The organism is Paenibacillus agaridevorans (assembly GCF_018604145.1).
GTDB classification, from domain to species: Bacteria; Bacillota; Bacilli; order Paenibacillales; family Paenibacillaceae; genus Pristimantibacillus; species Pristimantibacillus agaridevorans.
On sequence record NZ_CP075889.1, the window covers coordinates 5,462,816 to 5,520,486 of the forward strand.

38 protein-coding genes and 1 pseudogene (2 of these 39 running past the window's edge) are annotated in these 57,671 nt (G+C 45.2%); 9 read left to right on the forward strand and 30 right to left on the reverse strand.

Going from position 1 to position 57,671, the window contains the following annotated elements; translation table 11 throughout:
- Positions 1–398 carry the 5' portion of an ABC transporter permease gene (locus KJW29_RS22100; protein ID WP_214626218.1) on the reverse strand. It extends 511 nt beyond the left edge of the window, so the window shows 398 of its 909 coding nt (coding positions 1–398); its start codon is at positions 396–398; the stop codon falls past the left edge of the window.
- 178 nt (positions 399–576) lie between these two features.
- Entirely contained in the window at positions 577–2,430 is a 1,854-nt protein-coding gene (locus KJW29_RS22105) for a heparinase II/III family protein (protein ID WP_214626219.1), read from the reverse strand.
- A 327-nt stretch (positions 2,431–2,757) separates the two neighbouring features.
- On the opposite strand from KJW29_RS22105, the gene KJW29_RS22110 reads away from it, so the two are divergent.
- The 3 genes from KJW29_RS22110 to KJW29_RS22120 are packed head-to-tail and all read left to right on the forward strand — an operon-like array spanning position 2,758 to position 5,601.
- Positions 2,758–3,714 carry a DMT family transporter gene (locus KJW29_RS22110; RefSeq protein ID WP_214626220.1) on the forward strand — a complete coding sequence of 319 codons (957 nt, stop codon included), beginning with the start codon at positions 2,758–2,760 and terminating at the stop codon, positions 3,712–3,714.
- Positions 3,707–4,792, forward strand: a complete 1,086-nt coding sequence (locus KJW29_RS22115; protein WP_214626221.1) for a Gfo/Idh/MocA family protein — start codon at positions 3,707–3,709, stop codon at positions 4,790–4,792. The genes KJW29_RS22110 and KJW29_RS22115 overlap by 8 nt, the downstream gene beginning before the upstream one ends.
- Positions 4,789–5,601, forward strand: coding sequence for a sugar phosphate isomerase/epimerase family protein (locus tag KJW29_RS22120; RefSeq protein ID WP_214626222.1), 813 nt, complete (start codon positions 4,789–4,791; stop codon positions 5,599–5,601). The genes KJW29_RS22115 and KJW29_RS22120 overlap by 4 nt, the downstream gene beginning before the upstream one ends.
- A gap of 156 nt (positions 5,602–5,757) precedes the next feature.
- On the opposite strand, the gene KJW29_RS22125 is transcribed toward KJW29_RS22120, so the two are convergent.
- From KJW29_RS22125 to KJW29_RS22190, 14 genes are all read right to left on the reverse strand, one after another.
- Positions 5,758–13,329 carry an immunoglobulin-like domain-containing protein gene (locus tag KJW29_RS22125; RefSeq protein ID WP_214626223.1) on the reverse strand — a complete coding sequence of 2,524 codons (7,572 nt, stop codon included), beginning with the start codon at positions 13,327–13,329 and terminating at the stop codon, positions 5,758–5,760.
- A gap of 528 nt (positions 13,330–13,857) precedes the next feature.
- Positions 13,858–14,055: a hypothetical protein gene (locus KJW29_RS22130; protein ID WP_214626224.1), complete on the reverse strand. Its 198-nt coding sequence runs from the start codon at positions 14,053–14,055 to the stop codon at positions 13,858–13,860.
- A gap of 3 nt (positions 14,056–14,058) precedes the next feature.
- Entirely contained in the window at positions 14,059–15,102 is a 1,044-nt protein-coding gene (locus tag KJW29_RS22135; protein ID WP_214626225.1) for a Gfo/Idh/MocA family protein, read from the reverse strand.
- 26 nt (positions 15,103–15,128) lie between these two features.
- On the reverse strand, positions 15,129–17,267 hold the full coding sequence (locus KJW29_RS22140) for a hypothetical protein (protein ID WP_214626226.1): 2,139 nt from the start codon (positions 17,265–17,267) through the stop codon (positions 15,129–15,131).
- Between the two features lie 26 nt (positions 17,268–17,293).
- Complete coding sequence (locus tag KJW29_RS22145) at positions 17,294–18,259, reverse strand: glycoside hydrolase family 20 protein (protein WP_214626227.1); 966 nt, start codon at positions 18,257–18,259, stop codon at positions 17,294–17,296.
- Between the two features lie 77 nt (positions 18,260–18,336).
- A complete protein-coding gene (locus KJW29_RS22150) occupies positions 18,337–24,654 on the reverse strand; it encodes an Ig-like domain-containing protein (RefSeq protein ID WP_214626228.1) in 6,318 nt (2,105 codons plus the stop codon).
- Between the two features lie 19 nt (positions 24,655–24,673).
- Positions 24,674–25,699 carry a Gfo/Idh/MocA family protein gene (locus tag KJW29_RS22155; RefSeq protein ID WP_214626229.1) on the reverse strand — a complete coding sequence of 342 codons (1,026 nt, stop codon included), beginning with the start codon at positions 25,697–25,699 and terminating at the stop codon, positions 24,674–24,676.
- 48 nt (positions 25,700–25,747) lie between these two features.
- On the reverse strand, positions 25,748–27,421 hold the full coding sequence (locus KJW29_RS22160) for an extracellular solute-binding protein (protein WP_214626230.1): 1,674 nt from the start codon (positions 27,419–27,421) through the stop codon (positions 25,748–25,750).
- Positions 27,422–27,536: 115 nt separating this feature from the next.
- The gene (locus KJW29_RS22165) at positions 27,537–28,412 is read right to left on the reverse strand and encodes a carbohydrate ABC transporter permease (RefSeq protein ID WP_214626231.1); all 876 of its coding nucleotides are present in this window, start codon (positions 28,410–28,412) and stop codon (positions 27,537–27,539) included.
- 27 nt (positions 28,413–28,439) lie between these two features.
- On the reverse strand, positions 28,440–29,333 hold the full coding sequence (locus KJW29_RS22170; protein WP_246608329.1) for an ABC transporter permease: 894 nt from the start codon (positions 29,331–29,333) through the stop codon (positions 28,440–28,442).
- A 208-nt stretch (positions 29,334–29,541) separates the two neighbouring features.
- On the reverse strand, positions 29,542–31,782 hold the full coding sequence (locus KJW29_RS22175) for a helix-turn-helix domain-containing protein (RefSeq protein ID WP_214626233.1): 2,241 nt from the start codon (positions 31,780–31,782) through the stop codon (positions 29,542–29,544).
- A gap of 451 nt (positions 31,783–32,233) precedes the next feature.
- On the reverse strand, positions 32,234–32,485 hold the full coding sequence (locus KJW29_RS22180) for a hypothetical protein (protein ID WP_214626234.1): 252 nt from the start codon (positions 32,483–32,485) through the stop codon (positions 32,234–32,236).
- A gap of 112 nt (positions 32,486–32,597) precedes the next feature.
- Entirely contained in the window at positions 32,598–33,674 is a 1,077-nt protein-coding gene (locus KJW29_RS22185) for a DUF1835 domain-containing protein (protein ID WP_246608330.1), read from the reverse strand.
- 213 nt (positions 33,675–33,887) lie between these two features.
- Positions 33,888–34,457, reverse strand: a complete 570-nt coding sequence (locus KJW29_RS22190) for a dihydrofolate reductase family protein (RefSeq protein ID WP_214626235.1) — start codon at positions 34,455–34,457, stop codon at positions 33,888–33,890.
- 263 nt (positions 34,458–34,720) lie between these two features.
- Here KJW29_RS22190 and KJW29_RS22195 point away from each other — a divergent pair, with 263 nt between their 5' ends.
- On the forward strand, positions 34,721–35,332 hold the full coding sequence (locus KJW29_RS22195; protein ID WP_214626236.1) for a TetR/AcrR family transcriptional regulator: 612 nt from the start codon (positions 34,721–34,723) through the stop codon (positions 35,330–35,332).
- A complete protein-coding gene (locus KJW29_RS22200; protein ID WP_246608331.1) occupies positions 35,329–35,940 on the forward strand; it encodes a GNAT family N-acetyltransferase in 612 nt (203 codons plus the stop codon). Before KJW29_RS22195 ends, KJW29_RS22200 begins: the two co-directional genes overlap by 4 nt.
- 72 nt (positions 35,941–36,012) lie before the next feature.
- Here the strand turns inward: KJW29_RS22200 and KJW29_RS22205 are convergent, their stop codons facing one another.
- The 11 genes and pseudogenes from KJW29_RS22205 to KJW29_RS22255 all read right to left on the reverse strand — a co-directional run bounded on the left by KJW29_RS22205 (position 36,013) and on the right by KJW29_RS22255 (position 51,936).
- Positions 36,013–36,462: a GNAT family N-acetyltransferase gene (locus KJW29_RS22205; protein ID WP_214626237.1), complete on the reverse strand. Its 450-nt coding sequence runs from the start codon at positions 36,460–36,462 to the stop codon at positions 36,013–36,015.
- Positions 36,463–36,563: 101 nt separating this feature from the next.
- A pseudogene (gene def, locus KJW29_RS22210) lies at positions 36,564–37,078 on the reverse strand (peptide deformylase).
- 2 nt (positions 37,079–37,080) lie between these two features.
- Positions 37,081–37,323 carry a helix-turn-helix domain-containing protein gene (locus KJW29_RS22215; protein WP_214626238.1) on the reverse strand — a complete coding sequence of 81 codons (243 nt, stop codon included), beginning with the start codon at positions 37,321–37,323 and terminating at the stop codon, positions 37,081–37,083.
- Between the two features lie 513 nt (positions 37,324–37,836).
- Positions 37,837–38,505, reverse strand: a complete 669-nt coding sequence (locus KJW29_RS22220) for a DNA alkylation repair protein (protein WP_214626239.1) — start codon at positions 38,503–38,505, stop codon at positions 37,837–37,839.
- Between the two features lie 72 nt (positions 38,506–38,577).
- The gene (locus KJW29_RS22225; protein WP_214626240.1) at positions 38,578–39,180 is read right to left on the reverse strand and encodes a DUF1835 domain-containing protein; all 603 of its coding nucleotides are present in this window, start codon (positions 39,178–39,180) and stop codon (positions 38,578–38,580) included.
- A 455-nt stretch (positions 39,181–39,635) separates the two neighbouring features.
- Positions 39,636–41,345 (reverse strand): sensor histidine kinase, encoded by a 1,710-nt coding sequence (locus KJW29_RS22230; protein WP_214626241.1) that lies wholly within the window; start codon positions 41,343–41,345, stop codon positions 39,636–39,638.
- Positions 41,346–41,367: 22 nt separating this feature from the next.
- Positions 41,368–42,978 carry a response regulator transcription factor gene (locus KJW29_RS22235; protein WP_214626242.1) on the reverse strand — a complete coding sequence of 537 codons (1,611 nt, stop codon included), beginning with the start codon at positions 42,976–42,978 and terminating at the stop codon, positions 41,368–41,370.
- Between the two features lie 114 nt (positions 42,979–43,092).
- Positions 43,093–48,357 carry an S-layer homology domain-containing protein gene (locus tag KJW29_RS22240; RefSeq protein ID WP_214626243.1) on the reverse strand — a complete coding sequence of 1,755 codons (5,265 nt, stop codon included), beginning with the start codon at positions 48,355–48,357 and terminating at the stop codon, positions 43,093–43,095.
- 126 nt (positions 48,358–48,483) lie between these two features.
- Positions 48,484–50,019, reverse strand: coding sequence for an ABC transporter substrate-binding protein (locus KJW29_RS22245; protein WP_214626244.1), 1,536 nt, complete (start codon positions 50,017–50,019; stop codon positions 48,484–48,486).
- Between the two features lie 45 nt (positions 50,020–50,064).
- Positions 50,065–50,994, reverse strand: a complete 930-nt coding sequence (locus tag KJW29_RS22250) for a carbohydrate ABC transporter permease (RefSeq protein WP_246608332.1) — start codon at positions 50,992–50,994, stop codon at positions 50,065–50,067.
- A gap of 54 nt (positions 50,995–51,048) precedes the next feature.
- Positions 51,049–51,936 carry an ABC transporter permease gene (locus KJW29_RS22255; RefSeq protein ID WP_246608880.1) on the reverse strand — a complete coding sequence of 296 codons (888 nt, stop codon included), beginning with the start codon at positions 51,934–51,936 and terminating at the stop codon, positions 51,049–51,051.
- A 444-nt stretch (positions 51,937–52,380) separates the two neighbouring features.
- Here KJW29_RS22255 and KJW29_RS22260 point away from each other — a divergent pair, with 444 nt between their 5' ends.
- Complete coding sequence (locus KJW29_RS22260) at positions 52,381–53,277, forward strand: manganese catalase family protein (RefSeq protein ID WP_214626245.1); 897 nt, start codon at positions 52,381–52,383, stop codon at positions 53,275–53,277.
- A 99-nt stretch (positions 53,278–53,376) separates the two neighbouring features.
- Positions 53,377–54,006, forward strand: a complete 630-nt coding sequence (locus KJW29_RS22265; RefSeq protein WP_214626246.1) for a TraX family protein — start codon at positions 53,377–53,379, stop codon at positions 54,004–54,006.
- Positions 54,007–54,023: 17 nt separating this feature from the next.
- Here KJW29_RS22265 and KJW29_RS22270 read toward each other — a convergent pair whose 3' ends face one another.
- On the reverse strand, positions 54,024–54,884 hold the full coding sequence (locus KJW29_RS22270; protein ID WP_246608333.1) for a serine/threonine protein kinase: 861 nt from the start codon (positions 54,882–54,884) through the stop codon (positions 54,024–54,026).
- 179 nt (positions 54,885–55,063) lie between these two features.
- Between KJW29_RS22270 and KJW29_RS22275 the strand changes: the two genes are divergently transcribed.
- Positions 55,064–55,438 (forward strand): hypothetical protein, encoded by a 375-nt coding sequence (locus KJW29_RS22275; RefSeq protein WP_214626248.1) that lies wholly within the window; start codon positions 55,064–55,066, stop codon positions 55,436–55,438.
- Positions 55,439–55,599: 161 nt separating this feature from the next.
- Complete coding sequence (locus KJW29_RS22280; protein ID WP_087571926.1) at positions 55,600–55,818, forward strand: hypothetical protein; 219 nt, start codon at positions 55,600–55,602, stop codon at positions 55,816–55,818.
- A 127-nt stretch (positions 55,819–55,945) separates the two neighbouring features.
- Here KJW29_RS22280 and KJW29_RS22285 read toward each other — a convergent pair whose 3' ends face one another.
- On the reverse strand, positions 55,946–57,334 hold the full coding sequence (locus tag KJW29_RS22285) for a putative bifunctional diguanylate cyclase/phosphodiesterase (RefSeq protein WP_214626249.1): 1,389 nt from the start codon (positions 57,332–57,334) through the stop codon (positions 55,946–55,948).
- Positions 57,335–57,561: 227 nt separating this feature from the next.
- Positions 57,562–57,671, reverse strand: partial view of a response regulator transcription factor gene (locus KJW29_RS22290; RefSeq protein ID WP_214626250.1) — the end only. It continues 607 nt past the right edge of the window; only the last 110 of its 717 coding nucleotides appear in the window; the start codon falls outside the window, past its right edge — the gene reads right to left on this strand; its stop codon occupies positions 57,562–57,564.

Below are 57,671 nucleotides of genomic sequence, written 5' to 3' on the forward strand. Positions count from 1 at the left end.
ATTTCAATTACCATGCCGGAGAGCACAACCCAGGATAAGAAGTGCGGCAAGTAGCTAATCGTTTGCACCGATTTTTTGAACCACTTGAGTGATACTTCATTAATGAAGACTGCCAATAGAATGGGTGCCGCGAATCCGAACAACAGCTTGTAGAAATTGATGATTAAGGTGTTCTTTAACACTTGCCCGAAATATAAACCTCCGAATAATTCCTTAAAATTATCAAACCCTACCCATGGACTACCGCCGATTCCCTTCAGGAATTGATAGTCTTGAAAGGCGATGACGACGCCGTACATGGGAGCATAGTGGAAAATGGCGTAATAAACGAGCACGGGGAGCAGCATGATAAAAAAGTATTTATGCGCCGCGTAACTTTTGAATAACGATGTTTTCATCTCGGTCCTATCCTCCTTGTTCCATCCTCAGTGGTACAGCTGGTGACTTGCTTGTGCCAATCGTAGCGGCCTTCTCTTATGGGCACAACCGCCAAAATCATGTGATGATAACGTTTTCTTGTTTCGTTCAAAAATTCGTCATGGCGCAATCTTGCGTTATTGCTGCGTTTTAGCGGATTTACGCCATATGAGATAACCCGAAGCAAGAGAACAGGAATTTCCCCCTTATTAACGCCTCCCGTTTAATCGCTTTCAATTTCAGGATGAAAATAGTTTGATTTTCGCCTTCAAAATCCACGGTTTCTTGGGTATCGAGGACAGCTTCATAGTGATCGTTGTCGTATTGCAGCGACACGAATCCGTTATTTCCACGCCAAATCCATTCCCCTTTGACTTGCTTCGGTTCGTGCATGCTGACGAACTGTTCCATGAATCCGACGGGAATTCCGGTGAATGCAACGCTGTCCGTCAACAATAAGGATGCATGCGCTCCGCCTGCTTCCGGATGCCAATTCCATTGAAAATCCCGTTGGAAGCTTAGAATAGAGGGATCATTATAAGCGTGTGTCAAATCTAGACTGAAACGGGTTCCTTGATCATGATTGTCCCAATGCATCGTTCTTGCTTGAAATACACTGCCGTGTTGCTGCAATTTCTCATTAATAATCGGGACTGAATGTCCTGATGCGGCATTATGAATCCATTCATAACGCCCCTGTCCGAAATATTCCTTCGTATACAATCCCGCCCCAGGATCGGCCAACAAATTTTCACCTCCGATATGCAGAATGAAGTGTCCCAGGTCATTGTGATTGTGGGGTTCGTCGTTGTGCCCCCCCTTCGCTGAGAAAGCAAACAAAGTTTCCCCGGTCCTTCTTCGATCAACGGCAATGGATAAGTCCTTCAGCAAGAGCCCTTCGTCAGGCAGCGGCTTGTTGAACCGATTGGCCTGAGTCCAAAGCAGATTGCGAACCACATGCACCCATCTGTAACAGCCGTCTGCCTTAAATGAAGGCACTTCCCGAAATTCTGGCACATTCACATCCAAGCGGTTTGCCAGCATGCTTAGCAAGCCAGAATGCATCGTAACCTTCCCAACGTCTGAATAATTGATGGCTACTCCGCCGGATAACGTTACTGCTGCAGGGAACGAAGCGATCGCCCGAATCTTGTCTCCGCTCAGCAGATCCAGCCCTCCGTCCGTATAATGGAAGAGCATGTCGGCGAAATAGACATAATACCCGAAGCCGTAAAACCAGTAGCTCACCCCTTCAGCGCAGCCCCCGTCTTCCCCGAATCCTTCAAGGAAACACTCCAGACTGCGAATGACCCTCTCCATCATCCCGGCTACTCGTTCTTTGTCGTCTTCCAAGAGAAGTACAGCCATGCCTACGGCGCCTCCGCAGACCGCCGACCAATTATTCGTTCGCGATTCCCAGCCGAAATGGATGGGATCGTGAAACAGAGGCATGAATACGCGCCGCTCTACTTCGGCACGAATGCGATAGCTAATCCAGGGATTCAATCTGTCGCCGACCAGAAACAAGGTTTCCGCCAAAGCATGGGACGTTTCCGCGGCGAATAGATCAACCTGGCTCTCCGGTTGAAGCCTGTCATTCGTAGCGGCAGCAAAGCCATGCGGAAGACATGCGGGCAAACACCAGGTGTACTCGTTACAGATTTCCCAAATCAAATCCTCCAGCGCTTCCTTATTTCCTGGCGTATCTTCCAACAAGACGTCCAGCGTAAGCGCGAGCAGCCTGCCTCTTCGTTCGAAATAAGGCTCCTCATACTCCTGTCTGGTTCCTTGAGCGTCAAAAGCCTGAAAACGGGCAAATGTTAGAGCGGGTACATCGGTTGTTCTGGCAAAATGGGCAAAAGCTTGGATTTCCCGTATCAGCGAAACCAAATGCGGCTGCGACTTCAGCTCTTCCCTTAGCGTTTGGAGGTTTCCCGAGGAACCGAATGGGAACGTTGAAGCAGGCGAACGCTGTTCCGTAATCTCTTTGCGGATGCTTCTAAAGCTGATCATCGTTTGCGGTACCTCCTTCTCGATATGAATCCTTTTCCGGAGAACTGCCGGTATGAAGCGCCGACGTAACTGAATTATAAGAAGCATCCGCTGATTAGGACATAACAAACAATTGTCATTCTATCGGATTTATGTCTTGCGGCAGAATTGATATTTCCATCGAATTTGCACGGTTTGACAAACACAAGATAGTGACAGTTTCGAACAACAAAGAACCATAGTTCGTCTGTTATGCTATTCTCGAATACGCCGGTCGACGGAATCCTCTTGGCGTGCCCGTCACGCCAGGCCCTGGGTTCCAGTCGGTCTAGAAATGGAGATGATGTTATGCCTTACGCCGCCATGTTGTTGGTTGTCGTATTCTGGGGCTCCGCCGCTTCGGTAGGACGCGGCATGGGCGATGCAGGCACGGCGCTCGGACTTGCCACGTGGCGCGTTGGACTCGGGCTGGCCTTATTAATTGTTGCTCTGGCAGCGTCGGCCGCTTGGCGGCGCGTTGTCGGAACAACGGAAGTCGCTCCGTCAAGCCCGGCTTGGCCTCTGTCGAAGCGGCATGTTCCCATTTGGCTTGGTGGCATGCTGGGTTACGGGATCATGATTTGGTTGTTCTTCGAAGCGGCCAGGACGACCCTGTCCAGCCATCTGGTGCTCATTCTGTCCTTGGCGCCAATCTGCACCATGCTGCTGGATCGAATGTCGGGTGGACAGGGAGACAACCGCTCCTTCATGCCCGCGACGCTCTCGCTTGCCGGTATAGTCATCATGATTGCGCCATCGCTGTTCTCCTCCGCTTCGAATGGCGCCGGAGCCAGCTTCGGCGGCGATGTGATGGCCCTTCTGGCCTTGCTGTCCTTCTCCGCCTTTACCGTCTTGACCAAACGCTACAAGCGAGGATTGTCGGCGCTTGCGGTCAACGTTCACGGCATGTCTGCCGGCTTAGCCTTATTGCTGGCATTATTCGTCTTGACGGAGGGACGATTGTTGCCTCCAGCCTTCTCTACACGGGAGGATTGGCTCGCTATGGGCTACTTAGGTCTTGCTTCGACGGGACTGGCCTACCTTCTGTATGCCTGGGCCTTGTCGCGCATGACCATGGAACGCGTCATGCCGCTTATTTATTTGCAACCCCTGGTAGGCGTTCTGCTGTCGGTCATTTGGCTCGGCGAGGAATTGACGCTTAGCGTATTGCTCGGCATGTGCGGCATTCTCGGCGGGCTTCTTTGGAATCATCGTTATACCTCGAAGCAAATCAATCCAATAACAAGGAGGAACACAAATGAATAAATCAAAAGTAAGAATCGGCATCGTAGGTTGCGGCTATATCGGCAAAAATCATATCAAGGCGGCAATAGAAGCCGATTGGGTAGAACTGGCGGCGGTCGCCGACGCCTCTCCGGAAGTCGCGAAATTGGCGGCGGAACAGTTCGGAGCAGAACGGTATTATGACAGCGCGGAAGCGATATTCGGCGATCCCTCCATCGATGCCGTCGTACTTGCCGTGCCTACGAATATTCGGACTGGCCTGGCATTAAAGTCAATTGCGGCCGGCAAGCATACCTTGCTGGAGAAACCGCTCGCGATGAACCTATCCGAGATTGAACAACTGGTCTCCGCTAGCGCAGGCGGTCCCAAAGTCGGGTTCTGCTCTTCGCGTTTCCGCTTCCTGGAGCATGCGGAAGCCGCTCGCCGCTGGATCGCCGAAGGACGATTGGGGAAACTTCGTCTTTTACGGTGCAGAGTGAACGAACCGGCGGCTGGGCGACCCGACAATTCGCCTCCTGCTTGGCGTCTCCAGACCTCCATTAACGGCGGAGGAATTGTTGCCAATTGGGGCAGCTACGACTTTGATTATCTGCTTGGCCTAACCGGTTGGACGCTGCAGCCGGAATGGATCATTGCCCGCACCTGGGGACTTGCTCCGTCCATTTCGGATTATTTCCCAGCAGGCGCCGACTCCGAAACGTATGGGACCGCTTATATTCAATGCGCGAATGACATTGTTCTTACCTATGAGCGCGGTGAATTTATGGGCGCCCCCCAAGAACGGACTTGGCAAATCATTGGAAGCGAAGGCAGTCTCTCGCTTCATATGACGTGGCCGTCCGAGAAGGTTATTATGGCATCCACCTTGCATGCGGAGAACGGCGTGGAAAGTTCGGTGGTATGGGAAGGCACGGAGGATTCATCGTGGATCGATAAAGGAGCTTTGTTTGACTTTACCCGTTCAATTCTGAACGATACCGAGCCGGCAACAGGCTTGTCCGAAGCACTCAAGCTGCAAACCATCATGGATAACTTGTACGTTTCTGCCCGTTCGGGGGCACCGGTATCATTCGCCCAGCAAGGGGGCAAGCACGCATGAAGTATGCATTCACGAGCTTCTCCTGTCCGAATCGGGATCTACGTTCGATGCTTGCAATGGCGCAAGAATACGGCTACTACGCTCTGGAGATTCGCAGCGGAGCTCGGCACGCTCATGGCATCGAGCTGGGCTTGGATCAAAAGTCGGCGGCGGATATTCGAGAGGCTTTCTCCGCCAGCGGAATTAGTTTGCACTGCCTGAGCGTCTCTTGCCACTACTCCGATCCGACAACGGTACAGGCTAATGTCGAACTGACAACTGCTTATATTGGGCTTGCCAAGGAGCTAGAAGCGCCTTTTCTGCGCGTGTTCTGCGGAATTATTCCGCAAGGACTTCCTCGCGAAGCTGCCCGCGAGCGCATCGTTGCCGCATTGCAACAATTAGCGTCCGTTGCTTCCGCCGCAGGCATCACGCTTGTCGTCGAGACGCACGACGATTGGTCGTCTCCTTCCGAGATGGCAGCCGTCATGGCGGCGGTCGATCATCCGGCGGTCGGTGTCGTTTGGGATGTCATGCATACGTTGCGCGGCGGCGGCTCCTCCATGGAGGAGGCTTATCTGCTGCTGAAGCCCTGGCTTCGCCATGTCCACATCCATGACGGTCTGCTGGATCTCAGCAAGCTGACCTTTATGCCGATCGGCCACGGCGAGATCGACCATGTGCCGGTTGTCCGTATTCTAATGGAAGAAGGTTACGACGGAGTATTAACCGGTGAATGGCTAAATTGGGAGGCTCCAGACATTCATTTGCCTCGAGAGCTTGCAACAATGCGCAAATACGAGCTGAGTCTGTGTGATAAAGCGAAATAAACTAGCCACAGGATTAGCTAAATTCCATAACTAATTCACCAGGATTTGCTGAAGAAGCTGTTCCAAAAGTAAGTGCATTTACTTTGGGGACAAGTTAAATCAAAAGGCATCCTACCTGTCCACGAAGGACAGATAGGATGCCTTTTTCATTCATTATTAAATTCGTTCAAGCTCCTTCAGCAGCTTATAAATTACCGAAGCTGCCTCGCCTCTTAGCGTTGGACTTCGAGGTGCAAATTTATTACCGTTTCTACCGATCATTAGCCCTAGCTTTCTTGCCGTATAGACATCTTCAAACGCCCAAGCGCTTATGTTATCCGTATCTGCAAATTCAGCTATAGACTCAAGATCTTCTTCGGTGAAAGATACATTCTTATATTTCCTAAGTGTTCGAATAATGATAGCTGCCATCTCTTGTCTGGAAACAACTCGCTCAGGCTCAAAGCTAGTATCGCTTACACCCTTAACAATTCCGGCCTGTTGAGCGGTAGTAATGTATGGTTCATACCATTGACCTGTTACATCGGTAAATGGACTTGCCGATTCATGAATTGGAAGATTAAGCATTCTTACAATGAGTGTAGAGAATTCAGCTCTCGTAATACCCATGTTAGGATTAAAGTTTCCTTCGCTGTCGCCTGCAATAATTTGTCTTGCCGCGAGGAATTCGACGATATCCTTTGCCCAATGTCCATCAAGATCATGAAATACCTTTTTGTTTTCCATTAAAGCGATTGTTGCCGGGGGATCTAGCGTAATCGTGACCGTATGATTTTGAGCATCAATAATGCCACCGACAGATACCCAACGTTGTTCAACCTCATCGTACATGTAAACGGCAAGCTGATTCAAGTTCGTAATCTCGCTTGGATCGTACTTCATTTGTACGACGATTTGTCCAATCGCTGCATTGGAAACAGCTTCTATTGTATAGACTTTACCCACAATATTCATTTGTGGTTCCTTCTTGGACACAATAGTATGATCTTTATTTTCTTTAATCGTATAACGATCCTTCTGGTTATCCAAAATCACTACCGGCAATGCTGGCTCTTCTTCAACGAAGATAGGAACGCTAGGATTACTTACAATGACCGTTCTCGAAACTTCGGATTGATTGCCATTCACATCCGTAATCAGATAACGCAGAATGTAGGTTCCGTTTTGTGTGGTATCTACAGAACCTATTAAAATGACTCGACCGGTAATATTTCCATCCTGGTCATCAATAGCCGTTACACCTTGCTCGATATACGCGCTGCCTCTAGTTACATACACCGTACTAGGACCAGTAAGGGTTATTACGGGCTTAACTGTATCCGTAATAATGGCATCGCGCTTATCATTCACGCTAGTCATGACTTGCGTGCCAAGCGAAGAATACGTATAGCCGCCATTCGGCTTTTTATTGATAATGTCTTGGGCTACAGCATCTTTATGGACATCAGTAAATGCATCATACTTATTCATTGCTTCTTGATCAAAGTCCATATCCGGATCTTCAATAATGCTGCGCACTTCTTGGATCGTAATGTTTTCTTTGTTCAAGATTTTAGTTAGCTCTGCTTGCTTCTGCGCCTTTGTAGCACTCATAACAGAGTAGATACTAAGATGATTGGTTAATAAGGTCATGTTACCAGACTGCTTATCATAGCTGCTTCTAATATACTCCCACTCTTCTGATGTCTCATTAAAGTAAAAGGTCATGAATTTCAGCTGCTCATCCATGTTAGTACCAACAGAAATCGTTAAAACGATATCCTCTGTTGTTTGGAAGTTTTTAATATCCTCTGTACGAATAACATTGCCTTGAGAATCTTCTTCGATCACTCTCATCTTAAAGTCGAAAACCTTATTATCGTAAATAGCAAAATTCGCATTCATGTTTTGAATAGCTGTTACTAATACTTGGTTTTCTGCTTGATCGACATCCACCTGCTCGATGACTAACTCTAATCTGGCGTTTCCTGTGAACGGAGTTAGATCAAGGTCACGAATCGGTACAATAATGGAAGCATTATCGGTACGAAGCTCCATTTTCGTATTTTGATCGTATGCTGTTTTCAGTTGATCTTTACTAATGCTAACCCGAACAGGAGCGCCGTTCTCAACGGACTCATTAACAACAAGTACGATCTTGCCTGCCTTTTGCTTCTTAGCTTCTGTCAATGCTTCTCTAATTTTATTATCCGTAGACCTTTGATCGCCATCTACTTGAATAATTGTGCTGGCTGGAACTGATGGTTTCACAACAGTAACGGTACGTTCTACTTGAGTAATGTTACCGGCTTGGTCTGATACTGTATAAATTAATGTGTACACACCAATCGTTTTAGTATCAATGAATCCGCTCATCGTAACTTTGTCCGTAATGTTGCCGTCTATGTTGTCAATGGCTTGAACGCCTTGCTCTACATAGATTTGACCTTGTTCTACAATGACATTACTGCTGCCATTTAATGCGATGACAGGTTTAACCGGGTCTGCCATAACTAACACAGTAAAAGTCTTTTCTAGCGTATAATCGCCCTTAGTAATCTTTGCTGTTAATGTTACTTCCGTATCTACCAAAGGAGGCGTCACTTTTCCGTCAACGGATAAAATATCCTCGTGACTGCTTGTCCACTCAATTTCGCTATCAAAAAATCCTTTATCGCTTAGCGAAATATCAGTTGATACCCATTCAGGGTGATCGCCAGGAGCAAAGCCCAGCTCTAACGCAGCTGTGTCCTTGTCGACAGATTCTTTGTCGTAGTCTACTACAAACGTGATAACCGTACTATTACCCGCAGCATCCGTTACGACAACGGTATATTCCCCATTCGCTTCAATCTTGGTGCCACTCTCAAACGGCTCGCCGTTTAATGTAGCTGCCCCTTCTTCAAAGCTTACCGTCGGATATTCCTTGTAAATCCCATCATCCTCAATACCGTTTACTACTGGAGGAACGTTATCAACGGTCACAGTCTTTTCGCTAGCTGCCGAAATATTTCCTGATTTGTCAACAACATAGATTTTATAATCCCCGTCCAAAGCTGGCGTAACGATTCCAGTTGAATCACCAGATGCTTTTGTCATCGTTTCACCTTCCGTAAACGAAGTCGTTCCGGCTGGCGCTAACCAAATGGTATCTTCACTATCATCGGAAGGCTGAATCGTAATCAACGTGTTGCCTTGAGCAATTACATCTTCTTCAAGAACTTGATCTTGATTGATAGGCGCTGTCTTATCAATATTTACAACTTTTGTTGTCGTAACTTCATTGCCGGCCCTATCTCTAACCATAATTTCAATTACGGTTTCTCCTTCTTGCGTAATGTCAAATGCTCCCGTATATTCTACGTATTCATCTACGCCAAGACCAGGAATTTTGTAGTATATAACAGAATTTTCGCCCTCATCCTGATGCTCTTCATCAAACGTTTTTGTAATGGTTACCGTTATATTCTCATTACTGAAAGCTCTGTCCGGAGAAATACTTACCGTCGGGAATACCGTAAGCTCTCGATTAATAACAATTGTACGTACAGCAATATCACTAACATTTCCTACATTGTCATAGGTTCTTGTTTCTATCGTATACGTACCTGCTTCAGTAATCACTAGAGCTTCATTGTATTCCGTCCAATCTTCCTGGGTAGCGCCTGTTATACGATATTCTGTATAATCTACTCCTGATGCTGCGTCTTGGCCAGGCGTAATTGAAATCGTGTAGTCACCGTTAAAGAATTCCCGATCAGGCTGAAGCTGTATACTAGGCGAGGTAGGCTTCACCTTATCAATATTGGAAATTTGGATAACTTGTACGCTCTCATTACCTGCGTAATCACGAACATAAACGGTATAAATACCATTCATATTAACTTCAAAGCTATCACTATGGACGGAAGTCCCATTTGCTATAAAATAGTTAGCGATTTGAATGCCATATGCATACTTCACTACAGCAATTCCACTGCCATCGCTATCACTAGCATCAATCGATATTAGAACCGAATCATTCACCCAATCTGTTGTATCTGGATTCAACGAATGAATCGTTGGTGCAATATTATCAACAACAATGGTGGCATTACTAGGCTCTGATACATTACCTGCCGCATCCCTAATATAAATATGATAGATGCCGTCAGCTGTTGGTGCATGAATCGTATCATAAGTTCCTGCAACACTCGTAATCGTAGTCACGTTTGCGACTAAATCATCTGGTGCTGTTCCATGCGGTGCAACAAAGATCGTCAAGCCTTCACCAGCTGCTGCATCCAGTGTAATGACTGTATTGCCTTTAACAGCTTGATTACTGAAAAGTACATCATTCTGGTTAATAGGCGTAACGGTGTCTTTTTGAATGGTTTGATCGATCTCTGTACTTTCATTACCCGCTGCATCAATTACTTTCACGCTAACCGTAATTGCTCCATCAGCTAATGCGCTAATATCGCTAGGATCAATACTCCAATCACCGTTTCCATCAGCATCTGTTGTAATAACGATTGTCTCTGAATCTTTATCTGTGAACGTTACTTCAACTTTTGCATTTCGTTCAGATGTACCAGAAACGATGAGCTGTTCAGCCTCATATGAATTAATAACGTTGTCTCTAGCTATTGGTATATGAATATCAGCCATATCAGGAGGCGTGTTATCTACAATGACTGCATTTTCGGAAGCAACGGATACATTGCCATGAGCGTCAATGACATACAAATAGTATGTTCCTTCTGCTTGAGGCGCTAGAACCGTATCGCCTGATCCATCGCCAACTAATTTCGTCATTGTTGAGCCTTCTTGAAAGCTTGTCGTACCACTAGGCGCTAACCACGCTGTTTCGCCTGCAGTTGGCGCATCGGATGTAATTTCAATGCTTGAACCAGGTTTAACCGTTTGAGACTCTATACTCGGTCGATCTGGAGCTATCGTATCTATAGTGAGCGTGTCCCAAACAAAGTCTTCTGGCAATGTTAAATTCGCATTGTTATGATTTCCATCCTGAATCGTTCCACCAACTAGTTGCAGCGCCTGTTCAGCTGCAATACGAATTTCCTCCGTATCGTCGCCATCCTGTACTGTATATTCAAAGATTAACTCCTTAGATGAGCTGCCGCTCAAATATGGCGCATAACCAGGCGTTGGGTTGCCAAGATCCAGTACTAGCTCAGGCAAGCCTGTAACGTTAACATCCTCATCGAAAGTAACTTTAATAAGAATAACGTCTCCTGCTTTATAACGAGTCTCAGGATCAACAACATCAACACTAACGATAGTAGGAGGTACTAAATCACTTACCGTAACCGTGAAAATTTGAACTGATTTTTTCCCGCTTGGATCAGTTGCTTCAATCGTAACATCTGCAGTTCCAGAAGCACCGGCAACCGGAGTAAAGCTAATTGTACGATTCTCATCTGTTCCACCAATAACAATACTACTGTCCGCTATTAGCTCTTGATTAGAGGAAGTAGCTGTAACAGTAATCAAATTAGCCGCAAAATACTCATCGCCTACCGTAAAGTCAATGACTTCAGAAGAATCACTAATGTTTATACTTTGATCTTCAATCGTACTTATTGTTGGAGCTGTCTTTTCAACGACAGTAACTGTAAAGGTTTGCTGGATAGTCATATCACCATCATTAGCTAACAATGTGATTGTAACAACACCCGCTTGTCCAAATACGGGCGTGATAGATACAACTCGATCCTTTCCATTTCCGGTAACAACAATATTTTCATTAGGAATAATTGTTGTATTAGAAGAAGAGCCTACTACCGTTACACTATAAGGACCCGTTTCTTCATCTGTTACCTGGAATGGAATTTCTTTCTTTACCCCTTCAGTAACCGATTGATTGCCAATGCTAGAAATCGCAGGTTGACTGTTAGGAAGTATTTTCAAAAAGCGACTAAAGGTTTCTGACCACGTACCGCTTTGATTTTTGGTTCTTAATGATATCTTATACGTACCAACACCATCACTAGTGAAATCAAGCTTTGGCGAGCTGCCTGTATAAACAACATCATTATCTTTAGTTACGGTCCATTGCTGCTCCGTTATGTCCGCACTACGAGGATCATAGCTTGTATTTTCAATTTGGATCGTGCTTTCCGGCCATACGAGCTGATTCGCGCTTAACTCAAAATCAGCGATAGGCTTTCCTGCGCCTGACTGTGTCGATTGATAACGTGAACGAGCCGTACTCCATGTGCCTTGATAGTCCTTAACCATAAGCTGAATAATGTAATCCTGGTTAGGCACAAAACTCGCAGGCTGGCCGCTTGTCCATTCTTCGGCAGTCGTAAGCTTCCACTTCCAAATCGCCTCTTCAATGCCATTATTTTGAGTTGGAGTATCGTGGTCATACGATAAATTTGTTAATGTAACCTCATTACTACCATTTACCTCAACATCAAAGCGACTCACCGGTTTTCTGTGTACATATAGCGTCTTCACAAGTAAGTCTGAATAATAAATATCGTACTTTCCAACTTTATTGAAAGTAGGAAGGAAGTCATCTAAGTACTGTCCGCTATATGGGACAACCCCTGTGTTATTATCATAAACGCTTGGGTCATGCTCAATTCGCCATTTACCTTGCGGCCAATCCTCATCCTTTGTATTCGTAAGCTCGGATGATGGAGAAACGATTAAATCGTAATTATTACCAAGTTCCAAATATTCATTGTTAGCTTCATTACGCGATTGATTCGCGATATATTCAGCCATTGCATCTACTTGCTGCTGATAGGTTGAACCCGAGCGATTAACAAACGTACCCTTATCGTTGTTTTTTCTAATAAAGGATTCTGCCTGATTTTGTGTTAAATCGCCCGTTCCTGCACCATCGCTGTCTTCACCCCATCCAATGTAATGGATTTGGTCGTTGTCCATTCTTGTCATAATTTCGCCAAGTGCAATGGAGTTATCAAAATCAGGCACCGTTTGGTCATTCAAGTTAACGATGTACTTTCTAGCTGAAGGTCTCCAATCTGGTTCACGAAGAACCTCCATGAAATCCTTAGAAATAACCTCTACCTCTTTACCCGCAAAAATTGTTCCATTGTTATAATGGAAATCCCAAGAATCCTGATTACGCTTAAAGCTGCCAAAATAAAACTTAGTCGATACAAAACCAGAGTGTCTAATAATTTCTTGTTTAACGTTGTTTACTGTTTTGTTCAAATACATTGTGGATGTGTCCGAACCATCAAATGGATTAATGTAAACTTTAAGCTCCACAATATTAGCTGGAATTGTGTCCAAGCTTAACGTAATAATTTCCCCAACTCCGCCATTAGTATCATCTTCGTCCAAAGTGCTGCCATATACCTCTAGCTTTCGATAATATAATTCATCTACTATGTCACCTGAACTCCAGAATTCAACATGAGCATCCATATCTTTTCCTGGACCTGGCCAATATAGTTTAAGCTCAAACTTACCCTCTAAAATATTCGTTTCGTTTACTTGCACAGATTGAATGTTAAGATTGCTGGCATTCACGCCTCTAAGCTCTAATGCTCGCTGAAGATCCTCTTTGTAGGTATCAACATTTTGCGTAGAATTATCTACCGCTAGTACGACATCTACATCATAGGCCTTCTGTACATTAATTCCAATCTCGACTGCTTCTGCTGCGCTAACATGAATTGGTATTGCTACAGAGATTAGCGACACAATTAATGTGAAGCTTAGCATGGAAACCCCCAGCTTTTTCAGCCACCGTTTACTCACTGATTTTCCTCCTGTTGTTTTGGTTTGCTAAGGCCATTCATTCCTTTATTACTTCTTTCCTATTATACCAATCGATACTGAACAAATAATAAACAAACGAAGAGATGCTAAATTAAGCATAGTCTGATTTTCACGGACATGTGAACATAAAGTCGCAAAAAAAAATCTATTACATTCTTTTCTCAACGAGAAAAACAAGGGCCTAAGAACTATGAAAAGTTATTCTAGCAATCTAGCATAGTGCCACGCCCATTATAATCTAGCTTGTCTATTGATTACATGTTGGCTTAATGAAACTGGTCTGCAAAATTAATAAATGCCTAATTTATTGACTTTTACGTTCTTATAGCACCTAAAAAGCACTTATAAAACCACTACTCAACGCACTCGCAATGCATAGGCCGGGGATTCAATTCTCTTCATCAGCATCCTAAAAAAAAGCAATGACGCGGATTCCGGGAAACACCCGATCCGCGTCATTGCTTTTCGTCTACCATTCATCTACCCTGTATTTGGCTAAAGTGTCCTTTATTCTTTGATCTTTTTCAGGTCCTTGTTCTTCCTTCCAGTGATAGAAGAGCCAATTCCTTTTAACACTTCTTTCTGAGACTCACCCACCTTATCCTGACGCCACACCTCAGTAGTGAGCGAAGCAATTCCTCGATCACGCTGAGTCCAATACTCAATCAACTGCTCTATAAATGCGGCATCCTCCCCATCGGCCAAGCGTCATGCTCCCACACCTTCGGTTACGATCGGCAGCGTCACCGTTTGTCCCGTTTGCGAAGAACGATAAATCCCGATAATAATTTCGAGAGGCAGCCGTCCTTGCTCCCCGTTCACCGCAGGCTCGCGGTTCTCGCGCACAGCGGCGATCATATCTTCAAATTGCGGCCGATGCGAGGAGGACGATAATGCCGCTGGATCGGCTGAAGCCCCACCTTTACTTTCGGCCAACTCCGTCTCTTCATCCTTGAACGAAAGCTGCGTAATTTGCTCATTCTCGAAGACCGCCGTGCCGTTCTCGCCGATAATTTCGATACGTGTCTTCAAGCCAGGATACGCGCAAGTCGTCGCCGTAATCGAGCCGACCGCGCCGTTCGCGAATCGAACCGAAGCGACCGCAACATCCTCCACCTCAATTCGTTCATGGCCGAGCGTCTCGCAATGCGCGTGAACGGAACGAACCGGACCCATCAAATATTGCAGCAGGTCGATCCGGTGGATTGCCTGGTTCATCAAAGCGCCTCCGCCGTCCAGCGCCCAGGTGCCTCGCCAGTCGCCGCTGTCGTAATATGACTGCGAACGATACCAGTGCACCGCCGTCGCCCCCATGATCAATCGACCGAATTTGCCGGTCTCGATCAGCCCTTTAACCCGTTGAATATCGCGGCTGAAACGCGTTTGCGAAACGGAAGATAGCTTTAGCCCTTTCTCGGCAAAAATACGAATAATTTCATCCGCCTTCTCCAGCGTAATTTCTATCGGTTTTTCGATGATCGTATGCTTGCCAGCATTCGCGCATGCAATCGCGTGCGCGCCGTGCATACCGCTCGGTGTCGCAATCGTAACAATATCGATGTCAGGCCGTTCGAGCATTTCTTGGTAATCGGCATAATAAGCCACACCCATTTTCTCCGCCAAGCCTTTGCCAAGCTCCTCGACTTCATCCGAAACGGCGACCAGCTCGACTTCCGGCATATCTTGCATAACTGCAACATGTGTTTTCCCGATTACACCGCAGCCGATAATTGCAAAACGCATCGGTTTCATATGTCTCCACCTTTCTTCCGACCTGTTTAGCGACTCGGTCCGGTTAAGCCTGTCAGTGCCATAGAGCTTTTATATTGGATAAATTCACGATCCAACACGCTTCGTACCTGTGCAATTTTCCACTTTATATGGGCGGTATCTGTCATATACTCCATGGAGGGCTCCCAGCCCAGCCTTGAGTCGGCTTCTACAAGCGGGATCGCAGCTTCTGCGTTGGCAATCTCACGCTCAGCCAATTGCTCAAGCTGGACAAGCAGTGCACTAGCCTCGCTATGATCTGACGTCAGCAGCAACCTTTGCTTTAGCATCCACCATTGTTTTACATGGATCGTTGTTTGAACACAACAGGCAATGAAACTTCCCAGATCAAGCATTCGGGCAGCATCTTCCCTTCTATTCCCCGGTGTCAAAGCTAGTCCATTTTCTAACAAATCATTCCCCAGCTTCATATGACTCAACATACGCTCTAAGCTTCTAATTTCTACATCAATCCGATTTATTCCAAGTGATTGAGCGGGGCGCTCTCTCGGCTTGTAATCCGTAATGATAATCTCATTGCCCATCATTGCATGCTTGGACGCAGGCATCTTAATCGGTTCGAGGAATACTAGTGGATAGGATGGACCAACGCGAAAGGGACCATACTGATCTTCACTTGTACATATATAGTTTTCGATCGCCTCGCTCCAATGACCCCACGTTTCCAAGACAAGTGTGGAAGCAGCCTTTCCAAAATCCCTTTCGGCTAGAAGTGTTAATACCTCATCAAAGGATGGTGATGGTGTCCAATAAGCATATTTTGTAAGATCGCTTATAAAAGAAGGCCACCAGCCATAATGATGGTTTTCCATCAATCCGCTCAGTCCCCATTGATCGCGGGCATGCAATAGAGCTTTATGTCGTTTGTTCCATTGCATTGGAAATGGTTCATAAGGGATAACTCCAATATCCCAAGTAAGACCACCTGTGTTACTCATTGTATATAGCTTAAGTCCTCGCTCATGGGCAGCTTCAGCTTCACTTCGGAAATATTGCCCCGGACCGATTTGTGAAAGTGTATAGTCTACAGCTACATGAGCCACATCCTCGTTATCAACTTGCTCGAACATCTCGAAGGTTACTAGTAAAGTAATGTCATTCGGCAAATTACGAATAAGTTTTAGTCGTTCTTCTTCGGGAGCATAACCCCAGTTGTAAGTCCAGAAGACAATATCAGCATCTGGGCTATGGGAACGAATTGTTTTGGACAAGAGATCAAGCCACTGTGGAAAGTCTTCGCAAGGCCACCACCCCGGACTAGGCTTAGTTCGCGGTTGATCGGCTGGCCAGTTCATCAGCAGCTTGCCCGTCGTATTTGGATCTTTACTTGGAAACTCACATGATTCTCCTACAAGAATGACACCTTTGAACCGTGGACAGGCTTGAAATAGTTTGCCGTAAGTGCTGTTATAATAGGCAGGTGCATCAGGATCATCAGGATGAAATCGACTGATCAGATAGCTATATACATATACATCTAGGCCGTAAAGAGCAGCTCGATCGACGAGATGATTAAAATCTTTATAACCTGTGGGAGTTTGGTCGATATCTTTCACAAATACCAACACAGCATCAATACCTGCGTGTGCCATTGCATTCAAATGAGCATCAGGGAAGTGATCCAACCCCCACCCGGAGTGAGCCATTCTAGGAGAGAATAGTGGCTCCCGTGTAATTTCACCAAATTTGAGGACAGGTGCCTCCCGTATATTCATCTGGTCCTCTAAGTAATAACTCCCTTGTGCTGTTCCTCTGTCGTCAGAGCCGCAAACAATAATTTTATTGTGCGAGACAGTAATCCGATAGCTTCGCGGTTTTGTGAGCTCTTCTTCCATAAGCTGCAAATGATTATTGGAAGCTAGAATAATAATATTGTCTCTTTCCCTTGCCGCTTCTTGGACATCAATCACCTTGGATATTCGGACAGAAATATTCATACTAGTTAGGAAGTAATCTTGCAGATCCTTTGCAGTATGCAGAATTAGCTCACTTGCGGATTCACTGATTATAATTCGCCAATCCTCGGTTATTTCCAATTCATCATGAGACTTAAGAGCATTCAAATTACGACGATTAGGCTTATGAACAACTTCCAATCGCTTGCGAAATTGATAATTACTTTCCACTCATGAAACCTTCTTTCTGGTACATTCTATTGATGGCTATAATATTTTCGCTTCGCATGACCAACAAAGTCCACAGCAGCAAGATTAAAATATTTTCGTTCTGGAATAGTCGGTGCCCATGAGGTCTGTAAAAACCCCTTTAGTCTTTCTGGGGCAATATGATCTTTGCAAAATTGTACCGTACTGCCAAAGTTTTGTGCACATGCCCAGTTGCTTCCCGTAGGAATTTGGTCATATCCATGTTCATCCAAAGTTAAGTATGCCTTTACACGCATTCTAGTATATTCATCGTTAGAATTAGGATTGAAAGAGTAACGGTAATACCAGTTGCTTTGCAACACAGATTTAGGCATCTTTTTCAGAAACTGTTCTTGATTATCCCACAGATAATCAGACCAAATCCAACTGCGCACATTTCTACGCTCTACTGTATCTACAAGGAAATAGAAGTCTTTCCACCAAGCTTCATGTTGACGTAGTAACGCATGGTTATAACGTTCCTGATTGATATAGGTTTCTTCGTCCATCCCTAAATGGAAGAAATCGGGATTATCAAAAATATCTATTACTTCATTAATAAGATCCTTACATACCTGGTAGTACGTTGGTGAGGAAAGATTACGAGAATAGACGCCTAGCCATTCATCATGGCTGGCAGAGAAATTTAGCTTTGGTATTGGATTTAGTCCCATACCACGAAGTCTAGACAACTCCTTCTTAAGCTCATCTACACTCCAAGACCCTTTGACGGCAATTTCGGGGTGACTTTCATAACGAACTCCTTCACCCAAGTCTATTAAAATAGTATTTAGACCATCCTCGACCATTTTTTCGGTAATTTCATTCCAGCTGGTTTTGTTGCATAGAAGGGTTGAACTCGCATGAATATATTCCGTAGAACCTTCGAATGGTGGCGCATCCTCTTCTACCCAAAAGTTGTATCCCAGATGAACAAGATTTGCCCATATCATTTCATTTTTTGCATTTTTCATTTTCAATAGCTCCTTATTAGGTAGTGGATATGGTGAAACCGCGCAATATAGCGGTTTCACCATATTGGTCGTGCCTGCTAGGGCAGAGTTTCGAATAGTACTATAGGATTTAAAGCTATGTTTGCTGCTTTTTGTGTATATTTATTTGAATAGGTCATGCTGAAAGAATAAGTACCCGGCAGTAATTCTGTATGGACTTCTCCATCGACAGTGGTGCCAATCGTCCGCCAGCTTCCCGCATAGTACTTAGCAAGACCATTACTCAGAGGTTCGCCAAGACTGTCCTTGAGCTGTACGGTCACATTGACAGTTTGGAATTCTACCGTAGCGTTATTTCCTATATGCTGGGCGAACTGATGATAAGTTCCCTCATGGGTCATGCTGAAAGTGTAATTACCTGGCAGCAGTTCTGCTCGAACTTCACCGTCGACAGTGGCACCCATCGTCCGCCAGCTTCCTGCATAGTACTTAGCAAGACCATAATTCTGAGGCTCGCCCAGACTATTCTTTAGCTGCACGGCGACATTGACGGTTTGAAACTCGACAATAGGGTTATTTCCTGTGTGCTGTGTCAGCTGATTATATGTTCCCTTATAGGTAACCGAAAACGTATAGGATTTTTGAGGCAGATTGTTGCTTGCTCTTCCAAAGGAATCTGTTATGCCGAAATCCTTCCAGCGGCCATCATAGTATTTGATAATGCCACCACTCAGCGGATTTCCATTGCTGTCCTTGAGCTGTACCAGCACGTTACCGCTCACAACAACCTTTGTAGTGGCTGTTAATCCTCCTATAGCGGTTGTTGCCGAGACGTAGGCAATTCCTTCAGAGATTGCAGTTATATTTCCATTGTTATCTACTGTCACCACATTTTGATTATCTGTACTCCACAGGACGGATTGGTTGGCTGCTGTTATCGGTGTAAGAGATGCGAGCAACGTCTCGGTACCCCCTACTATCAAAGACGTCTCTGTTGCATTAAGCTCAATCCCCGCCGGTGCAACGTCATTTGTAACTCGATTCAATTGAATAGAATTGATATAAACCTCATTTGTACCAGACTGCCAATCCAGCGGAATATTATAAATCAGTAATCCGTCTTTACCCGTCTCAAGCGATCTTCCCATCCCTGCATGCTCAACTAATTTAACACCATCTAACCATAATGAAAGGGTTTGCCCACCGTCGAAGACAATTTCCCAATCATGGAATGCTTGGTCTGTCGGCATAGTTAGTTGATCCTGGAAGTTGGTTGATATACCTTGAAACATTACTTTGTTCTGATCATTGAAGGTGATGCTGAAATGCTTCTGATTCGCCGTAATTTTGAATATAACCCCGCGGTTAATATGATTCTGGAACGGTGTCATTAGGTCAACAATGCGTGCATTTAGCTTTAAACGCCACGGACCGGAGCCGATTGTGACATTTTTATTCATAGTAACGTAGTTGGTACCCGCCTCGTGATCACCGTAGATCAAATATTGACCTTCATCAACAGGCTTCAGCGTTACAGCATTTGGATTTCCTTTCGTGTTGCCGAAATCTGTAATATACACGCCAGTCTTAGGTACAGTGCTCACACCCCAAGCCGCAGTTGTCAGACTGGATGCAGGATCATTCAACAACAGGCTATTAGGTGTGCCCGTTGTTGTAACCAAGCCATTCACCCAAGAAGCCGGATAGGCAAGCTGGTACCATTTCTCCACCTTTACTTTATCCCCTAGAAGCCCAAGAGCATTGGTACCTGCTATGTTGTTGAACAAGTAAATGCCATCGTAGCCCGCCTCGTAGAACTGGTTGGCACGCAGGAGGTACTGCTCCTTGGAAACGTTCGTGCGAGATATATTACTGGCCACGCCTCGTTTGAGCAAGTCCTCTTCTTGCTTGGACAAGTCTACTCCCGCAATATTAAAATTAATGCCGCCATATAGTTTTACGTTGGTACCGCTTACCAGATCGGCGAACTCGTCGACATTATCCCAAAACTTCTCACTGTTAACGGAGGATGGTACTAATATATCGATTAGGCCTTCAGTAATCCAAGTTTGAATATCGAATCCATTCTTGAAATAATCATGATCTGGTATGCGAACTGAAATTTTGCTATCCGGCAATGCCTGCCGCAATCCCCGTAGGAATTCAGTCATAATATCCGCTCGATATTGCATCCACCGCTGCATGCCTTGGGCGGTGTTCTCCAGCTTAGGATCTACACCATACTGAGTTATATATCCAGCAGTTATAACAGGTTCCCAGCCCAGCACATATGGATTGCGATTGAAGTCAAGCTCAACCCCCTGCACGCCTTGGAATGAAGCGGCTTCCAGCAGCAAATCCTCAATTTTCTCACGGAATTCGGAATATCCATAGCTCAGATTATTACCCAGGGGGGCTCCATAATAAGTCAAATAGCGATAGGCATCATATTGCGGGTAAATGTTCCCGTTCAGCCATGGATACAGGTTCATAGGATAGAATGCATTGACCCTCAAGGAAGCGAATGTATCGATTCCAATCTGTTGTGACCGTTGTGCGACAATCTGCAGCGGATTTTTATTATTCGCTACGAACTGGAGTGTAACATCACGAATTTTCTTATCAACTTCTCGCATGAGCAATTCTTGCTCAGGTGTTAAGCTGGCATATGGGATTCCTGCGACTTCACTCTCATAGAAAGTAAGGAATGTTGTACCTGTAGCATAATGGATGGCGCCGACATCTTGATTGGAGTAAATGTCCACATCATTAGCTTTCAAAGTCGCTTCGCTGGTGACCTTACCGATCGCGAGATTCGTATTCGCATCATTATTGTAGATGACTCGTTTACCGTTTATTCCCTCATCCGGTTTAGAAGCGATTGTTACTTCATTCGCTGTTAGACTTTTAAATTTAATATAAGCAATTCTTGCTTGTTTCCCCGGTTTTGGAGTGATTTGCAGCATGCTATTATTAAAATCGGCGGCCATAACGAACACTTCGGAAACTGCTTTACCGCCATAAGCAATAGCAGGATCAAAGTGGGCTCCATCGATCATAATGTCATGCTCAGTTATTCCATCTGTAATGGAAAACCCTTGTGTTCCGGATATATACCCCACATAGACGCCGAACCATCCATTAAGATGAACAGGCACCTGCAAAGCCGATGAATCATTCTGACTTTCCAGGAACACCCCGCCTTCTTGGGAGCCGTCATACTGATAATGAGATTGCTTCCAACCCGATTCAAGAGGGTCTTGATTCAGGGCGTTACTCAATTCGTGCATTTGCGCAAATAGAAACAGCTTATCATTCGTCGCTGTTATGGATTCATCCGCATACACCAGTTCAACATCGGAACGCAGCTCTACATTTTGAGTAAGACTACTGATCACGTAATTGCCTCTAGTCATCGTCAATTCCAACTGCATACGTCCAGATTGGCCTTGTGGATCAAGCTGAATCGGGATGATCGAATCTTCAACAACTTGACTCGATGCAGCAATGATTTGATCCTCTTCATATAATTTCACATGCAGCTCAATACTCTGATCAGCGATCCAGAGTGGATCAATATCGGTTACATTGACAATTGCAGAGATTAATGTGAAGTCTGAATTCGGCAAAATTGTGGCGCCGTTCAGGTATGGCTTATACCATAATGGCCAGGCCCCTGTTACCATCCTGATATTGTCCAGATAGACTTCAGTCGAACCCCCTGCTGCCCCAATAGAATCCTGAATAATAGTAACCCGATCCGGCTCCTCGACACTAAGACCAGCTCCTGTTACAACACCGAGCCTCAAACCATCCAGCCCTACAAATAGCCGTCCGAACTCATCCAGTCCCATCTTCCAATTATGGAAGTTTGCGTCCTTAGGTAATTCGAAGGGAAGCTCTTCGTAAGAATCTGGCGTATTCTTCAGCACATACAACCGTTTCTTATCGTTGAGAGTGAATTTATATTTCTTGTTATCGGCAACAACCTCGAAGCTAATTCCTTTAGTTGGACTATGCCCCTCTGTTGTAATGAGACTTGCAATGCGGGCGTCGAATTCCAAGGTCCATGTCTGACTGTCAATCGCGACTTGCTGAGAAATTTGAGCCGTTACTGCGGCTTGCGGATCGCCATAGATCAGATACCTGCCTTCATCAACCGACTTCATACCGGCGAGTGTCCCGTTAGATTGAATATGGTCCGTAACGTAGCTTCCCTCACTTGGCAAGGCGACCTGCCAGCCACCTGCGCCGAAATTGGACGCAGCATCTTGAATAATCGTATTATTCGCCGTTTTGATCAGCTTAAGATGTTCCAGATAAAATTCGTTTGTCCCGGATTTCCACTCCAATGGGAAGTTTGTAATTGTAATTCCGTCCGACTTGGTTGAGGTTAGTCCAATTCCTTCATACTCGGCTAGTTTGACATGATCGCGTAGCAGCGATAGTGTACCGAGACCATCGAACTTGATTTCCCATTTGTGCGTAATATTATCTGTTAACCCGATTACTTGTTTTACATAATAGGTACCACCCAAGTCTTTCTGAAAGTTCACCTTGTCTTGTTCGTTAAAGGTTACGCGGTAAAGCTTCTTATCCGCAACGATGTCAAAGTTAATACCCATTTGTGCTTGTGTATCCAGCGGAGTAATCAGGTCTGCAATTCGTGCGTCAAACTCTAATGTCCATGCTCCAGGTCCGATGGGCACATTCTTGGTTATTACTGAATAGGTACGATTGTCATTTGCGATTTTATCGCCATAGAGCAAATATTGTCCTGGCGGCACCGTTTTGAGCGGCAACTGATGCGGATTTCCAATTGAAACGCTGGAATCAATCGTATATGCGTTGGGTACAGGATAGGACACCGGGCCTGAAATCCATCCCGCAGTCTGCAAATTAGAAGCGTCATCCTCGAATAAGATGCCTTCTGGTGTCAGCACTTTCACGAACGTAATGGCTTGGAACCCTCCGTCATAAGTTGCGGCTGTCACGGTTGCATCGCCGACTGAAATTGCCATAACCTCTCCACCTGGTCCTACAGAAGCAACAGCCGGATTACTGCTGCTCCATAATATCGTCTTATCAGTTGCAAGCGCAGGCAGTACAGTTGCGACCAGTGTCTCGCTTTCACCGACAATTATTGAGGTGATGGATTTATTCAAAGCAATGCCGCTAACCGGGAGCGGTTTTACCTCGAGAGTATCACTTGCTGTAAATTCGCCGTCTTCCGTCTTTACTGTTATCGTAACAATGCCTGGAGAAATCCCCGTCAATACTCCTTCTGTATTCACTGCTGCCACAGCTGTATCGCTGCTTAACCATTGAACCTGCTTATTGCTAGCGTTAATGGGTTGAACGTTTGCCGTCAAGATAACGTCATCTCCGACTAGCAGCTCCGATTGACTTATGTCCAACGATACTCCTGTTACCGATATTTCTCCTATTATGGCTGTTACTGTTGTTTGTGCGAAATAACGACCGTCTTCCGTTGTTGCGGTTATTGTTGCGCTGCCGGCAGCTATCGCATTGACAGCACCATTCCCGTCAACAGACGCAATATTCGGATCGTCGCTTGACCATGCAATGCCCGTCTCACCGGTATTGGCGGGAGTTACCGTTGCGTTTAACGTGACATTAGAGCCTACTGTCATCGTCACTGTAGCCGGTTCAAGTAATATTCCTGTCGCGGGTCGATATAGCTTCATATGTCCCAAGTACACTTCATTCGTTCCAGATTGCCAATCGAGTGGAATGTTATATATAACCATGCCATCTACAGTACCGGGCAATGACCTTCCCATACCTGCATGCTCCGCCACCTTGACCCCATCGAGCCAAAGCGATACTGTCTGAACTCCATCAAAGACGATCATCCACTCATGTAGAGCCTGATCTGCAGGCATGCTTAAGCGATCTTGGAATATCCCTGACGCCCCTAGGAACATTACCCTGTTCTGATCATTGAAGGTAAGGCTATACTGTTTTTCATTGGCATTCACTCTAATAATAAGACCGCGATTTACATCGTTCTGAAAGGGGGTCATTAAATCAGCAAACCGCGCTTCAAACTTTAATTTCCAAGCTCCGGCTCCAATTGTGAAATTTCGGGCCATCGTCGTATAGTTGGAGCCCGCGGCTTGGTCGCCATAAAGCAGGAATTGACCGGCACTGACCGGTTTCATTGTCACTCCATTAGGGTTTCCTTTGCTGTTACTGAAGTCGGTAATATAGATGCCGTTTCTAGGCACTGCACTAACCGACCAGGCATTAGCCGTCAAGCTGGCCATATCGTCCTCGAAGAATACACCATTTGATTCACCAAATACATCAGTAGAATTGTAGAAAGGGAATATGTTCACGATGAGCACTGCGATTAAGAAAATTCGAATCCTCTTAAACCATTTCCGTGTCAATATGATTCCCCCTTTGGGATTATGGCGATACTTTCGTTTTCATGCCTGTATTTCTCACGATCACAGCATTTTCATCCGCCTCAATAGCAGCTTTAGAGGCCAGTAGCAAATCAAGATGTGTAACCTCATGCGGTTTATTTTCAATTCTGTGCAAGAAGTCTTCCATATACGTAATCGGTACATCCAGCAGCGGGATTTTGGCAAACGGTCTGGAATGCATAACGGTGAACAAGAACTCCTCTTGCCCCACAGACGGATCTCCCGTCAAGCGCAGCTCGGCGCTGCCGAGCGTACCTGTAACAAATATACGGAGATCCCCATAGGACCATAGCTTCTCCGGCGTGTGCCAATCTGCGTACAGTTGTGCAACAATACCACCATTCATAATGGTCTGAACTGCAGCAACATCATAGAAATCAGAATATTGCGGAAGAATTGATTTGGCCAATACAGATGAGATGGTATCCGTCTCCTGGCCAGTCAACCAGCGTAGAATATCGAAATCATGGATAAAAAGATCCATAATAATCCCCCCGTTTCGCTGCTTGGAAAAATGCCAGTCCGGTCGGCTGCTCGGGTTCAGCTTATGTGGTTTGCGCATGGTGAGAGATAGTATAGTTCCTAACTCGCCAGCATCAATCATTTGCTTCAGAGTATAGATGGAACGCTTGTCTCTGGAGGTCAACATCAAACCAATTTGAATACGCCCCCGATTAATAACAGTTTCCAAGCGATTCAGGCCATCACGATTCGTAACAATCGGCTTGTCGAGCATAATGTGCTTGCCATGTTCACAGCAGGCTTCAATGATTGCGACTTTTTCGTCATTAATTGCGGATGAGCCTATAATCGTAGCGGATGAATTCCAAATTTCATTCACATCATGGATCAGGGGGATATGATGTTGCTCCGCATACGCTGCAGCTAAAACAAGTGGGTTGCGGTCATAAATTCCAATACAATGATGGCCGGCTTTTATCATTGCTTCTATGAACATAGTGATATGACTATGTTGAAAGCCTACAATGGCAAAATTATAGTTCACAGTGCCTGCTCCTATTCCAACCGAATTGTTTACTTTGCGAACAGCTTGCTATTTGGTATACCAATCTTTTGTATGAACTACATTTTCCTTACTGGTTGCGTACCAATTTTGATAGAATTCATCAACTTCGAGCCCGCCTGCCTTATCCCAAGTTGATTGCACATCTGACAATGCTTTTTCAATTGAGTAAGAGCTGCCGCCTACAATGGATTTTGACCAAATATCAGATATTGCTTTTAATCCATTGGAGTAGTTTAATAATAAATCTTGTGGCAATGAAGGTAGAGAGTTTTGGTCAATATCGTAATAAATAGGACGTTCCACACTTAAGTAAGCTGCATCTGCTGCTTTAATAATTTCGCTAAACTCCACATGGAGAGGATTATTCATATCCAATTGTGAAATATATCTCGCACAATCCCCTTCAAATACTGGGGAATTTAACATTCTATAATCGGCTGTCCAAGATAGCTGCTCCGTAAAGATTGGTTGGACTGGTGCTGGACATCCATTTTCTCCCACTGTATGATGAGTTCCTTCAATACCGTATTTTAACGTTTTGCCTGTTGATTCACGTGCTAGGAAATCAACATACTTAATAATAGCCTCAGGATCTTTTGCAGCAGCGTTTACGACCGTTGTAATAAAGATTGGCGGATTAAGTGGTGGACTAAATTGGCCGAACTCTGATTTAGGCAGTGGGATTGCGATAATTTCACCATTAGGATTGCTCTGTCTGAATGATTCAAACACTTTGTACCCTATTGCACCTGCGCCGCCATTTGCAGCAAACATACCCAGCTTACCGTTAATAAAGTCTTGCTGTGCTTTCTCTCCATTTGTATCCGTTAAGAAATCCTTATCAACAAGCCCATCGTCATATAACCGCTTTTTGAATGCGGTGCTTGCAGCTGCCCGGTTAAATTGATGGACGTATTCTCCGTTATTTATGCCCCACTCGCTATAACCGAATATCGCATTAATTAAGAAACCGCCATTGGAGCTCAAATTAATACCATAAGTATCCTTTTGATTATTTTTGTCTGGATCGTTTTCAGTGAAAGCTTTAATGACGTTATACAATTCCTCTGTTGTTTGCGGAACGCTCAAATTAAGTTCTTTTAACCAATCATTACGAACATAGAGAACGACATTGGTGTCAAGTGCTGCGATATAACCAAGACCGTATAATTTGCCGTCATCTTTCATTCCTAGTTTCCTTAAAGCAGGATATTTCTCAAGTAATTGCTTGTAATCTGTACTGTATTGTTCAATGAGATCCTCTAGCGGCATCAATTGCTTCTGTGAATATAGTTGATTCTTGAATGGGGCGCTATATTCGAACATAATATCAGGCGCTCCTCCAGAAGCTAGCAGCAGGTTAAGCTTTTTCTCAGACTCGGCACGCGGAACCGAAATAAACTTAACATCTGCAGGTCCATTCTCATTTAGCCATTCTGTCCAACGGTTTTTTTCAGGCGTTCCCTCTTCCGCAGGAATATTTCCTCTGTCATAAATAGAAACGCTTATTGCCCCTCGTCTGTCAGGAGTTGGAGTCGATGTTGACTTGATTGCCGCCTGTTTGGCTGTTTCTGCAGGTTTTTCGCTTACTGTTGGTTCACTCGGTTTACTGCATGCAGCCAATAAGGCTGCTGTTGCTAAAACCATTACCATTGCCAATACTAATTTTTTGACATGCTTAAGGTTGATTTGAACCTTCATGTTTTGACCCTCCAGAATAAATTTTGTACTTCCAGTTTTCATTACAGTTACTTGTAAAGTAATATCTGTGCCATCACCCCTCTCAAGCTTGGTATAGGTTAGAGCTTACTTTTCATTAGCCCTTAATCGCACCAATCATCACGCCTTGAATAAAGTACCTTTGAAGAAACGGATAGATGATTAGCATCGGAATGACCATAACCATAATGCCTGCTGATTTGATACCTTCTGGCGTAGCAGTATTCTGTTCGTTCGCTGGTAAATTGTTGATTTCCTGAAGCAGTGATTGGCTTTGGATCATTTGCTGTACGAGGACAGCTAAGTTGTATTTCTCGATATTCTGGATATATAAAAGCACGGTTAAGAATGTGTTCCAATACCCAACTGCATAAAATAAGGAAATGGTCGCTATTACAGGCATCGAGAGCGGCAATACGATTCGTATAATGTACCGAAACTCTCCGCTCCCATCTATTCGTGCTGCTTCTTCAAGCTCCTTTGGAATATTGGCAAAGAAGGTTCGCATGATTAGCATGTAATAGGTACTGATTAGGGCAGGTAACCATATAGCGCTGTATGTGTTCATCAATCCCAATGCTTTGATAACGAGATAAGTGGGGATTATCCCGCCGCTAAATAACATCGTAAAGACGATTGCCAGTGTAAAAAGTTTTCTTCCGTACATATAAGATTGAGCTAACGGATAAGCTGCTAGAAAGGTGAAAACTAAGCTTAAAGCAACACCTACAACTGTAATGATGATGCTATTCATGAATGATTGAATAATTCGGGTTCCCTCTAGCAATAAACGATAGGAGTCCCAGCTCCAGCCTTTCGGCCAAAATGATACTTTGCCCGACATGATGGAGTGAGTATCGCTCAAGCTAAGTGCCGCTACATGAATAATTGGAAGCAAGCAGCTTAGTGCAACTAGACCGAGTATTATCGCATTAATTTGATAGAATAGTTTCTCACCGAGTGAAGATCTCATATTTTTCTCCTTTCTTCAGTTTCAGGTTTACCATAAACCCTGCCCGAATTTTTTGGCGGTTCTATTGGCCAGCAATACAAGTACAAGTCCAACCACGGATTCGAACAATCCTAGTGCGGCAGAGAAGCTGAACTGGGCTCCTTCAATACCGATTCTGTAAATATACGTACTGATAACCTCAGCAATATCCGAAACGACTGGATTTTTCAATACATAGACTTTGTCGAATCCTACTTCCAGCACGTTTCCGATCGAGATTATAAACATGATGATAATAGTAGGGGATATACTTGGAATGGTTATGTTAATAATTTGCTTCCATTTGTTGGCGCCGTCTATACTTGCAGCTTCATAAAGGCTATTATCTATAGCACTAAGTGCTGCCAAATAAATAATTGCTGCAAATCCGGCTTCCTTCCAAATGCCTGATGCGAGGAATATGGTGATCCAGGAACCTGATTTGTATAAGAATGGATAGGCGTCACCAGTCAACCACTTCACTACATGATTTACAATTCCAGTTTCCTGTGAAAATAAGGTCAATGCAATTCCGCCTACAATGACCCAGGAAAAGAAATGGGGTAAGTATACTAGCGTTTGAACGACTCGTTTATACCATATCTTTCTAATTTCATTAAGTAAAATAGCTAGCAGTATCGGAAATGGAAATCCTACGAAGACAGTTAGTGTTCCAAGTACAATGGTATTACGAATAATTTCTAGTGATTGCGGCCTGTCAAATAAGATTTGAAAGTGCTTCCAACCAACCCAAGGACTATTCATAATACCTTGTATGAAGTTGTAATCCTTAAAAGCAATCACTACACCGAACATAGGTAAATACTTAAACAGTACATAAAATAAAATGACAGGCACAAACATAATAAATAACGGAATGTTTTTACGAAATCTCAATGTCACCGTATGTTCTCCTTTCTCTCTGCGTTCACCTAAACTATAGGCAAGTGGAAGGGAGCGTTCAATAGATATAATTCTTATGAATAGATCAATTTCCATTCATAATGCAAAAAACCGCTTCTTATCGAAGCGGGTTTTTTAGCCATACACCTATTTTTAGTATTAAAATCGAGTTACAATAGATCAAATTGTCGATAAACAATTTTCTCAATCAATGAAAATTAGAAGAATCACGATTCATTTTACGAAAATCACCAGGTGTTATGCCGGTCCATTTCTTGAATACACGTATAAAAGTAATGGAATGCGAGTAACCCACTTTTCGAGCAATATCCTGAACGGGCTCAGAAGCTTCTTCCATTAATAATCTCTTTGCATGCTCCATCCTGACCTTTGACAAATAATTAACAAAGTTCTCACCAAACTCTTCCTTGAACAGTCGACTAACACTTTTCATATGTAACTGAAATGTGTCACTAATATGATTGAGCGAAAGATCTGGATTGTCGTAATTGGTTTCTATGTATTCCTTGATTTGCATAATTAATTGATGGTTTACCTTTTTCTGCTTTTGCACTTGCAATTGTTCGGCTAGAATGCGCAGGGTTGTCAGGATAGACTGTTCAGCTTCTTCAATCTGAATAAACCCTTTAGTGTTATTTCTAATTTCCGGAAGATAATTTTGTTCCCATATGACTCGCAATCCGGGGGGGAGCGTTTTACATACCTTGTCCAAAGCAATGATAAAGTAGTTGATACAGTCGATAACATCTTCACGTCTGAATGCTGTAGCCTTGAGTGTGAGGAATAATTCGTGCACCTGCTCTTCCCAACTCGCATCTCCTGCCCGGAATGCTTGAGATGCCGACCTAATTTGGTCCATATTTTGCAATACATGTCCTTGTGGCATATCGATAACGTCTTCATGGGAAACTATGCTATTACTTCCGAAACGAGATTTATATTGAAGCGCTTCCAGTGCTTCAGAATAGGATGTAGATAGGTACTGGAAAGAGTCAATAACAGAACCAATCCCGCATGATACGGTAAAAGGCAGATGCTGTTCGATCCACAGCCTGATCTGCTGGCAGAAGGTTTGAATCCATTGATTATCCTCAGATTCCTCATTACGTTCAGTTATTAGTATGACGCCAAGCTGATCCTGGCTCATCCATTCACACCAGGTATGATTTTTCAACTGCTGACCTGTTTCTCGAACTACGGCAGTAACCGCAAATTTCAACAAACTTTGATCCTTAAGAGAGTACGCGCTAGTAAAGTCAGCAATTCGGTCGATCTCTAACACGACAACGACAACGCCACAGCTTCCATTTGACAGTCCGAGCCGATTAAGCTCCTGTTCCCATTCAACTGCAAAGTGAGGGTCGGCATCTTTTATTATTTTTGTGAACAGCCACTTTTTACGAATAATTTCACTTTCCTCAATCTTTTTATCATAGTCTACGGAATGTGCTACCAGTTCATCGATTGCTGTACGGATAAAAAGGAATTCATCCTGCCTCTTCCCTGACAAATTGGCTTTGGAGGAACGGTCAGTATAATGTCGGATACTCGACTCGATCAATTGAATAGGTCGATATTGCTTGCGAGCAGCTACGATCAGCCATACAATTCCCGCAACCACCGAAAGCAATATAGCTGCATACCAAGCGCTTGAAAGTGAAGCAAAAAATCCGTAACTGTTCGTTTGTTTATAGCCGGATCTCACCGTCCAACCTGTATAATCAGAAGTAAGTTTCGTCAATATTTGGTCTGAGCTTTCACCACGACCAATTATTGGAATATCGTTAGCATCTGAGAGAATGAGAAAATTCAATTCCGAATCGAGCAACTCCCTGATCGCCTCTTCTAGCTTGCTTATTCGCACATTGGTAATGATTAACCCCTGAGAGCCGGTATTGAGCGGGACCCCTCTCGAGAGAGAAATGACCTGGTTTCGAGGATTGTTACCGTCTTGAAAAACCTTGAATACGCGCGGGTCCGTCCATGTTCGAGAGTAATTGTCCATAAGCGATTGTTGTACAAAAGCGCGATCGGCAAATTGATTGAGCGGGAGCATTGTACCCGGGGTCAATATAACCTGATCGGAGCTCCGATACAAATAAATAGAATCAACGGACAGTAGGTAAGTCGACATGTCGCTTAATCTTTGAGTTATTTGATAATCCTCGTAAGGGTCGCTCTCTTTATTCCCATCATAAAACAGACGTATCATCTCATTAGTCAATACTTCTTTGATAATCATTTGCTCTGTGAATTTCAACAATGAATCAATGGTTTGCAGGGCATTCTCGGCAAAAACTTGATTCGCTTTAATCGCCTGCTGCTTTGAATAATTGCTCATTGCCGAGAAGAAGAGAAAAATTAAAATGGAGACAATTGCTAGAAAAACAGGTATATAATACAAAAGCCAACGATAATAGATTTTCATAATCTTATCACATCCCTCTGATCTGCAAGCTGTCTTCAAATTAATTATTCTCATACTAGCATCGGTTGATGATTGAATCAATCCGAATGCCTTTTTATACCCTCGGCCTCTCGAAGATGAGCGACCTCCGGCTTTGCAAAGCAAAGCCGCTTCGGAAGCATGTGGCAGGTTTTAGCGCCAAGAGGGAGGATTTCCCTTTAAAGTAGCAAAATCCGGTATATAAGCGCGATTAGAGGGAGTTTTTCCACTAGCGTTGCATCAAAGCTTACACTTCAAATATAGTTTCATAAATTAGATAGCCAACGTCGCCATCCTCCTTTGGCTATTGCTGCCGGGATATGATCATCTGCTCGTACCGCTCGCGGATATTCGGTATTGCCTCCTCGCGTGTCCCGCCTCCTGATTCGGTGATCGACCATCTGATGACCAGGTCCTTCATCTGATCTTCTGACTAGTCTTGTTTATATTTTTCTTTTAGGATACTTGAGCCGATTCCCCCAGCTATCATTAAAAACAAAGAACCGAAGTTCCAAAAAAATGATCCGCCATACAGTGTAATCTCAAGTGGCGTTACTTTATTTAGGAGGAGGACACCGAGTTTGATCACCAACAGCGCTAGGCCCACTAAAATGAAGAAATCAAATATAAACTTTATCTTTGGATGGGCTAATTGCTTACTTTCTTTTATCACCTTTTTTGTCAACTCTTCGTCACTCTTTAATAACTCATCGATAGTTTAACCCCTTGCAGAAGTAAAGACCGCTTTGGTTGCGTGGCCCCGCAACCCCTAGTTGCATGTGATTACACTGGGCTTGTTAAGGTTTTTTCACGGGATTCATTTCATGCTGTTTGCGTCTGACGCTGTAATAACGCATTGCGGCGGGTACCCCTTTTATTTCGAGAACTCCATCATAGATCAGCTCCCTTAGCCGATATTCAAAATAAGAATCCCCGATATATTGCTCGCAATAACCAATCGCCTCTCCAATTAAACGTGCCGACTTCAGGAAGCCGTTATCTTTCAGAGGTGGCCTAAGACCGTCCAGCTTCTCTAGCAGGTATTGATCAAAATATTCTGCTGACACCTCAAGCACATCGTTGTCCTGCCAAATGCGCAGCGTTCCTGTTTGTTCCGTGAGCTTCTTCCATTCCCGTACCAGCCTTGCGATATCAGCAGTGCATAACTTCCCTTTGCCCTCTAGTTGAATGATCGCTTTCTGTAGTTTGTCCGAAGGAATTTCTCCCGAATACCTATACTCAATGTATGCATTTGGTCGGTTGTAAAGCTCCTCACAAAATGCGCATGCGTCATTTATGGAAATGGCGTTTCGTTTGTTGCGAAGCAGATAAAGCGCGTGTCTCATTCCTGCCTGCTCGCATGTATTGCCACTGGTCCAAACGATGATTTCCGCCTGCTCCGGAATTTGCTCTATCTTGTCTAAGAGCTCATGGTATTCATTTTCGATTTCAGTGTAAGCTTCGAAGGCTTCCGTAATATTGTTGCGGAACCAATCGCCGCGTGCCATACGTCCTTCAGGTAAGTCCAGATCGTAGATCGGGCCAATAGCGTAATTTTCCCGTAACGATATCAGCTTGTGCGTTTCCGTGCAGCCTAATCCTTTTAATGCCTGTTTCATGCTCCCCGCAAAGGAATCCCCGATAACGATATGGACATGGGTACAGGTTGGTACAGGCCTCCAGACCGCTCTTTTTTCCTGAAGCCCCATCAATTCGTCATACAGCTCAATCAGTTTGGAAGCCGCTGCTTCAAGCGTATCCCCCTCCTGGTCCTTCATCAACTTGATTTCTGCCAAAATAAACTGCAGATAAGGCTTCAATTCCTCTGCTCCCAAACGATCGGTCGCCTGTTTAATTGCAAAAATATCTTTCAATTTGATTTCACCGCTCCCCGCATTTAACTAGACCTTTCTCCTCCAATTGCTCCAAGTTGCTGTCCATTATGTCCACGTTATATTTACTAAAATACTCTAATATCTGCTTTTTATCTTTATCAGATAATTCATATAGACAGTTAGAAGAGCAGCTGCCGCTCCGGCAAACTGCTCTTGGAACATTAAACTAAAGATACTGTTAGCGTTAGATGGCTATTTCTCCAACTCATAACGGGTCGCGATAATGCCCGACTTGAACGTTCGGCTGGACAGCAGCTTGAGCCTGATTTTCTCGCCGTCGCCGTCGAATACCGATTGTCCGCCGCCCAGGACGACCGGACAAATTGTGAGCAGGAATTCGTCGATCAGGCCGAGCTTAAGCAGCGTCTTGGCCGCTCCCGGGCTGCCGAAGATAACGAGATTTTTGCCGGGCTGCTCCTTGAGCACCTTGATTTCCTCTGCGATATTATTCTTGATCAGCATCGTATTGTTCCATTCCACCTTGTCCATCGTGCCGGAAATAACGATCTTCTTAACATCCTGCAGCCATTTGGCATGCTCCATATCGTGCTTTGACGCACTCGGATTGTCCAGCATCGTGGGCCAGTAGCTCTCCATCATGCGATACGTCGTGCGTCCGTAAACGGGAGCTCCGACTTCGGCTACGATCTCCTCGGCGTATTTCTCTAATTCCTCGTTGTACGGAATCCAATCGAGTCCCCCTTTCGAATCCGACGCATACCCGTCCAGCGACACATGCATAAACAATACGAGTTTTCTCATGTCCGTTTCTCCTCCGATTTTGAATTTATTTTGTTCGATTAATATGGCGGTTGGTCCCGCGTTTCATCCTACTGTTGTGTTTATAATAAATCATTACGTTACGTAAGGTTCAAGTGGAAATCTTCATTTTCTTTATAGTAATCCTCTGGCTGTTGTTTCTCTACAGATCATAGCCGGTACACCCTGGTCCACGTTACATGTTGACAATTTGCATCCTTGATTTTATAATGAATAAAATTTTATTCATTAAAGGAGCGACCAAAATGCCCCGTACACCTGAACAATACGAGGCCATGCGACTTGCAACTCGCACCAAAATCCAGACTGCGGCGATGCAGCTATTCGTTCGTCAGGGTTACGGCTCCACCAATGTGCAGCATATTGCCGACCAGGCTGGCATTAGCACCGGTCTGCTGTACCGCCATTACAAAACAAAGGATCAGCTATTCGAGGAACTGGTGCAGTTCGCCATGGCCGGACTTGAGACGCTGATCGTCAAATTTCAGACAAGCGATGAGCCTGCTGAGGAACTGGCACGATTCGCAAGCGAGGTATATCTCGATCTGTCTTCCGGCGATGACTTGGGACACCTCTTACTGCTGATGACGCAATCCTTCTTCTCCACGGAGACGGACGGATGGAAAGCGGCTCTCAAGCAGATCCATACCGATCTGCTGCAAGCGACTGCCGAGCTCATCATCCAGGGGCAGCGACAAGGCAAGCTCCGAGAAGGGAACGCTTTTGAGATGGCGCAATATTTCTTTTCCTCCATTCAGGGACTTGCGATGATGAAGATGATGCTGGAGGAAAAATTTTCAATGCCGTCGAGATCGCTCTTGACCTTAGTATTCGAAAAGGAAGGTGAAACGTTGTGAAGCACTCAGGCGCATTTGAGGTTGTCCGGGCAGACCGCGCTGGTGGAGAGGTCAGACACCAGATGGCGGAAATTTTCGCCGACGGCTTCTCCCAGTGGCTCACGTATTTCTCTAGAGACCGGGATGTCATCGTAAACGCGTTCGCCCATATGTTCGTGCTGGATCAATTTTATGTGGCGCTCGCCGGCGATCGGGTGGCAGCCTTCGGCGCATGCACGGACTGTCGGAGCTTCTCCCTAGAACTTCAGAGCGCACCGCTCCGTCGGCACCTGGGCTGGTTCAAGGGCTCGATGGCTGCACTCATTCTGAAGAGGGAGTTCCAAAAGCCGTTTGTCGACCCGCCATCCGAAACGGGCTCGGTGGAATTCATCGGTACTGCCTTATCCTTCCGCGGCCAAGGAGCGGCTTCGGCGGTTATTCGACATATGCTGGATCATTTGCCGTACCGTAACTTTATTATCGAAGAGGTCGCCGATACCAATATCCCGGCCATTCGTTTGTATGAGAAGCTGGGGTTCACGGAGTATAAACGCAAGTCCCTGTCCCCCAAGCAGGCCCGCAGATCTGGTATCAATCATATGGTCTCGCTGTGTTTGGAGAAGGCCTGAGCCACAACAAGCGCCGATAACATTTATAAGATTTGCGTATCCTTCAGATATCGTTACATTCACTAAGTATGGTTATTCATTAGTCAAGTTAATACTCTTATCAAAGCAATAGGAATCTTTATCATAGCCATTATGCTCATAGAAAGCATGGGCATTGGTTCGCCTCATCCCGGTACATAGAATAATGCTGGATATTCTACTGTCTTTTGCATAATTTTCTGTGTATCGTAGCAGTTCGGTGCCTACCTTATGACGCTGAAACTCCTTATGAACAGCCAGGCCGGTTATATGCAGATAACCATTTTCGGACCCTACAGCCAAACTATGAACGATAGATATGAAACCAACAACATGATTCTCAAGTAACGCTACAAACGTTTTGTAATTGCCGGCTTTGATCATCTGTTCCATCGTAACGCGAAAGTTCTCATCCGTAACCGAATGCACTCCAAGTACATCGTTCCATAAAACAACAACTTCGTTATATTCATCTGCTGCAATTTCCCGTATTTTAATTTCCATGCCCTACCCCCGTTTACGAAATGAAGCTGCCGGTCAGCACCGACAACTTCATTTCGTCGTTTATTTAACTATCGTTCTCCGATAGCGTAAAATCCGCCTTATTAACCCTGGTTAGTTAATCGAATAACATCAAACAAGTTAATCTTTTGTTTTGTACGTTCATGAATCAACCAGTCTCCTCGAACATGATCAACAAATAACACGCCGTTTAAATGGTCGATCTCATGTTGGATGCATCGGGCTAGGTAACCTTCTCCTTTAAAAATAATGGACTCCCCTCGGCGGTTTAAGGTTTTTACCTTAACGGTAAGAGATCTCTTAACAATTCCGTAATATCCGGGAAAAGACAAACAAGCTTCGGAACCGTATTGTTCACCATTCATTTCTAATATCTCAGGATTTATTAACTCTATTAGTCCATTTCCCAATCCATGACAATCAATCTTTTCAGGACCCCTACTTGAGGTGCGGCAAGACCAGCACGTCCGTCATCGGCATACAAGGTTTCAGCCATGTCATTAAGAAGTTTTATCGTTCTTTCATTGATCTCAGTCACTGGCTTAGCTATTTTACGCAAAATCGGATCTCCAAAAGGCAGAATGCTCTTTACCGACATGTCTAACCCCCTTGCACTTTTTGAGGGGAAGTGTGTACCCACAAGTCATTGGGGGTGCATTCCAAAGCTGTGCAAAGTGCATCCATAGTCTCGGATTTCATTTGCCGTGGCTCGCTATTTAATAAACCGCTAATGGAAGCACCAGACAGGCTGTAATTCGCTTTTAGCTTCAACAGTCGCGCTAAAGCTACTCCAGTCCAAATCCCGCGATCAGCCATTACTTGCCGCAATGCCCATTCTAGCATCAAATGCCCCCCTTAAGCACTGGTTAATTTTATTAGCTGCTACCTAATTAAATTACCATAAATAGGGTCCGATATAAAGAGTACTGTAAAATTTTTTTTCGTACGTTGGTGTAGTCTGGCCTTAAGTAAGTAAAACAAGCGGTGGATCGCTTCCACCGCTTTACCCTCGCATCAGCGTAATTCCCAATCAGACAGACTTATCTATAACGTTTTTTTGCTTAGAGTTCGATTTACTTATTTCGATCAGTCTGTATATTGCATCATCTAAATCTTTACTTTTTCTAAGCTGTCTATTCCACATAACCAAATTGAGAATCAAAAGGATGATGATTATGATCATAAGAAGTAAACTGAATATAAAAAAATCTCCAGCGGCCAAATTACTCCCTCCTCACTTTGAGCTTCGTTCCCCGATAGGTTAATCCTATTTTCTCAATAATTCATTAAAATTTGTAGAATTTTTGAATTCCTTTATTTTTTACATTGCTCCTTCATAATTTTTTTCAAAAGTAACTAATTATTTTGTCGTTTGTTAACTTCAATTGTAATAAACTCCGGTAAATAGTTAGGTGTACATCCCTTTGATACCATTTCATCTTTGTAAAGACCCGTTCTTTCACCAAGTTTAATACAACGTGCACGATTCTTTTCATCATAAACGCCTATCCAGCCTGCGGTGAAATTCATAGCCCATTGAACTTCCGGTTCTTCTTGCGTAATATTGGATTCTAATTTAGATATTAAGTCTTCGGTGTTATCAGGCGGTGCTTGTCCAGTCCATCTCAATCGCGCTTGATAATACCAGAAAGCTCGCCTTTGAAGAGCAGAAGGGCTATTTCCCCATGACTCCATCCATGCAATTGTCTTCTTGTCTTTGGTGAGCTGATTAGCCATTAACCAATCCATTAAGTTATTTCGCTCATCAATACTATGAGTCTGCATGTCCTTATCAAGCTTATTTAGCACTTCTTGTGAAAGAAGTTTTTTATCCATAATTAAGATTGCTAATAGTCTGGACAAGTACTCCTCGGTTGACCAAAGTTCCATGGCTAGTTCATGATCTTTTTTAATGTTCTTTGCGATTTTTCGTAAGTCGCCTAGCATAGTTTTACTATTGATCTGAGATAGAACGTTTTCTGCTTTTGAAGAACGTTTTATTTCCGTACCTTCATTTTCATTCATTTTATACAACTCCTTTATCAGCATCGGCTGATTCATTTTCGTCGTTTATTTAAATATCTTAATTACTTTAATCTACGGGTTACCAAGTTTAACAGAAAACTGATGTAAAGCTCCCGGTAGTCCTCTAAACTTTAAAACACCTTGGTCAACTAATCTCCAAATTCTATATGAAATATATGAATGCCCAACGAGCTGCTGTGATAAATCAAACACCTTACCGACAACAATACCAGCCCTGATAAATCCGTCCTCATCTTGTTCATGCTCCAGGTCAATGACTGAACTACGAAGTACATGATTTTCTCCCGAGAGCTTAAGCCATTCCGATTCATACCTTTTTCTTTGGCTAGGATTGAGAGGAATACCTTCATGATATCTTCTTACGATTGCCTGAAAATGCTCTCGATCATTTAATCCGCTAGCATAGGGGAAAGTTCCTTCTTTGTTTTGAAACCCAGTAGCGTTATTACATAGCTCCGTCACATTGGCAACGTTAACCTGCTTTTTTCGTTCTCTCAACAAATGCAATACGAAGCGTAAGCCTGTATGATCATGTGCGTTATCCGCGCACCAAATAACGATAATTTTATTTTCAGGAATGTTCTTTATAGCCTTTACCATATTAGCAAGTTGATGTTCTTGGTCCTCACCTGGACATATCCACCATAATACCACGTATTGGTACTTTTCTACCCATTACTTCAATAAACGCCAACGGCAACTGAACGCGTGGCTGGCTGCCGTTATGTCATGGTGCTATTATGCACGTTAGGTTTATTAAAACATTTTATTGTATTTTACTTAATAGCCTTGTGAGACTAACTACAATAAAAGCAAATCCGGTGACCCTAAATACGAATAACACTTTTTTGGATATAGAGTTTTTTTTGTCATTCTTTTCCCAAGAGCCCTCATTACCATCTAAATTATTGAAATTATACCATCCTATTTTTGAAAATAATCTTGGGGATAACAACAAGAACGATCCTAGAAATAAAATCACGAACCATTCCAAAATACGTTTCACTCCTCATTTTTAATTTCACATACCTTAGAAAAAGTATATCAGAAGCGGCGATATGTTGTGCAAAACTGCCCTTTTGATCCTTTTAATATCTGAGGCAAATACCCTATTTCAGCGGAAATGACATTCTCACACGCGCCCCATGCGGATCGATATTTTCGAATACCAGATTGGCATCACTTCCATAATGCAACTTCAACCGTTCCCTTATGTTTTTAACTCCTACTCTACCCGGCTTGGTTATGGACGCATCGTGCGACTGCAATTGCGCTAAGGCTTGTTCAGAAAATCCTCGCCCATTATCTTCAACAATTATTTCTAGCCATTCTCTCCCGTTCATTCGAGTACTGTTAATGGTAATCGTCACCAGAAACCGTTCTTTCCCCATTGTTAATCCGTGGATAATCGTGTTCTCGACAATTGGCTGGAAGATCATTGGCAATATATCAATTTCAGTCGTTAACGGATCTATTTGAATGCGATAATCGAGGTGCCCCGCAAACCGCATGGATTGAATCTCCAAATAATGTTCGATATGTGCCGCTTCATCGATCAATTTAATTTTTTCCGCTTGCTTGTAAAGCATCGATCGAAAATAATCCATAAGATGTTTGGTCATTTTTTGAATCAACGAATACTCTCGTTTCTGTGCTAAATTATAAACCATGTTTAGCGAGTTTAATAAAAAATGCGGGTGGATTTGCAGCTGTAATCTTTGTATTTCCGTGGATTGGCCTCTTAGTTTTTCTTCGTATATATCTATTTTTAATGCGTTAATCTGTTCCACCATTTCATTAAAAGTAGCGTTAATAAGAATAAACTCCTTATTTCTCCCTTCTTTCAGACGATGATTCCAGTTGCCCTCCTTAATTTTACGCATGCCATTTACCAAGATGTGAATAGGTTTCAGCACAACCTGACGGATAATTACAAGAAGTACAAATAGCGCTACAATTATTCCTAGCGGTATTGTTCGAATGACATTATGGATATGAGACATTTGACGCAATAATTGCTTTTCGGGCAATCTTTTAATGATGCTGATCCCGGCTGCTTCCGATCGTTCCATAAACAATAGATAAGTATCCGATTGCATTTTTGTTTCCTTATACTGTTCCTTGTTTTCGACGACTTCTTCCATTGTTATCTTCCATTCCGGAGAAAGCGAACCGCTTGTTAGAATATCTCCCGAATTGGAAAGCGCGACAATCTCCCCGGAAATATCCAGTTGCCGAAGTCGACTCATCTCTTCCATGCTATCCACATTTACGACTACTGCAACGTATACATTGTCCAAACTGCGGATTACACGAATTAGACGTTGCTTGCCTGCAATTAATTCGGAATACCACCCCGAGTCGGCCGTAACTTCAGTCTTTTTATTCATCGTTTGTTCCAAATCATGAAATCCTTGCATCCGTTCTTCATAGTTGGCTACATTCAAAGAGGTTGTAACAAACTCGCGGGAATCGGCGAGATAAACAAAGAAGCCGTCCACCCACGGATCTGATGCAATGCCTTCCATAAGCGAATACTTTAAACTTGATTTCGCATAATGGTATGAACTGCGCTCTTCTCCTTGCATACCCAATGTCCTGACACTTTCATTTAAAAAGGCCAAATTGGTCAAATACCTGTATTTTTCATTCAAAGCATCCTCTACTTGACTAAGACTGATCTGGAGCATATTTTGATTTGACTCGGTTGCTTGTGTCTTGAGTAGACGAATGGCGTAATCATTCACGAAAAAGATTGTAATTGAAAGCGGTAGGACGATAGATGAAAACAGAAGAATTAATTTCATTGTCAAACTCATAGATCTTTTATTCCTCAAAAAATCACTCTCCATTGGGCGATCGCATTATACTCCGATATTCTTGAGGACTCATTTGAAACGTTTTTTTGAACATCTTCGAAAAATGCGATTGATAACTGTAACCGGTCGCCGATGCTATCTCGGTTACCGTGGCGTTTGTCTTCAGTAGTTCCGAAGCCAATTTCATTCGTTCCTGTGTGATAAAATCCGTTAACGAACAGCCCGATTCCTTCTTGAACAATCGGGATAAGTAGCCCGGATTCAAATGTACGGCAGCAGCCAGATCCTCTCGATTCAACTCTTCGCTTAATGAGCTTCTAATCAATCGCTTGACTTTATCAATTACCGTCTCCTCTCGTTTCATGTTTTGCAAGTATTCCCTTGCATGCTGAACCACATGATCGATCCATTGTTTAAGTTTGGAAGATGCAATCGATCGTTGGACTAAAGCCATAAGTATTTCTTCGAAGTCGAGGGATTCAGAAGAGCCCTTCTTGCGCAAGGAGTATAGCAGTCCCTTGACCATATCCTGCTTAAAACGCTGCACATCTGCAGCTGTCGTGTCGGTACGTCTAAGTCGATCCGTTACTTCCAGAATGGCCATGTTCAACCTCTTGTCATTTCCATTGCTTATCCATTCCGCCCATTCAAAAAAATCCGGCATCTGCAGGTTTCCTGAAACTTCCGTATTCTGGTCAAATTGCAACGCAATAACTTGTCGCGAGGCTGTCAAATGGTTCTGTTCTTCAAATCGCAACGCATTGTACGGATTCATTAAACCCGCAATAGGAACCTGCCAGCCGATATAACACGAGACATCGCAATAAAATAAAGAGCCGCACTCCTGAATAAAGACTTCGCATGCTTGAAAAAGTTTTCTCCCCTCCAGCCGCTCACGAGAATAACAATAAATGAGCATGATGTTAATCCCGGAGTGGTCCTGAAACACAACTCCTCCCTTACGATTGTCCAGTATAAGATCTACGGCTGCATTCCGGATGGCATACTCCAAAATTTCCTCATCCGCTTGTTCGAATGTACGATGCCATCGTTCTATGCTTATCAGAACGGGCAAAACTTCCAGCGGCCAGTACGAGGCAGGCGCCAATGATTGCAGCACGTTTTCAATCCCTTTGTTTATTTTTAAAATTCGGCCATCCAATAAATCTTGCCAAAACTTCTCGATTAGATCAGATTTTTTGTTGTCCCACAAATATCTGTACTTCTCAAGCTCCCTCCATTCCCACGACTGCTTTTGATTGTGTGCTATTTCATTTGCTGCCTTACTTAATATTCTATTAAACACATCAAAATCAATAGGCTTCACAAGATAATCATAACTGCCCAATTGCAAAGCCCTCTGCGCAAAGGAAAACTTGTCGTGACAAGTGAGGAAAACAATAAGCGTGGACGGAGAGTGGCTCCTGACCCATTCCGCTAGTTCCAGGCCGCTTCCCTGCGGCATTTCAATGTCGCACACAAGCAAATCAATTTCTGTTTGCCGAAACTGCTCCATCGATTGATCGCTATTAAAAGCGCACAAGACCTCCTGAAATCCAAATTCACCCCAATTTATTTCCGTTTTGAGAACATCCACCGAAGCCCATTCATCATCTACAATCATTACTCTCATCTCGGTTGTCCCTCTCATTAACATATTGTCATTATACCTTTCATTACAATACCAAAAGAGCCGCACAAGACGACTCCTCCGGTTACATCACTATATCACACCCATTGTGTTGCCTTACGGATTAAGATACTTCATAGCTCTTATCAACATCGTGGCCATCTCGGCTCGCGTTGCATTTTTCTTAGGCAGAAGGCTATTGCCGTTTCCTTGAATAATGCCTAATCGCACCATATCCAGCATAGCGAACTCGGCATAAGCAGCGATATCGTTTGTGTCCCTAAATTGCGGCAGAGGCCCCTCATTTGCTGCAACAACACCGCTAAATTGCAAAGCCCGCTTCAGCATTACCATCGCCTGTTCCCGCGTAATGGGCTCCCCGGGTCTAAATGTACCGTCTGCGAAACCATTGATCAAACCGGCTTCGACAGCAGTTCCAACTGCCCCCGCAAACCACGCGTCCGAATCTACGTCCTGGAATAGGCTGTCAGGCCTCATACGCAGTCCTAAAGTTCTTGTCAGCAATGTTGTAAATTCGGCCCGGGTAATCGCTCCATCAGGCTTAAACGCCTGTGGCGAAATCCCCTTCACCAGCAGCTTGGACGCGAGCGACTCAATGTTTGTCTTAGCCCAGTGATTCTGAATATCCGCAAACGTTATTTGAGCGGAAATAATGGCGAAATGTCCGCCTCCCTCATATTTCAACACAAACTCCTGCTTGCCGCCTGAATTGCTCAGTTTAGCTGGTACGTAGGTCAAATCTCCGGTTACAGGATCAACGATGACTGCGGTCATATTGTCCGTATTCCCATTCACTTTAAATGCGATGCGCATTTGCTCCTGATCGAAGTTTAGCAATAGCGTCGTTGCCGAGTCCGATACCATCCCCGCCAGAATCTCTACAGGCAGGACAACCCAGGTTAAGGAAGGATCTGTTCCATTTGGAATACCGGCAGACGGATGAAGAGCCAGATGATAGCTAGTTCCTTTCCTATTAGACGCGGAACCACTTTGCTCGAGAGCGCTCAAAGCGATGCGATAGCTTCCTGTACCGAAGCGCACCTCTATCTTCTTGTCCGGATCCATCGCCAGCGCATCTGCCACATATTGAGCCGGCAGGACTACTTCAAACGGACCGATCAATTGCTCGGCATCAATAACGATTGGCGTCCCTGTCCCACTAGATCCGGACAATGCCTGCTGCCACACATTCGCAGACATCGTCACCAGATTGACCTCGTCGTTACGAAGGCCGCCCCCAACAGCAACCGAATAATGAGTTGGCTCAATCACGCTACTTTTCACCTCTTCCGGAGCAGACGGAACAACCGTCGTACCGCTCCCCGGAGAAGTTCCAGGATCATCGGTTTCTGTCGGGATAACCGTTGCGATCATAATCGCATACGGCTCGACTTCGTAATGAGAAACCAGTTCCCCTTCCAGTACATCCGGCAAGGCGACTGTTTCCGGAAGATCCGTCCACGACTGATTCGGATTAATCAGAAACTCCGGCAATGCGTCTGCTCCACCATAGCTCCACAACGGCTGTAATTCATAACCGTCAAGCTGGATATCAACCGTTCGGTTGGTACGATTGGAAACAATCAATTTCTGAATCCCTTCATCGTCGCCGACTCCCCATGCGGACACCTCCGGAAGCTCAACTGGAAGGTTGGTGCGTGCTTGATACTTCTGCAGCTTGACTACATCGGACAGATCAATTTCATAATATTTGTTATTGTCCTTCAGCAGATTGCCAACCTCCTTCAACGCATAGAAGGCAGGCAACTTCACATATTGATCATTGCCAATCGCTTGCAGCAGTCCGAATCCTTGAGGATCATTGGCCACATAATAATCGGTCATCGTAATCTCGTCAATTTCCAGCATACCGAAGATCATGTCTACATACAGGGCCGCCATACCTTCCGTTTTGGCAAATTGATAACGGGCCCGATCGCCGCTATCCGACTCGCCGAACATAAACATCGGCAGCAATCCCCATTCCGTAATCCATGCTTCTTTGCCCGGAAACATATTCATCGTATTTACAGCAGTTATTTTACGCAGTTCGTTTTCCTTGTACAAATACTCATACAACTTCGTATTGCTAATGCCGGCCAAATCCTCCACATGATTGTAGTAATGAATAATGACCGCGTCAAAAAAGCTCTGATCCTTCTTTAATTCATCATTCCAGATCGCGACTCTGCCGCCTTGGGTAGCCAGATAATCCTCCAGAGCTTGACCCGGTTGTTGTTGGTTTCCTCTATCCGCAATGATATAATCTACAAATCCCTGATCAATACTGACAATTCCGATCTTTACCTCAGGATGTTCTTCGCGCAAGGCTTCGGCAACCGCTTTGCTCTTGGCAATATATTGCGTAACAGTAGGGTACGGATACCGGTAGGAATTGTCATAGATTTCATTGCCCAGTTCCACGAACAGTTCCTGACCAGGATGCAGTTTTTCCTTGATGATCCCGACCTGTTCTACAATTTCTTCAGGCGTATAAGCGATAATATTCAAGTTGTACACATAAGGCTGGTTAACCAATTTGGCATATTCCAGCACTTTGTCCAACGTCAGCTTGTCGGCATCCGCCGAAACTGACGGCATCCAGCTCAATGAGTTCATCAAATTAATGCCATAGAGATCCAACATTTTGACTTGATCCGCACTATTCGTAGGAAGCACGCCTTCGTCATACAAATACAGATTGCCGTCCATTCCGCCGGGACCACGAACATTCTGGAAGTGAATTTCACTGAGCATTTGCATGAATGTATCTGTATTGTACTGTTCATTCGGCCTGATACTGAACGCCAAGTCATCATTAATACCGAAGAAGTGCTCCGGCACATCCTTCACTTTCTCGCCTAGCTTTAATTTGACAGCATCGGGCGTGCCCGCAGGCAAGTTCACCACTTCGATCGTAGCGCTGGCGATATAGCCTCCATCTATCGTTCTGACTGTGATAACCGATTCTCCGACAGCTTCCCCGTGAATCGCTCTTTTCTTATCTGTGGCCCCGTGCAGCGATACGATATCCGGGTTGCTGCTTTCCCAGACGGTCGCCGTGTTATCCACAGTGGATGGAGTGAAGGAAGCAACCAGTTCTTGCGACTCCCCCACATAGATAACACTGTTAGTAAGGTTCAGATTAATGCCGAGAGGGCTGGCCGTTACATAAACATCGGCTTTATCCGTATACTCGCCGTCAGCCGTTCTGGCTGTAATACTGGCATGGCCTCTGCTAAGTCCTGTTACCGTACCATTGGTTACCGCAGCGACAAGCGGATTGCTCGATTCCCAAGTCACTTCGGAGGAGCCCGTGTCATTAAACAGCCCTATTTCCTTGCTGCTGCCAATGCCAACACGGCTAACCTTGCTAGTCAGTGCAAATGCCGGTTTATCAAGCATCGAGATCGTCACATCATCGAAGGCGGCCTGAACGTTAAATGACGTAAACTGAATCGTACCCGCTCTTTCCGGAACGCCTGTCAAACTGGCCGCTTTGTTAAAATCAGCCGTTTCAGGCGTTTTCAAATATACATCCAGTTTATCCCCCTGAACAACCAATCTCATTTCATATTCATTGTCCAGCGCAAATGGAAATTCGAAGAAAGGTTGCTCCCCTGATCCGGAATGCAACAAGCTTAAGCCGCTTCCGCGGATAAGCAGCCACGAGAAATTCGAACCGTCTGCCACACGGAATCTGACCCCCATATGATTCTCTCCGTAAGCATGTACTCGCTTGAATTTAAACGAGACAACTTGATCGCCCCAGCTCGCTTGGCTTCCTTTCAGCTTCGCTGATGATGATTTGGCAGACGACGATTGCAGCTTGCCATCAATCGTCTTCCAAGATCCCTCATCTCCCGCAGTGTCCCAGAGAACAAATCCATTGTTAAAATCATCTTCAAATTGCGGCAATACATCTGAATCATCGTTGTCAGGCAGCGTAGATCCCAGATTGTACATGCCGGCTTTAAGTACCGTAAATTTCGTATTGCTCTCCGCCGACATCAATCGATAGCTGAATCTGCTTGCCCCGGCCGGCGCAATAAACTCCTTCAGGATCGTCGTCTGGCCATTCGACGGGCGCAACTGATCAAAGAACGGATCCGCGACGCGTTGGAAATCAACGTCGACCGCGTATCCCGAGAAGTTCAACGCGCCTTGGTCTACTTGCACTTGCGCCGAAAGCAAATATTTGTTTCCCGGAATAATGTTTATCCACTCTTGAGAAATCCCGTCACCCTGCTCAGCGGCCGTTACCTTCAAACCGGCAGATGCAACCGTATAGCTTGCATTTGCAGATTTGCCCCAGGACACCAATTGATTATGATCGTCCAATGTTGTCAAGAGGGGATTCTGCAGTATATTCATGCCTTCATCCTGCTGCATGCCCAGATCATACATGCCGGCTTTCATCACTGTATACGACGAATTGTTTTCGCCGGCTAACAGACGGAAACTGTAGCGTGTAGTCGTATCGGAGGCTACATATTCCTTCTTCACCGTAACAAGTCCGTCTGCGGGTCTCTTCTGATCGAAGAAAGGGGCTTCGCTGAAGGTCCACCCGGCATTAATGCCATAACCGAGTATACTCAGAGCACCTGCATGCACTTGCACCTGTGCTGTGATGAGATACTTGTGTCCTGGAATGACATCAATCCATTCCTGAGCAAGACCCTCTCCGTTATTTGCCGACACCGTGGCACCCATTCCGTCAACCTGAATAGCGGCACCGCCAGTTGTCCCCCATGCTTCAAGCTTCTCCTCCTCATCGAACTGGTTGAGGAATCCGTTCTCCAACAAGTTGGCTCCGAGGTTAGCCGCCGGTCCCAGATCGTACATACCGACATCCACAATTCGGTACTCCGTATCGTTTTCACCGGCCAATAGACGGACACTGATCCGATTTGAATCCGACTTGGCGATAAACTCCTTCTCAATCGTCGTCAGACCGTCTGCAAGTCTTTTCTGATCAAAAAACTGATCGTCACTGAACCCAAACTGCTCATTGACCATGTACGCAGAGAAGTTCATTGCGCCTTGCAGAACTTCAATTTGCGCAACGAGCTTATACTTATGACCGGGAATGATTGATATCCATTCCTGATGAAAGCCTTCGCCTGCATGGCCTTCCACGGTTATTCCCGGTTCATCCAGGACATAAGATGGCGATCCGTCCTTCGTCCAATGCAACGGGGCTCCATTAGCTTCACCCTGACTGAATTCGCCGTTCTTAAGCAAATTGCCGCCTGAGCCGGCTTGCGGCGCCGCATACGCGGCACCGCCAATATTGAGAATAGACACCAGCACCGCCAAACTTAACAGAATCGAAAGCCATTTCGAAAATTTCCTATTCAATGATATTCACCATGCTTTCCCCATATAATGAATGGTGCAATTGATTAATATGAATAATCCAGTGGGCGAGTGTTCTCATCCGCACTGGACTATTCCATATCCCTTCATTTCTTTACCGGGGGATCATTACTTGCTTGTTGCCGCCCATTCGTCCAATTGCCGCTGCTTCTCGGCAATAATTTTATCGGCTCCCGCAGCTTTCAGTGCATCGTTGAACTTGGAAAGCTCTTGTGCTGGATCTACCAATCCCGCGTTAAGAACATCCTCATATTGCTTCAATACATTAGCAACGGCCGCAACCTCATTTTTGACTGGCTCTGCATCAAAGGCGAAGCCCAGCGCAATCGACTTCTGTGCCTCTGCATTGAAATTTTTGAAGTTTTCCCACTTACTTGGATCTTCATTAGGGAACAAATACGTATTCATTTGATTGCCCCACATCCAAGGCTCGTTGCGATAACCTACATTTTCCGCGGATACACCCTCCGAATAATCAATGACAGTGTCCGATTTCTTCACGTAGTGAACGCCTTCAACGCCGAAATCAAACAAGTTTAGCAGGTAATTGTCGCCATACAGCATGTCCAGGAACATCATAGCGCGCTCGGGATCTCCGGAGGTTCTGGATATCGACCCCATAATACCGGTGATATTCCCGGTTGTCGTATAGGGTTCTTTGATTTGAACCTGAATCACTTCATTCCCCCAAGCCTGTGACATCTCAGCCTCTTTACCCGGCTTTAACTCCATGACCATGGCAAATGCCTTTCCAACTTGCATTTGTCCAAAGTCGGTTACTGTGACCGCATCCTTATTAATGTAGCCTGCTTTATACCACTTGTGGGCTAAAGATGAAACCTCTTCATAATACGGCATTTCATATTGATTGATTACTTTCAATTCTTCGCTATTGCGATCCAAAACGCCTACGCCCCCGCCCAATTGATCAATTTCGCCAATTGTTGCGAAATTGCCAAGGGAACGTTGCATACCAACGAAGAAAGGCACCACATCGGGCTCATTTTGTTTAATCTGCTCCAGATAGGGCTCCAGATCCACGGCCTCGGTGATCGTTGCTACATCGATATCATATTTGTCCACCAGCGATTTATTTAATAGAAAACCGTAGGAACCGGCAAATTCCTTGTTGACCGGGATACCATACATTTCCCCATTCACTTGCGTGCCTTTCAGGAATCCTGCATCGACTGCCGTTTTAATGCTAGCGCCATGTTTTTCAACGAGCTCATCCAGCGGATAATAGGCGCCTTTGGCAACATTCACAGAATACCCCAAAGTATTCGATGAAACGACTACATCGAATTTTTCGCCCGAAGAAATCATCAGATTGGTTTTGTCCATCCAGGAGCCCCAATCAATCGGCTCCAGTTTAACCGTAGCGTTTATTTTTTCGGTCAAATATTTGTTCATTTCATCCTGAACCAACGCCAGGTCCTTAGGTACGGCCCCTGCAGGATATACGACGCGAATTTCATACGGATCCAGATCCGCAGCCGAGCTGCCCTCCGACGAATTCGTTCCTGGTGACGCTGTCTGCGTAGCTTTCGGCGGATTCGTTCCAGCCTCCCCATTGCTGCAAGCCCCCAGTATCGTGCTTGCCGTTAGTAGAACAGTACTCAAAACCCCCATGCTTTTCTTCATTTTTTCCCCTCCGTTTTTTCATATGCTAACCGGCATTTGCCGGGTTTAGCCTTTAACAGCGCCAATCGTCAGCCCTTGAATGAGGTAACGTTGGAAGAAAGGATACGCCAGTACGATAGGACCTGCGCCAATTAATGCCATTGCCATTCGAACCGTTTCCTTCGGCATATCAGACAACAGCTCCAGCATATTGCTGTTCTGCGTATTCATCGTCAAAAACTGAATATTCAACAGGATCTTGGTCATCAAATACTGAAGACTGAATAGATCCGGATTGTTGACGAAGATCAACGAATTGAACCAATCGTTCCAATAACCTAGCGTTGAGAATAGCCCAATTGTCGCCATAACAGGCAACGAGAGCGGAAACACGATTTGAAAGAAGATCCGCCACTCGCCCGCTCCGTCTATCTCTGCCGATTCCAGTATCGACACAGGAATCGTGTTCGCAAAAAAAGTTCGCATAATCATGACATGAAACCCGCTCAGCAACAAATTAGGAACGATTAGGGCAAAAACCGAATCCCCAATGCCAACGAACTTGGCATAAAATATATACCAAGGCACCAAACCCCCGTTAAACAGCATCGTAAAAAATACATAAAAAGCAACTACATTTCTCGCTTTGAAATCTCGTCTTGCCAGCGGATATGCTAGCAGCGAGGTCAACACCAGCGCCAGCGCCGATCCAATAATGGTTACCATAATTGTAACGCCGTACGAGGTCAACAGAGCGCCAGGCTCGCGTAATATAAAGGCGTACGCATCCAAACTGAATTTATCCGGAAAGTAAGAATACCCATTCAACAAGACTGAACGTTCATCTGTAAATGAAACAATCAAAACAAGAAGGATTGGCGCTAAAAATAAGAAAGACAGTAGAGTAAACGCAATATTGACTATGATTTGATACATCTTCTCACTGGCTTTTTTTGACTTGCCAGGCGACAAGGACATTAATGTATTTTTCCTCAAGGCGCACCTCCTGTTTGATGCAAATCATCAAGAAAATTAATCTTGATAAACTTTTTAAAATAATGCGTTGTCTTTATCGATTTTACGAACAGTGAAATTGGCCACCAGAACAAGAAAAAATCCCAAGACCGACTGGAACAAGCCTGCTGCGGCAGACATGCCTACATCCCCTGTTTGAATGAGCGCACGGTAAACATATGTATCAATGACATTCGTTGTCGGTAACAGCCTCCCCGTATTCATTGGAACCTGATAGAAAAGCCCGAAATCGGCGTAAAATATTCTTCCAATTGCCAACAGCGTCATAATCACGATAACCGGCTTGATTAACGGGATCGTAATCTTCGTTATTTGCGACCATTTATTGGCCCCGTCTATATATGCCGCTTCATAGTATTCATTATTAATGCCTACGATTGCAGCAAGATAAATGACACTCAAATACCCTACCGTCTTCCAGTTTTGAACAATCAACAGGATATATGGCCAATATTCGGAATTCATATACCACTCGATTGGCTGGATACCAAAGAGACTTAAAATATTTGTATTAATAAAACCGTGCTCCACACTCAAAAACGCATAGACAAGATAACCCACAATACCGAACGACAGCAAATAAGGAAGCAGCAATATACTTTGATAGCTCTTTTTCAATAGCTTGTTCTTCAGTTCATTTAACATAACAGCAATAAACAAAGCAAAAATCAGATTCAGGAAAATAAATGCAGAATTATATAACAAAGTATTCCTCAAAATAATGTAGGCATCGGGACTTGCAAATAAAAATGTGAAATTATCAAATCCGGCCCAATCGTTTAACCATAGCGGCTTGGAATAATGTATTTTCTTGAATGCAATAAAAACGCCTAGCATCGGGATGTAATTATTAATCAATAAATACATCATACCCGGCAGCACCATTAGCCAAAGTGGCAGCATTCGTCTGTTTTTCAGTATGTTCGGCACTTCCTTCCACTCCCTCGTTACAACTTCGATACATGATCTTTAGTCATTTTACCTCCCTGTCCGAATGTATCCTACGACTTTGAGAACCTGTTTGTATGCTTTAAGCACCTGTTTAACCGTTTCTCATAGAGTAGGAGCGAATTGAGAAAACCTCTATCGAGGCCTCTCAACGATGAGCGATCGCGTTTAAATGTAGGTTTTATCGCCAATAAGAAAGCCGTTTTCGAAGACCGAAAACTTATACTTTCTTATGTGGTCAAAAAAGCTGACGCCGGTAAGACACCGGCGCCAGCTATCATTTGGAATTATCGACTTCTGCATGCGACTCCAAATTACGGCATATTCATTAATAATTGATGGATAACCGCGAGCGAGTACTCCCCTGACCCAATTTCGATGAGAGAGGTGAAGACGTATATGTTCTACCGTCAGAACAAGCTTCAAATCGAGCTCCCGCCATCCCCTTACGCGGACGCCAATGCGGCGGCTGCCGTACAAGAGCTGCTAGGCGGCAAGTTCGGAGAGATGTCCACGCTAAACAATTACATGTACCAGTCCTTCAACTTCCGGAACAAAAAAAAGCTGAAACCATTCTACGATCTGGTCTCCAGCATTACGGCGGAAGAGCTCGGCCACGTGGAGCTCGTCTCTGCCGCCATTAACATGGTGCTTACCGGAACGACGTCACCCGGCGATCCCGATTCCGCACCGCTTCGGCCCGGCGTAGACAAACGCAATAGCTACTTCTTTATCAGCACCGCCCAGACCTCGCTGGCCGGCGATTCCATGGGCAACGCATGGCGCGGCGACTACGTGTTCAACAGCGGCAACCTCGTGCTGGACCTGCTGCACAACTTCTTCCTGGAATGCGGCGCCCGCACCCACAAGATGCGCGTCTACGAGATGACCGACCACCCAACCGCCCGTGGGATGATCGGCTATCTGCTCGTTCGCGGGGGCGTTCATATTCTCGCCTACGCCAAGGCGCTGGAGATTGCGACGGGCGTCGACATGAAGAGGATGATCCCGATCCCTAATCTCAGCAACGAACACTTCGAGACGGCACGCAAATACGAGGCCATGGGCCTAGGCAACAAGCTGTATACGTTCAGTCCTCAGGATTACAAGGACGTCGTGCTTATCTGGAATGGGCAGAATCCGCAAACAGGCGCCAAGCTGGAAGTCATCCAGGGCGCTCCGGAGGGCGCTCCCATGTTCGACCTGGAGGCTGTCCCGGAGGAGTTCGCGCCCGGCATCTCGGAGGAAGACTTCCTCGAGATCGCAGCCAGACTAAAAAAGAACGCCGGTCTATAGCCGCCGTTCCCGCTTCGCCTCGCCCGTTTCTCCCTTCGCCTAAGGCTATGGTATACTTAACCTGCTTAATCAACTTGCTCAGCGAAGGTGAGAATCTACATGCAATGGCTTGCTATGCTTACCATGTTAATCGACCACATCGGCGCCGTATGGTTCCCGGATGAGGCTGCCCTGCGCATCATCGGGAGACTTGCATTCCCGCTATATGCTTACGCCATCGTCATCGGTTATCACCGCACGCGCAACTTGAATCGTTATCTGATTCGTTTGGCGATTTTGGCCGGCTTGTCGCAGCTGCCGTTTATGTTGGCGTTCCAGACCTGGGAGATGAATGCGATCGCGACGCTGCTCGTCTGCTTGCTTATGCTGACGCTTTTGGACCGCTATCAGAACAGCCGGGCGCTTCAAGTGCTGCTCATCGCGGCCGCCATCGTCACGCTGGAGATCATCCCGTTCGACTACGGCGCCTATGGACTTCTGCTCGTCTTCATCTATCGCTATGCCAAGCCAGGCCATGTCGTCTGGCTCCATCTCGGCCTTAATATAGCGGCCGTATTCTCCAAGGGCTGGGGATTACAGCTCTTCAGCTTGTTCGCCAGCGTGCTCCTTATCTATCTGCCCGAGCTTCTTCGAAGCATTGATCGCCTGCAAGTGCCGCGCGTCGTATGGAGAAGCTTCTATCCGCTCCATCTGGCTCTTATCGCGGCAGCATACTACATCCTGGCTTAACCATCTGCCTATCATGGTCAGGCTTCTCGCTCCAACGTAGCAATAAGCTCATCGAGTTCCCGCTCGCAAGCTTCCGTCGATGGCCAGGCCGACTCGTCATTGAGCAGCTTGCGCAAGAAGTCACGGACGAGAGCCGGCAATGCCAGCTCCTCCTCCCAGCTTCGCTCGACCTGCCCCTCGGCTGCCTCGTAGCCTGCATACATGACGAAGAGAAACAAGTGGCCGAGCCCGAACCAATCGCTGGAGGGGTGCGGGTGTCTCATGCGCCGCTTGATCGCCGCCGCGCTTCCGGCAAGGTCGCTCCCCTCGCCCAGCGCGTCGCGAAGCTCCTGCGGCAGTTCCTCCCCCACAGCGCATGACAGCCCAAGATCGATCAGATGCGGCAATCCTCCCGCGAGAATGACATTGGGAATACGGACGTCGCGGTGGACGTATCCTGCGTCATGAAGCTGTTTCAACGGCTGGATTAGTTGTTTAAGTAATTGAAGACCATTAGTAGCCGAGAAGGTTAGATTCCTCTCATAGATGGCATACTCTAAATTATAACCTTCAATATATTCCATAATGAGCGCTTCCTGCTTGCCCCTTTTTGAGTAGTCGAGTGCCCGTGGTATCTGTGGATGAGATACCGCTTGCATAATCCGATACTCACGTCGCAAAAGCAAGAGACCCGTGTTTCCTTTGCTGGGCTTGTTGCATTTCATCAGCACGCTTTTCCCGCTAACCTTGTCATGGCATAAGTACGCTTGACCGTAGCTGCCCATCCCGAGGAATCGTTCTACGGCATAACGTCCCTGCCACGTCTTGCCAGGCTGCAGCGGATAATCGCGAAATTCCGTTATGATTTGAGCCCATCTGGCCCGGAGGTTTGTTAACAATGAAATCAACTCCCGTCTTAAGATTACCGATATCGCCATCCATTGTCGAGAATGACCCGCAAAGTTTGGGCCAACAACAAGAAACCTCTCCCTCCCGAATGTCGTATACTTACTAAAGTGCATGTTTACAACCTTTGAAAGCTATGCCATCAACCGATTCCTATGAAGGAGGAAGTTCTATGTTAAAGCGTATAATACATTCGTTGACGGGACGTCACGGATATGGCTACCATCGTTATAGCAGCAGCGACTTCAAAAAAGGTTATTACCCGCCGCCGCATTATCCGCCTTACCCGAACGGTCATCATCACGGACCGCCGCATCATCCGCATCAGCATCATGGCCACCCGCCATATCCGAATCAGTCTTACCAAGGTCAACCGCCTTATCCGGGCGGGCACCATCCCGGACCGCCTCCGCACCCGAACGCGCACGGCCCATATCCGGGGCAACCTCCTTATCCGAACCAGCCGATGCATTATCCGCCGCCAAGATACAATCATCATTACGGCCACGGGTACTATAAGAAGAAGTGGAAGTACAGCAGTTCTTAGAACCCGGGATGTCGAATGATGGAAGCATGGTCCATAACCTCGGCATGAATTTATGTTAGGAAATTGTGAGCAAAATAAACAAACTCCTTACGACAGTTTCATAAGAGGCTAATCTGTTCTCGGTATAATGGGAAAAACGCAAATCGGAGGTGCATGGCATTATGATGCGAGTTCTAACCTTCAAGAATCGTTCCGTCCCTGTCTACTACCCTAACGAACAATCAGCATCTGTAGAGCTGCTTCAGCATAAATTGTACGAGATGGAATTGAACTTCGACTTCAGAAAAAAGTGGAAACGAATCAAATCCGTCGAGATGGTCCGAGACGTCGCGATCTTTCAGTACAACGATGGAACCAAGCTGTACCTGGAGGTCAGCTAAGCGATGGGTAGCATGACAGAGGGCTGTTCTTCAAGGAGATCGATGATGATCGCCTGGAAGAACAGCCCTTTTTGAGTTTATCGCCCTATCCAGCCAAGATGATTGGCTGGATATATGGCGTTGCCACTTATTGCGGACAATAGATGCGGCATTCCGCGGCATTAGTTTCGCCATCGTGGCGGCTGCTCCCGCTCTCTGCCCGCTCTTCGGTGCTGGCTGCTCTACGGAACATGGAGGTATCCATCATAGTCGGCTCCATTGGGGTGCCTAGCAGATAACCCTGCACATAATTGCAGCCCCATTCCTTAAGCAGACGGTATTGCCCTTCATATTCGACACCTTCGGCAATGACCTCTACGCCCAGCTTCTGCACAAGTCCGATAATGGATTCGACGATATGACGCTCCGCTCCTTGAAGATCGATCTTCTGTATGAAGCTCTTGTCGATCTTTAAGCAATGAATGGGCAGCTGCTTCAGATTACTGAAGGAAGAATAACCCGTCCCGAAATCGTCCAAGGCTATACGTACGCCTGTTGCTCTCAATCGGCTAAGCGCGGCCACGGCAGTCTCTGAGGAATGAAATAAATAATGTTCCGTTATTTCGAGCTCGAACGAAGATGGCTCCAGACGATTCTCTTCAAGCACGTTCAGCAGTGTATTCATGAAGGAAGGATCATGCAGTTGCAGGGGCGATATATTGATCGACATCCGCAAATCATGCAAGCCGTACTTGCGAATGCGGGCCAGCATCTTGCAGCTCTCCCTGATCACCCACTCCCCGATTGGGATGATAAGTCCGCCATGTTCGGCGATTGGTATAAATTCTTTGGGCGAAATGACGCCTAGCTCCGGATGATTCCAACGGATAAGGGCCTCCAGCCCCCTCAGCCGACCGTCCCCCAGCCTGTAGATCGGCTGGTAGCTGAGATGGAATTGCCTCTGATACAACGCGGGGCGCAAACCACTCTCGATCGCGATGCGTCTGTTCATCCGGTCCGTATCCTCGGACTTATAAAATGTAATGCGATTGCCCCCGTTCTCCTTCGATTGCTGCATCGCTGATTCCGCTCGGCAGATGAGCGCTTCGCCAGTCAACCCATCTTGTGGGAAGTAACAAGCTCCGATGCTTGCGGTTAAGTAAAGCTCCGAATCTCCATCCGGTACAGGACGTTCTGCCGCATGTTTCATTGCTTCCGCCGCTTGCCAACAAACATCGAATTCCGAGTCTTCCTTCGAGATATAGAGAAGCAATAGAAACGAATGACTTCCCCAATTGCTTAAGACAGGCGGCTCCGAGCCTGCGAGCTGCTTCGACAGCTCGATTAGCCGATTCATCATGACGTCAAGTACTTCATGCCCGAAATCCGTACCTTTCGTATCGATTACGCGATAGAATCGGTCCAGCTCCACGATCATGGCCAATATTCGCTTTCCCTCGGCTCTGGCCTCATGTACGCTTAACTCAACCTTCGCATACGATTCCTTCCTGCTCAGCAATCGAGCGGAGCTTTCCATTTTCCAGCCTCCCTTATTTCTTCAAGCTTATTCGAACATTTCTCTGATGAATTCATCATCGCATAGAATTATTAGAAATTTACGGAAGTACCCTTTAGAAGATTGTTAGAATCATTAAGACTCGTTAGCATTTTCTATAATTGCAAAAAGCCGCCCCGCGAGTCATAAATGACCTCACTGAACGGCTTTCCGGCGTGTGTTATAAACTAGCGTGCATGTGCCTTTGGTTACGTTGAGACAAGCGCGGTGTACTTGTAACCGAATCCCCACACCGTACGGATCAGGCGCGGCTCCTTGGGGTTCAGCTCAATCTTCTTTCGCAGATTGACGATATGTA

What these genes read in the sequence shown, in the direction of transcription:
- KJW29_RS22105 (WP_214626219.1), bottom strand. Translation starts at nt 2,430, where the DNA reads ATGATCAGCTTTAGAAGCATCCGCAAAGAGATTACGGAACAGCGTTCG.
- KJW29_RS22110 (WP_214626220.1), top strand. Translation starts at nt 2,758, where the DNA reads ATGCCTTACGCCGCCATGTTGTTGGTTGTCGTATTCTGGGGCTCCGCC.
- KJW29_RS22115 (WP_214626221.1), top strand. Translation starts at nt 3,707, where the DNA reads ATGAATAAATCAAAAGTAAGAATCGGCATCGTAGGTTGCGGCTATATC.
- KJW29_RS22120 (WP_214626222.1), top strand. Translation starts at nt 4,789, where the DNA reads ATGAAGTATGCATTCACGAGCTTCTCCTGTCCGAATCGGGATCTACGT.
- KJW29_RS22135 (WP_214626225.1), bottom strand. Translation starts at nt 15,102, where the DNA reads ATGAAACCGATGCGTTTTGCAATTATCGGCTGCGGTGTAATCGGGAAA.
- KJW29_RS22145 (WP_214626227.1), bottom strand. Translation starts at nt 18,259, where the DNA reads ATGAAAAATGCAAAAAATGAAATGATATGGGCAAATCTTGTTCATCTG.
- KJW29_RS22160 (WP_214626230.1), bottom strand. Translation starts at nt 27,421, where the DNA reads ATGAAGGTTCAAATCAACCTTAAGCATGTCAAAAAATTAGTATTGGCA.
- KJW29_RS22165 (WP_214626231.1), bottom strand. Translation starts at nt 28,412, where the DNA reads ATGAGATCTTCACTCGGTGAGAAACTATTCTATCAAATTAATGCGATA.
- KJW29_RS22175 (WP_214626233.1), bottom strand. Translation starts at nt 31,782, where the DNA reads ATGAAAATCTATTATCGTTGGCTTTTGTATTATATACCTGTTTTTCTA.
- KJW29_RS22190 (WP_214626235.1), bottom strand. Translation starts at nt 34,457, where the DNA reads ATGAGAAAACTCGTATTGTTTATGCATGTGTCGCTGGACGGGTATGCG.
- KJW29_RS22195 (WP_214626236.1), top strand. Translation starts at nt 34,721, where the DNA reads ATGCCCCGTACACCTGAACAATACGAGGCCATGCGACTTGCAACTCGC.
- KJW29_RS22205 (WP_214626237.1), bottom strand. Translation starts at nt 36,462, where the DNA reads ATGGAAATTAAAATACGGGAAATTGCAGCAGATGAATATAACGAAGTT.
- KJW29_RS22215 (WP_214626238.1), bottom strand. Translation starts at nt 37,323, where the DNA reads ATGCTAGAATGGGCATTGCGGCAAGTAATGGCTGATCGCGGGATTTGG.
- KJW29_RS22220 (WP_214626239.1), bottom strand. Translation starts at nt 38,505, where the DNA reads ATGAATGAAAATGAAGGTACGGAAATAAAACGTTCTTCAAAAGCAGAA.
- KJW29_RS22230 (WP_214626241.1), bottom strand. Translation starts at nt 41,345, where the DNA reads ATGAGTTTGACAATGAAATTAATTCTTCTGTTTTCATCTATCGTCCTA.
- KJW29_RS22235 (WP_214626242.1), bottom strand. Translation starts at nt 42,978, where the DNA reads ATGAGAGTAATGATTGTAGATGATGAATGGGCTTCGGTGGATGTTCTC.
- KJW29_RS22245 (WP_214626244.1), bottom strand. Translation starts at nt 50,019, where the DNA reads ATGAAGAAAAGCATGGGGGTTTTGAGTACTGTTCTACTAACGGCAAGC.
- KJW29_RS22255 (WP_246608880.1), bottom strand. Translation starts at nt 51,936, where the DNA reads ATGCTGCCACTTTGGCTAATGGTGCTGCCGGGTATGATGTATTTATTG.
- KJW29_RS22260 (WP_214626245.1), top strand. Translation starts at nt 52,381, where the DNA reads ATGTTCTACCGTCAGAACAAGCTTCAAATCGAGCTCCCGCCATCCCCT.
- KJW29_RS22265 (WP_214626246.1), top strand. Translation starts at nt 53,377, where the DNA reads ATGCAATGGCTTGCTATGCTTACCATGTTAATCGACCACATCGGCGCC.
- KJW29_RS22275 (WP_214626248.1), top strand. Translation starts at nt 55,064, where the DNA reads ATGTTAAAGCGTATAATACATTCGTTGACGGGACGTCACGGATATGGC.
- KJW29_RS22280 (WP_087571926.1), top strand. Translation starts at nt 55,600, where the DNA reads ATGATGCGAGTTCTAACCTTCAAGAATCGTTCCGTCCCTGTCTACTAC.
- KJW29_RS22285 (WP_214626249.1), bottom strand. Translation starts at nt 57,334, where the DNA reads ATGGAAAGCTCCGCTCGATTGCTGAGCAGGAAGGAATCGTATGCGAAG.